The 57,671-nt window shown below is 71.8% G+C and carries 50 protein-coding genes and 1 pseudogene (1 of these 51 cut by a window edge); 31 read left to right on the top strand and 20 right to left on the bottom strand.

Annotated elements, in window-relative coordinates:
• The 3 genes in view from FB453_RS17160 to hrpB are tightly spaced (at most 41 nt apart) and all read left to right on the top strand, a layout consistent with a single transcriptional unit that may run on beyond the window.
• A protein-coding gene (locus FB453_RS17160) for a helix-turn-helix domain-containing protein (protein ID WP_486480318.1) crosses the window boundary here: on the top strand, window positions 1–164 show its end. The gene continues 661 nt to the left of window position 1, outside the view; 164 of the gene's 825 nt are visible here — the last part of the coding sequence; its start codon lies beyond the left edge, outside the window; the stop codon is at window positions 162–164.
• Between the two features lie 41 nt (window positions 165–205).
• Entirely contained in the window at window positions 206–406 is a 201-nt protein-coding gene (locus FB453_RS17155) for a DUF397 domain-containing protein (RefSeq protein ID WP_112583435.1), read from the top strand.
• Between the two features lie 28 nt (window positions 407–434).
• On the top strand, window positions 435–2,975 hold the full coding sequence (gene hrpB / locus FB453_RS17150; protein WP_145791464.1) for an ATP-dependent helicase HrpB: 2,541 nt from the start codon (window positions 435–437) through the stop codon (window positions 2,973–2,975).
• A gap of 8 nt (window positions 2,976–2,983) precedes the next feature.
• Here the strand turns inward: hrpB and FB453_RS17145 are convergent, their stop codons facing one another.
• On the bottom strand, window positions 2,984–3,709 hold the full coding sequence (locus FB453_RS17145) for a PP2C family protein-serine/threonine phosphatase (RefSeq protein ID WP_112583436.1): 726 nt from the start codon (window positions 3,707–3,709) through the stop codon (window positions 2,984–2,986).
• A gap of 276 nt (window positions 3,710–3,985) precedes the next feature.
• Here FB453_RS17145 and FB453_RS17140 point away from each other — a divergent pair, with 276 nt between their 5' ends.
• The gene (locus FB453_RS17140; RefSeq protein WP_145791461.1) at window positions 3,986–6,595 is read left to right on the top strand and encodes a glycoside hydrolase family 9 protein; all 2,610 of its coding nucleotides are present in this window, start codon (window positions 3,986–3,988) and stop codon (window positions 6,593–6,595) included.
• A 64-nt stretch (window positions 6,596–6,659) separates the two neighbouring features.
• On the opposite strand, the gene FB453_RS17135 is transcribed toward FB453_RS17140, so the two are convergent.
• Window positions 6,660–7,316 carry an HAD family hydrolase gene (locus tag FB453_RS17135; protein WP_145791459.1) on the bottom strand — a complete coding sequence of 219 codons (657 nt, stop codon included), beginning with the start codon at window positions 7,314–7,316 and terminating at the stop codon, window positions 6,660–6,662.
• Between the two features lie 363 nt (window positions 7,317–7,679).
• On the opposite strand from FB453_RS17135, the gene FB453_RS17130 reads away from it, so the two are divergent.
• Window positions 7,680–8,930 carry an HNH endonuclease signature motif containing protein gene (locus FB453_RS17130; protein WP_145791457.1) on the top strand — a complete coding sequence of 417 codons (1,251 nt, stop codon included), beginning with the start codon at window positions 7,680–7,682 and terminating at the stop codon, window positions 8,928–8,930.
• Between the two features lie 191 nt (window positions 8,931–9,121).
• On the top strand, window positions 9,122–10,375 hold the full coding sequence (locus FB453_RS17125; RefSeq protein WP_145791455.1) for an MFS transporter: 1,254 nt from the start codon (window positions 9,122–9,124) through the stop codon (window positions 10,373–10,375).
• A gap of 3 nt (window positions 10,376–10,378) precedes the next feature.
• Here the strand turns inward: FB453_RS17125 and FB453_RS17120 are convergent, their stop codons facing one another.
• The 5 genes from FB453_RS17120 to FB453_RS17100 are packed head-to-tail and all read right to left on the bottom strand — an operon-like array spanning window position 10,379 to window position 14,948.
• A complete protein-coding gene (locus FB453_RS17120; protein WP_145791453.1) occupies window positions 10,379–10,639 on the bottom strand; it encodes a UBP-type zinc finger domain-containing protein in 261 nt (86 codons plus the stop codon).
• A complete protein-coding gene (locus FB453_RS17115; protein ID WP_145791450.1) occupies window positions 10,636–12,207 on the bottom strand; it encodes a Na+/H+ antiporter in 1,572 nt (523 codons plus the stop codon). Before FB453_RS17115 ends, FB453_RS17120 begins: the two co-directional genes overlap by 4 nt.
• A gap of 31 nt (window positions 12,208–12,238) precedes the next feature.
• On the bottom strand, window positions 12,239–13,204 hold the full coding sequence (locus FB453_RS17110; protein ID WP_145791448.1) for a TIGR03885 family FMN-dependent LLM class oxidoreductase: 966 nt from the start codon (window positions 13,202–13,204) through the stop codon (window positions 12,239–12,241).
• Window positions 13,205–13,256: 52 nt separating this feature from the next.
• A complete protein-coding gene (locus FB453_RS17105; protein WP_112623118.1) occupies window positions 13,257–14,672 on the bottom strand; it encodes an NADP-dependent succinic semialdehyde dehydrogenase in 1,416 nt (471 codons plus the stop codon).
• A gap of 12 nt (window positions 14,673–14,684) precedes the next feature.
• A complete protein-coding gene (locus tag FB453_RS17100) occupies window positions 14,685–14,948 on the bottom strand; it encodes a DUF6343 family protein (protein ID WP_091401582.1) in 264 nt (87 codons plus the stop codon).
• Window positions 14,949–15,070: 122 nt separating this feature from the next.
• Here FB453_RS17100 and FB453_RS17095 point away from each other — a divergent pair, with 122 nt between their 5' ends.
• Entirely contained in the window at window positions 15,071–15,664 is a 594-nt protein-coding gene (locus FB453_RS17095; protein WP_145791446.1) for an antibiotic biosynthesis monooxygenase, read from the top strand.
• Window positions 15,665–15,783: 119 nt separating this feature from the next.
• Window positions 15,784–16,635, top strand: coding sequence for a GDSL-type esterase/lipase family protein (locus FB453_RS17090; protein ID WP_112584653.1), 852 nt, complete (start codon window positions 15,784–15,786; stop codon window positions 16,633–16,635).
• A gap of 18 nt (window positions 16,636–16,653) precedes the next feature.
• Here FB453_RS17090 and FB453_RS17085 read toward each other — a convergent pair whose 3' ends face one another.
• From FB453_RS17085 to FB453_RS17080, 3 genes are all read right to left on the bottom strand, one after another.
• Window positions 16,654–17,409: an EcsC family protein gene (locus FB453_RS17085; protein ID WP_112584654.1), complete on the bottom strand. Its 756-nt coding sequence runs from the start codon at window positions 17,407–17,409 to the stop codon at window positions 16,654–16,656.
• 49 nt (window positions 17,410–17,458) lie between these two features.
• Complete coding sequence (locus FB453_RS34250) at window positions 17,459–17,605, bottom strand: hypothetical protein (protein ID WP_186718350.1); 147 nt, start codon at window positions 17,603–17,605, stop codon at window positions 17,459–17,461.
• A gap of 106 nt (window positions 17,606–17,711) precedes the next feature.
• Window positions 17,712–18,572, bottom strand: a complete 861-nt coding sequence (locus FB453_RS17080; RefSeq protein ID WP_145791444.1) for a peptidase M23 — start codon at window positions 18,570–18,572, stop codon at window positions 17,712–17,714.
• A gap of 420 nt (window positions 18,573–18,992) precedes the next feature.
• Between FB453_RS17080 and FB453_RS17075 the strand changes: the two genes are divergently transcribed.
• The 4 genes from FB453_RS17075 (at window position 18,993) to FB453_RS17060 (ending at window position 22,210) form a co-directional block, all read left to right on the top strand.
• Window positions 18,993–19,913: a proteasome assembly chaperone family protein gene (locus tag FB453_RS17075; RefSeq protein WP_091401570.1), complete on the top strand. Its 921-nt coding sequence runs from the start codon at window positions 18,993–18,995 to the stop codon at window positions 19,911–19,913.
• Between the two features lie 37 nt (window positions 19,914–19,950).
• On the top strand, window positions 19,951–20,748 hold the full coding sequence (locus FB453_RS17070; RefSeq protein WP_145791441.1) for an exodeoxyribonuclease III: 798 nt from the start codon (window positions 19,951–19,953) through the stop codon (window positions 20,746–20,748).
• Between the two features lie 17 nt (window positions 20,749–20,765).
• Window positions 20,766–21,083 carry an antibiotic biosynthesis monooxygenase family protein gene (locus FB453_RS17065; protein ID WP_145791439.1) on the top strand — a complete coding sequence of 106 codons (318 nt, stop codon included), beginning with the start codon at window positions 20,766–20,768 and terminating at the stop codon, window positions 21,081–21,083.
• Between the two features lie 251 nt (window positions 21,084–21,334).
• Window positions 21,335–22,210, top strand: coding sequence for an alpha/beta fold hydrolase (locus FB453_RS17060; protein ID WP_145791437.1), 876 nt, complete (start codon window positions 21,335–21,337; stop codon window positions 22,208–22,210).
• A gap of 19 nt (window positions 22,211–22,229) precedes the next feature.
• Here the strand turns inward: FB453_RS17060 and FB453_RS17055 are convergent, their stop codons facing one another.
• Entirely contained in the window at window positions 22,230–22,895 is a 666-nt protein-coding gene (locus FB453_RS17055; protein WP_112603782.1) for a class F sortase, read from the bottom strand.
• Between the two features lie 233 nt (window positions 22,896–23,128).
• Window positions 23,129–23,875, bottom strand: coding sequence for a hypothetical protein (locus FB453_RS17050; RefSeq protein ID WP_145791435.1), 747 nt, complete (start codon window positions 23,873–23,875; stop codon window positions 23,129–23,131).
• A gap of 130 nt (window positions 23,876–24,005) precedes the next feature.
• Here FB453_RS17050 and trmB point away from each other — a divergent pair, with 130 nt between their 5' ends.
• The 4 genes from trmB (at window position 24,006) to FB453_RS17030 (ending at window position 29,072) form a co-directional block, all read left to right on the top strand.
• Window positions 24,006–24,713 carry a tRNA (guanosine(46)-N7)-methyltransferase TrmB gene (trmB, locus tag FB453_RS17045; protein WP_428842228.1) on the top strand — a complete coding sequence of 236 codons (708 nt, stop codon included), beginning with the start codon at window positions 24,006–24,008 and terminating at the stop codon, window positions 24,711–24,713.
• Window positions 24,714–24,825: 112 nt separating this feature from the next.
• A complete protein-coding gene (locus FB453_RS17040; protein ID WP_145791432.1) occupies window positions 24,826–27,339 on the top strand; it encodes a DEAD/DEAH box helicase in 2,514 nt (837 codons plus the stop codon).
• A 156-nt stretch (window positions 27,340–27,495) separates the two neighbouring features.
• Window positions 27,496–28,140 carry a hypothetical protein gene (locus FB453_RS17035; protein ID WP_112584662.1) on the top strand — a complete coding sequence of 215 codons (645 nt, stop codon included), beginning with the start codon at window positions 27,496–27,498 and terminating at the stop codon, window positions 28,138–28,140.
• Window positions 28,141–28,718: 578 nt separating this feature from the next.
• Window positions 28,719–29,072: a hypothetical protein gene (locus FB453_RS17030; RefSeq protein WP_145791431.1), complete on the top strand. Its 354-nt coding sequence runs from the start codon at window positions 28,719–28,721 to the stop codon at window positions 29,070–29,072.
• A 135-nt stretch (window positions 29,073–29,207) separates the two neighbouring features.
• Here the strand turns inward: FB453_RS17030 and FB453_RS17025 are convergent, their stop codons facing one another.
• The 4 genes and pseudogenes from FB453_RS17025 to FB453_RS17010 form a co-directional block, all read right to left on the bottom strand.
• Window positions 29,208–30,155, bottom strand: a complete 948-nt coding sequence (locus FB453_RS17025) for an ABC transporter substrate-binding protein (protein WP_112584664.1) — start codon at window positions 30,153–30,155, stop codon at window positions 29,208–29,210.
• Between the two features lie 224 nt (window positions 30,156–30,379).
• Window positions 30,380–31,150: pseudogene (locus tag FB453_RS17020) on the bottom strand (ABC transporter ATP-binding protein); the annotation flags it as partial.
• Window positions 31,151–31,169: 19 nt separating this feature from the next.
• Window positions 31,170–32,306, bottom strand: coding sequence for an iron ABC transporter permease (locus FB453_RS17015; RefSeq protein WP_486480311.1), 1,137 nt, complete (start codon window positions 32,304–32,306; stop codon window positions 31,170–31,172).
• Window positions 32,303–33,349, bottom strand: a complete 1,047-nt coding sequence (locus FB453_RS17010; protein WP_112584666.1) for a FecCD family ABC transporter permease — start codon at window positions 33,347–33,349, stop codon at window positions 32,303–32,305. The genes FB453_RS17015 and FB453_RS17010 overlap by 4 nt, the downstream gene beginning before the upstream one ends.
• Window positions 33,350–33,490: 141 nt before the next feature.
• Between FB453_RS17010 and FB453_RS17005 the strand changes: the two genes are divergently transcribed.
• Window positions 33,491–33,850 (top strand): YciI family protein, encoded by a 360-nt coding sequence (locus tag FB453_RS17005; RefSeq protein ID WP_091402189.1) that lies wholly within the window; start codon window positions 33,491–33,493, stop codon window positions 33,848–33,850.
• Window positions 33,851–33,861: 11 nt separating this feature from the next.
• Here the strand turns inward: FB453_RS17005 and FB453_RS17000 are convergent, their stop codons facing one another.
• Complete coding sequence (locus FB453_RS17000; protein ID WP_145791427.1) at window positions 33,862–34,254, bottom strand: cytidine/deoxycytidylate deaminase family protein; 393 nt, start codon at window positions 34,252–34,254, stop codon at window positions 33,862–33,864.
• A gap of 143 nt (window positions 34,255–34,397) precedes the next feature.
• On the opposite strand from FB453_RS17000, the gene hrpA reads away from it, so the two are divergent.
• The gene (gene hrpA / locus FB453_RS16995; protein ID WP_145791425.1) at window positions 34,398–38,474 is read left to right on the top strand and encodes an ATP-dependent RNA helicase HrpA; all 4,077 of its coding nucleotides are present in this window, start codon (window positions 34,398–34,400) and stop codon (window positions 38,472–38,474) included.
• A gap of 78 nt (window positions 38,475–38,552) precedes the next feature.
• On the opposite strand, the gene FB453_RS16990 is transcribed toward hrpA, so the two are convergent.
• Window positions 38,553–39,485, bottom strand: coding sequence for a LysR family transcriptional regulator (locus FB453_RS16990; protein WP_145791422.1), 933 nt, complete (start codon window positions 39,483–39,485; stop codon window positions 38,553–38,555).
• Between the two features lie 83 nt (window positions 39,486–39,568).
• Between FB453_RS16990 and FB453_RS16985 the strand changes: the two genes are divergently transcribed.
• The 7 genes from FB453_RS16985 (at window position 39,569) to FB453_RS16955 (ending at window position 48,064) form a co-directional block, all read left to right on the top strand.
• Window positions 39,569–40,252 (top strand): succinate dehydrogenase cytochrome b subunit, encoded by a 684-nt coding sequence (locus FB453_RS16985; RefSeq protein ID WP_084597936.1) that lies wholly within the window; start codon window positions 39,569–39,571, stop codon window positions 40,250–40,252.
• Window position 40,253: 1 nt separating this feature from the next.
• Window positions 40,254–42,191: a fumarate reductase/succinate dehydrogenase flavoprotein subunit gene (locus FB453_RS16980; protein ID WP_145791421.1), complete on the top strand. Its 1,938-nt coding sequence runs from the start codon at window positions 40,254–40,256 to the stop codon at window positions 42,189–42,191.
• Entirely contained in the window at window positions 42,188–42,952 is a 765-nt protein-coding gene (locus FB453_RS16975) for a succinate dehydrogenase/fumarate reductase iron-sulfur subunit (protein WP_091401529.1), read from the top strand. The genes FB453_RS16980 and FB453_RS16975 overlap by 4 nt, the downstream gene beginning before the upstream one ends.
• A gap of 552 nt (window positions 42,953–43,504) precedes the next feature.
• Complete coding sequence (locus tag FB453_RS16970; RefSeq protein WP_145791672.1) at window positions 43,505–44,689, top strand: zinc-dependent alcohol dehydrogenase; 1,185 nt, start codon at window positions 43,505–43,507, stop codon at window positions 44,687–44,689.
• Window positions 44,690–44,744: 55 nt separating this feature from the next.
• Window positions 44,745–45,674: an SDR family NAD(P)-dependent oxidoreductase gene (locus FB453_RS16965; RefSeq protein ID WP_145791418.1), complete on the top strand. Its 930-nt coding sequence runs from the start codon at window positions 44,745–44,747 to the stop codon at window positions 45,672–45,674.
• Between the two features lie 112 nt (window positions 45,675–45,786).
• The gene (locus FB453_RS16960) at window positions 45,787–46,791 is read left to right on the top strand and encodes a serine hydrolase (RefSeq protein WP_186718348.1); all 1,005 of its coding nucleotides are present in this window, start codon (window positions 45,787–45,789) and stop codon (window positions 46,789–46,791) included.
• A gap of 124 nt (window positions 46,792–46,915) precedes the next feature.
• Window positions 46,916–48,064, top strand: a complete 1,149-nt coding sequence (locus FB453_RS16955; protein WP_145791414.1) for an MBL fold metallo-hydrolase — start codon at window positions 46,916–46,918, stop codon at window positions 48,062–48,064.
• Between the two features lie 31 nt (window positions 48,065–48,095).
• On the opposite strand, the gene FB453_RS16950 is transcribed toward FB453_RS16955, so the two are convergent.
• Window positions 48,096–49,607 (bottom strand): deoxyguanosinetriphosphate triphosphohydrolase family protein, encoded by a 1,512-nt coding sequence (locus FB453_RS16950; RefSeq protein WP_112584707.1) that lies wholly within the window; start codon window positions 49,605–49,607, stop codon window positions 48,096–48,098.
• A gap of 155 nt (window positions 49,608–49,762) precedes the next feature.
• Here FB453_RS16950 and FB453_RS16945 point away from each other — a divergent pair, with 155 nt between their 5' ends.
• From FB453_RS16945 to FB453_RS16935, 3 genes are all read left to right on the top strand, one after another.
• On the top strand, window positions 49,763–52,255 hold the full coding sequence (locus FB453_RS16945) for a Tex family protein (RefSeq protein WP_145791412.1): 2,493 nt from the start codon (window positions 49,763–49,765) through the stop codon (window positions 52,253–52,255).
• A gap of 127 nt (window positions 52,256–52,382) precedes the next feature.
• The gene (locus tag FB453_RS16940; protein ID WP_145791669.1) at window positions 52,383–53,267 is read left to right on the top strand and encodes an aminoglycoside phosphotransferase family protein; all 885 of its coding nucleotides are present in this window, start codon (window positions 52,383–52,385) and stop codon (window positions 53,265–53,267) included.
• 24 nt (window positions 53,268–53,291) lie between these two features.
• Window positions 53,292–53,717, top strand: coding sequence for a hypothetical protein (locus FB453_RS16935; protein WP_145791410.1), 426 nt, complete (start codon window positions 53,292–53,294; stop codon window positions 53,715–53,717).
• Here FB453_RS16935 and FB453_RS16930 read toward each other — a convergent pair.
• Window positions 53,689–53,901, bottom strand: coding sequence for a hypothetical protein (locus FB453_RS16930; protein WP_145791407.1), 213 nt, complete (start codon window positions 53,899–53,901; stop codon window positions 53,689–53,691). The two genes, FB453_RS16935 and FB453_RS16930, sit on opposite strands and share 29 nt — an antisense overlap.
• A 146-nt stretch (window positions 53,902–54,047) precedes the next feature.
• On the opposite strand from FB453_RS16930, the gene FB453_RS16925 reads away from it, so the two are divergent.
• From FB453_RS16925 to FB453_RS16915, 3 genes are all read left to right on the top strand, one after another.
• A complete protein-coding gene (locus FB453_RS16925; RefSeq protein WP_145791405.1) occupies window positions 54,048–55,085 on the top strand; it encodes an MraY family glycosyltransferase in 1,038 nt (345 codons plus the stop codon).
• Window positions 55,054–56,157: an NAD-dependent epimerase/dehydratase family protein gene (locus FB453_RS16920; protein WP_145791403.1), complete on the top strand. Its 1,104-nt coding sequence runs from the start codon at window positions 55,054–55,056 to the stop codon at window positions 56,155–56,157. Before FB453_RS16925 ends, FB453_RS16920 begins: the two co-directional genes overlap by 32 nt.
• A 99-nt stretch (window positions 56,158–56,256) precedes the next feature.
• Window positions 56,257–57,507 (top strand): glycosyltransferase family 4 protein, encoded by a 1,251-nt coding sequence (locus FB453_RS16915; protein ID WP_145791401.1) that lies wholly within the window; start codon window positions 56,257–56,259, stop codon window positions 57,505–57,507.
• The last annotated feature ends 164 nt before the right edge of the window (window positions 57,508–57,671 follow it).

Here is a 57,671-nt window from a genome sequence, read left to right as displayed (position 1 = left end):
ACGCGTCCGTTGTTTACCTGGATAACCTCACGATGGGACTGGCTCTGGAGGAAGCCGATCATGTGCTCGGGTATAGCCTTTTGCACGAGGAGCTGTGCCGGATGGCGCTCGATCCGACGGCGTCGTTGACCCGTCTTGAGCATGCTTCTCGTAACTTTGCGTGACCGCTTCTGCGGCACGCCGACGCAGACGAGAGGTACCGCGGATGACGGCGTACGACCTGACCCGAGCGGACTGGCGCACCAGCACGCGCAGCAGCGGCAACGGCAACTGCGTGGAGGTCGCGACAGTCGACGGTCAGGTCGCCGTCCGGGACAGCAAGGACCGCTCCGGCCCGGTGCTCGCCTTCGGTGCGCCGGCCTGGCGGGCCTTCGTGCTCGGCGTCGGCGAGGTCCGTCGCTCCTGACGCACCCGTCCCGGTGCGAGACTGGGCCGTGCTCTCCGACGTAACAGTTGACCTGCCGGTCCGTCCGGTGCTGCCGGCGCTGGTCGCGGCACTCGACGCGGCCGGCGCCGGTGTGCTGGTGGCCCCGCCGGGCACCGGCAAGACCACCCTCGCGCCGCTGGCCGTGGCGGACCGGGTGACCGGTCGGGTGGTGATCGCCCAACCCCGCCGGGTGGCGGCCCGTGCCGCTGCCCGGCGCATGGCCGAACTGCTCGGCGAACGGGTCGGTGAGCGGGTCGGCTACGCGGTACGCGGCGAGCGCCGGGTCGGCCCGGCCACCCGGATCGAGGTGGTCACCACAGGCCTGCTGGTCCGCCGGCTGCACCACGACCCGGAACTGCCCGGCACGGGTGCCGTGCTGCTCGACGAGTGCCACGAACGCCAACTCGACGCCGACCTCGCGCTGGCCTTCACCGTGGAGGCGCGCGCCACCCTCCGGCCGGACCTGTGGCTGCTGGCGATGTCGGCGACCCCGGACACCGACCGGTTCGCCGCGCTGCTGGGCGGGCACACCCCGGCCCCGGTGGTACGGGCCGACTCGGCGTTGCACCCGGTGGAGCGGATCTGGATGCCCCCGGCGCGCCCGATCGCCCCGCCCGGGGCCGGGCCGGTGGACCGGGCCCTGCTCGACCACGTGGCCGCCACCGTCCGGCGGGCGCTGCGCGAGCACGACGGCGACGTGCTCGTCTTCCTGCCCGGGGCCGGCGAGATCGCGGCGGTCACCGGCAGGCTGGCCGACCTGCGGGACTCGGTCGCGCTGCTGCCGCTGCACGGCCGTCAACGCGGCACCGAGCAGGACGCCGCGCTGCGTCGCGCGGACCGGCGGCGGGTGGTGCTGGCCACCGCGCTGGCCGAGACCAGTCTGACCGTCCCGGGCGTACGGATCGTGGTGGACGCCGGGCTGTCCCGGGTGCCCCGGATCGATTTGGCCCGTGGGCTGGGCGCGCTGGTCACCGTGCCGGTCTCCCGCGCCGCCGCCACCCAGCGGGCCGGCCGGGCCGGCCGGGAGGCCCCCGGGTACGTCTACCGCTGCTGGTCGGCGGCGACCCACGAGCGGCTGCCCGCCCGTGCCGAGCCGGAGATCGCCACCGCCGACCTGACCGGCTTCGCGTTGGAGCTGGCCGCCTGGGGCCGACCGGACGGCGTCGGGCTCGCGTTGCCCGACGCGCCGCCGGCAGCCGCGATGACGGTGGCCCGGGACACCCTGGAGACCCTGGGCGCTGTCGACGCCGACGGTCGGATCACCGCGCGGGGGCGCTCGATCGCCGCCGCCGGGGCGCACCCACGGCTGGCCCGGGCGCTGCTCGACGGCGCCGGCCGGGTCGGCGCCGACCGGGCCGCCGAGGTGGTCGCCCTGCTCGCCGAGGAGAGCGCGGCCGGCCCCGGTGATGATCTGGTCGCCGGTTGGCGTCGGCTGCGCACCGGCGTGGACGCGGGCGCAACCGCCCGTTGGCGCACCGAGGTACGCCGGCTACGCGCCGCGCTGCCTGCCGGCGCCCCGCCGAAGGGCCGCGCCGACGCCGCCGGCCGCACCGGCTCGGGTGGACTGAGCGACGATCTCGCCGCCGGGCTGCTCGTCGGTCTGGCGTACCCGGAACGGTTGGCACGGGTGCGGCGGCAGGGCGGTTCGGCGTACCTGATGACCGGCGGGACCGCCGCGGAGCTGGCGGCCGGCTCGGGGCTGACCGGGTCCGACTGGCTGGCTGTGGCGGTCGCGGACCGCACCCCCGGCGCGCCGTCGGCCCGCATCCGCCGGGCCTCCCCCGTGGATGAGGCGACGGCCCGGGAGGCGGCCGGCCCGTTGCTGCGCACCGGCCGCGAGGTCGGCTGGTCGGACGGGGACGTGGTGGCCCGGGAGGTGACCCGGCTGGGCGCGATCGAGCTGGTCCAGCGGCGGCTGGACCGGCCGGACCGGGCGGAGGTGGCCGCCGCGCTGCTGACCGGCCTGCGCCAGGACGGGCTGGGGCTGTTGCCGTGGACGCCAGCGGCTCGGGCGCTGCGCGAGCGGCTCGCGTTCCTCCGGCAGCACCTGGGCGAGCCGTGGCCGGAGGTCGGCGACGACTCGTTGCTCGACGCCGCGCCGACCTGGCTGGGCCCGGAGCTGGCCGCCGCACGACGCCGGGCCGACCTGGCGCGAGTGGACGTGCCGTCGGCGCTGCGTCGGCTGCTGCCCTGGGCGCAGGCCGCCCGCCTCGACGAGCTGGCTCCGGAGCGGATCGAGGTGCCGAGTGGTTCCCGGATCCGGCTGGACTACGGCGACCCGGCCGCGCCGGTGCTCGCCGTGAAGCTCCAGGAGACGTTCGGTTGGCCGGCGGCCCCCCGCATCGCCGACGGTCGGGTGCCGGTGCTGCTGCACCTGCTCTCCCCCGCCGGCCGCCCGGTGGCGGTCACCGCCGACCTGGCGTCGTTCTGGCGTACCGGCTATCCGCAGGTCCGCTCCGAGCTGCGCGGGCGCTATCCCCGGCACCCGTGGCCGGAGGATCCGGGAACGGCGACACCCACCCGGCACGCCACGCCACGTCGGCGCTGAGCGCCGGCCTACTCCTCGACGACGTCGGCCACCACGACTGTGACGTTGTCCGGCGCGCCGGCGTGCAGGGCCAGGTCGATGAGCTTGGCGGCGCAGGCGTCCCGGTCCGGATAGCCGCTGAGCACCTCGGTGAGGGTGTCCGGACGCACCACGTTGGAGAGGCCGTCGCTGCACAGCAGCCACCGGTCGCCGGCCCGGGGCACCATGGTCGCGTACGACGGGGAGACCTCGTCACCCTGCAACGCCTGGGTGACCACGGCCCGGCGCGGGTGGCTGCTGGCCTGGTCCGCGGTGATCACGCCCTGATCCACCAGCATCTGGACGAACGTGTCGTCCCGGGTGACCTGCTTGAGCACGCCCTCGCGGAACAGGTAGGCCCGGGAGTCGCCGACGTGCGCGAGTGCCAGGCAGCTGCCGGTACGGGCGAAGAGCAGGGCGGTCAGCGTGGTGCCCATGCCCTGGCGCTCGGGATCCTCGGCGACCGCCTGTCGGATCCGGGAGGTGGCCAGTGCGATGCCACCTTCGAGCGCGGCCACCAGGGCGTCCTCGGGTGTCTCCACGTCCAGCGGGGCGACCGCGTCGATGGTGAGGGCGCTGGCCAGGTCGCCGGCGGCCATTCCGCCCATGCCGTCGGCGACGGCGACGAGCCAGGTGCCGGCGTGCAGGGCGTCCTGGTTTCCGCTGCGGATCAGCCCACGGTCGCTCGTTCCCACGGAACGCAGCTTCAGGGTCATGGGAGGCAGCCTGCCAGGCGAAGGGCGCAGTTGTCTCTAGGAGATCAGGACGACGGCGCGTGGCGCGGCCAATCTCACGTCCGGGTGGCGGCGCGTCGGGAGGCGCCGCTCGGGCTGACCGCCCTCGTCGGATGCTGAAACCCATCCAACCAGATCAATTGACATGGCGTACCCGGCACTGGAAACATCGAGCCGATACCTGGGAGCGCTCCCAGGTTACCTCCGCATCACAGTGCCACCACCAACGTCCCACTTTCCGTCCCGGAAGGACTCCCCGTGACGCCATCCCGACGCCGCCTCCTGTTGGCTGCGGCGACCACTCTGGCCCTCACCGGCGCGGGCGCCGGCGCGGCCCACGCCGACCCACCACCGGACGCCCCCGAGCAGATCGACAACGGCGACTTCAGCGCCGGAGTCAGCCCCTGGTTCTCCTTCGGCACCGGCGCGCTGGCGGTCACCGACGGCCAGCTCTGCACCACCGTCGCGGGCGGGCTGGCCAACCCGTGGGACGCCGGCATCGGCCAGGACGGCGTACCGCTGATCGCCGGCGCCGAATACACCCTCGGCTTCGCGGTCTCCGCCACCCCCGGCGCCGCGGTCAAGGCCGTGCTGCAGCTCGGCAGCGCCCCGTACACCACGTACGCGGCAGTGGACGCCACCGCGACCGGCACCCTCCAGCGGGTCGAGCAGACCTTCACCGTCCCGGACGACAACCCCAGCGCCCAACTGATCTTCCAGGTCGGCGGTTCCGCCCAGGCGCAGACCATCTGCCTGGACGACGTCTCGCTGCGCGGCGGCGAGCCGCCCGAGCCGTACGAGCCGGACACCGGGCCACGCGTGCGCGTCAACCAGGTCGGCTACCTCCCCGGCGGCCCGAAGAACGCCACTGTCGTCACCGAGGCCACCGAAGCGCTGCCCTGGCAGCTGCGCAACGCCGCCGGCGCCGTCGTGGCCAGTGGCACCACCACCGCTCGCGGTGTCGACGCCGCCTCCGGGCAGAACGTGCAGACTGTCGACTTCTCCAGCTACCGCACCCCCGGCACCGGGCTCACGCTCACCGTGGACGGCGAGACCAGCCACCCGTTCGACATCTCCGGCGCTCTCTACGACCAGCTGCGTTCCGACTCGTTGCAGTTCTTCTACGCCCAGCGCAGCGGCATCGCCATCGACGGTGACCTGATCGGCGACGAGTACGCCCGACCCGCCGGCCACCTCGGCGTCGCCCCCAACCAGGGCGACACCAACGTGCCCTGCCAGCCGGGTGTCTGCGACTACTCCCTCGACGTGCGCGGCGGTTGGTACGACGCCGGCGACCACGGCAAGTACGTGGTCAACGGCGGCATCGCCACCTACCAGCTGCTGAACACCTTCGAGCGGACCAAGACGGCGGCCACCGCCAACGGCGGCGCGGAACTCGCCGACAGCACGCTGCGGGTGCCCGAGCGCGACAACGGGGTGCCGGACATCCTCGACGAGGCCCGCTGGGAGCTGGAGTTCCTGCTGCGCATGCAGGTGCCCGCCGGCAAGCCGCTCGCCGGCATGGTCCACCACAAGATCCACGATCAGAACTGGACCGGACTGCCCCTCTCGCCGCAGGACGACCCGCAGCCGCGCGAGCTGCACCCGCCGTCGACCGCGGCCACCCTCAACCTGGCCGCCACCGCCGCCCAGTGCGCCCGGCTCTTCGCCCCCTACGACGCGGCGTTCGCGACCCGCTGCGGCACCGCCGCGAAGACCGCCTACGCCGCGGCCAAGGCCCACCCGGCGGTGTACGCCAGCCCGACCGACGGCACCGGCGGCGGCGCGTACGACGACAGCAACGTCACCGACGAGTTCTACTGGGCGGCGGCCGAGCTGTACCTGACCACCGGGGCGCAGAACTACCTGGCCGACCTGACCGCCTCGCCGCACCACACCGGGAACGTGTTCGACGCACGGGGCTTCGGCTGGCAGAGCGTGGCCGCGCTGGGCCGCCTTGACCTGGCCACCGTGCCGAACGGGCTACCCGCCGCCGACCTGGCCCGGGTCCGCGCCTCGGTCACCGCCGCCGCCGACACGTACCTCGCCGAGCTGCGCCGGCAGGCGTACGGGCTGCCGATGCCCGGTGACGCCAACAGCTACTTCTGGGGCGGCAACAGCAACGTCATCAACAACGCCGTCGTGCTGGCCACCGCCTTCGACCTGACCCGCAACCCCGTCTACCGCGACGGCGCCGTGCAGGCGATGGACTACATCCTCGGTCGCAACGCCCTGAACATCTCCTACGTCACCGGCTGGGGCGAGCACGCCGCGCAGAACCAGCACAGCCGGATCTTCGGCCACCAGCTCGACCCGAACCTGCCCCGACCGCCCGCCGGCTCCCTCGCCGGTGGCCCGAATGCGGCCCTCCAGGACCCGTTCGTGGCACAACTGCTCGCCGGCTGCGAGCCGATGTTCTGCTACGTCGACGACATCAACTCGTACTCGACCAACGAGGTGGCGATCAACTGGAACTCGGCGCTGGCCTGGATCTCCTCGTTCCTGGCCGACCAGGGTGACGCCGGCGCGGTGCCGGCCACCACCTGCACGGCGCGCTACGCCAACTACGGCGCCTGGCAGGGCGGCACCGGGTTCACCGGGCAGCTGACCATCCAGAACACGGGCGCCACGACCGTCAACGGCTGGAGCGTGCGATTCGCGTTCACCGGTGACCAGCGGGTACGCGAGGCCTGGCTGGCGAAGGTCGCCCAGGCCGGCGCGACGGTGACCGCGCGCAACGAGTCGTACAACGCCAAGATCGCACCTGGCGGCACTGTGACGTTCGGCTTCAACGCGACGACAGGCGGCGGCGCCAACCCCGCTCCCGGCCTGATCACGGTCAACGGCGGAGCCTGCAGCCTCTCCTGACCCACTGCTGGTGGCCGCCCTCTCCGGGCGGCCACCATGCTCGCATGATCACGCGGCCGGCGGGCTAACCGCCGGCCGCGTTGTGCTTCGCGACCAGAGTGGAGAGTTCGTCCAGCGAGTCGATCCGGAACAGGCACCGTTCGGACACGGCCGGCATGTCGAGGATGTGACCCCACGGTGAGCGCCGGATCAGGCACGTCTTCATCCCGGCCTCCTGAGCCGGGCGGGCGTCGTTGTCGGGTCGGTCGCCGACGTACAGAATCGACGACGCGTCACCGCCGCCCTCGCGAACGACCCGCTCGAAGAAGGCCGGTGAGGGCTTCGCCACTCCCCAACCGTGCGACGTGCCGATCAGGTCGACAGGTAGGTCGAGCGCCCGAAGGGTCGACTCGGCGTGCGCTGGCTGGTTGCCGGCCAGGCCCACCACCAGGCCCTGCTCCCGCAACGAGGTCAGGCACGGTCGCGCGTCCGGGTAGAGGTCCTCTTCGCCGAACGACTCCGGCTGACCGGCGGCCGCGCGGCGCTCCAACTCGACCGCGAGATCGAAGTCCGGCCGGAAGGCCCGGAACGTCTCCTGATAGTCCAGGCCCCGGGCGATCACCGCACCGAAGACCGCCGAGAACGTGTGCCGTGGAACGCCGAGCCAGTCGGCCCAGGCGGCGAACTCGTGGGACTCGTCGAGAATCGTCCCGCCGACATCGAAGAAAATCGCGTTGATCACGTGCATCCCCCGTCACTGTCGCGTTGTCGGTGGATCATAGGCAGCGGCACGACCCGCCACCAGGACTCCATGATCACTTGATGGTGAGCAGCTGGAACACCGCGACTTCCGCTACTGACCACCATGTGATCGAGGGCAGGCGGCGGTGTGCCGCTCCGCAGGAGCGTTCGGGGCGAGCGTGCCTCCGGCTGGCGCTGTCGAGCTGATGACGCAAACGATTCACCGGGCGCGGCAGCAAAACCGATGGATCGGACGCGCCCCCGAGTGAGCCGAATGCCGCCGGCGCGAGGACCGCTCCGTGCGCCCGGCCCGTGCCGAACCGTGCGCTCTGAAACTGTCGTACACCTGTTCTATTCTCGTTCCATGTTGGAGGGGCTGGCGCAGGCGGAGGCGGCAGTCGCCGGCTGCGTTGACGCGTCGGCGTGGGCTCTTCCGGAGCACGACCTCGTCGCGGCACTCGACGCCGCGCACCGGCTCGAACAACGCCTGGCCATGGTCAAGTTGGCCCTCGTGCGGGAGCTGGACGGTCGAGGCACCGCGACCGCGCAGGGCGCGTCCTCGACGGCCGTGTGGCTACGGGACCGGCTGCGCCTCGGGGTTGGTGCCGCCCGCCGTCTGGTCGAGCTGGCCGCGACGCTCGATGCCGCCCCGGCCGGTGTGCGGGACGCGCTGGCCGGCGGAGCGGTCGACGTGGAGCAGGTCCGGGTCATCGCCGACACGGTCAGCACAGTGCACGCGGCCGCTGGCGCCGAGGCTGCCGAGAAGGCGGTGGGCGTCCTGGTCGAGTGGGCCGGGCAGTTCGAGCCAGCCCTGCTGCGCAAGCTGGGCACCCGGATCCTCGACCACGTCGCCCCAGAGGTCGCCGATTCCGCCGCCAAGGCGGCGATGGAGGCCGAGGCCCGCCGAGCCTGCCGAGACCGCCATGTGACGCTGTCCGAGCTGCGGGACGGCCGACTGCGACTGTCCGGCATCCTCGACGGCGAGGCGGCCGGTCTGCTGCGCGCCGCGATCGACCCAATGACCGCACCGTCCGGCCCAGACGATCCGCGTTCTCCCGGGCAACGCCGGCACGACGCTTTCGCCGACCTCTGCCGGCTTGCCCTGCGCACCGGTGAGCTGCCCGAGCACGGCGGCGAACCCGCCCAGCTCGTCGTCACCACCAGCTTCGAGACGTTGGCCCGGCGGCTCGGCGCCGGCACTCTCGACACGGGCCCACAACTCACGCCGGAGACGGTCCGCCGCCTCGCCTGCGACGCCGCGATCCTGCCCGCCGTCCTTGGCGGCAGCGGCCAGACGCTCGACGTGGGCAGGCAACGCCGGCTCATCACCGGTCCCCTGCGACGCGCTCTGGTCCTGCGCGACCGCGGCTGCGCCTTCCCGGGCTGCGACCGCCCACCCCGCTGGTGCGACGCCCACCACATCCGGCACTGGGCCGACGGCGGCAGCACCAGCCTGACCAACGCCGTGTTGCTCTGCGGCCACCATCACCGACACGTCCACAGTGGTGAGTGGACCGTCCGGCTCGGCGGCGACGGTCACCCCGAATTCGTTCCGCCGGCCTGGCTCGACCCCGAGCGGCTCCCCCGCCGCAACCAGTACCACCGGCGGACGTGACCTACCCAAGATCGTGTGTCCTGCCGATCAGGAGGTGACGGGCCGCCGTGGCTAGGGCGGCATGGTGATGGTCTACCTGGTGGAGAAGATCTTTGTGCTGAGCCCACCCCACATCGGCCTCGCCACGGAATGTGACTGGCACCGCACTACGCGGGGCATCGACGAGCAGGCGGCGGCTCTAGGGTCGGTGAATGGGTACCACGGCGGAGGTTCGTGACCGCTGGCGGTCGCTGTCGCCGCTGCCGCCGCCCGGTCGGCTACGCACCCTGTCGTTGGCCACCCTCGCCAACACGATTGGCACCGGGCTCTGGGTAACGGGTGCGGCGCTCTTCCTCACCCGCGCCGTGGGCCTGACCCCGACGGAGGTGGGGGTCGGGCTCACTCTCGCCGGCCTGGTCGGGCTCACTGCCAGCGTGCCGCTCGGCGGGCTCGCCGACCAGTGTGACCCGCGGAGCCTCCGCGCCGTCCTGCAACTAGCGCAGGCCGCCGTCGCCGCCGCGTACTTGCTGGTCGAATCTTTCCCGGTCTTTCTGCTGGTGGCCACACTGGACGCTCTGCTGATCTCCGGCAACCTCGCCGTCCGCGCCGCGCTGGTCGCCGCGGTGGGCGGCCCGCAGGGCCGGGTGCACGCCTTTGCCACCCTGCGCGCGGTGGCCAACCTGGGCGTGGCGCTCGGTGCAGGGCTGGCCGCGTTCGCGCTGGTGGTGGACACCGGGTGGGCGTACCGACTGCTGGTGCTCGGCAACGTCGCCACCTATCTGGTCTCGGCGGCGCTGATCATGCGACTCCCGGCGTACCCGCCGGCCCGGCGGCCCTTGCGTCAGAGAGCCGGCCGGGCGCTGCGCGACGGGCCGTTCCTCGCGGTCGCCGGGGCCTCGGCGGTGCTCTCCGTACACCACGTGGCGTTGACGCTGGTGCTGCCGCTGTGGGTGGTGGCGCACACCGATGCGCCCCTGGCGACAGTCTCCGCCCTCCTACTGGTCAACACACTGCTCACCGTGCTGCTCGCCGTACGGCTCAGCGGGAGCGCCCGGCACGCGGTGTCGGCGGCGACGACGATGCGCCGGGCGGGGTTGGTGCTCGCGGCCGGGATGCTGCTCTGGGCCGCGAGCGCCGTCGTGCCCACCACGGTGGCGGTCGGCCTGCTGCTGGGCGCGACGGTGATCTACACCTTGGGCGACCTGTGGCACGCAGGGGCCGGGGCGACGCTGGCCTACGACCTCGCCGCACCGGACGCCCTCGGCGCCTACCAGGGGGTCGACGGACTGCTCGCCGGGCTGGTCCGTGCGGCGGGCCCGGCCCTGCTGACCTGGTTGATCATCGACGGCGGCCCAGTCGGCTGGCTGGCGCTGGCGGGGTTGCTCGCGCTCACCGGCTTCGCCGTGCCACCGCTCACCCGACGCGCCCTGGCCGACCGTGCCGACCGGTCACCGCACCCGGGCTGACCGTCAGCCGATCTCCTCGTCGACGAAGCACCAGCGCCAGGCCTCGCCCGGCTGCGCCGAGCGGATCACCGGGTGGCCGGTGGACGCGAAGTGCTTGCTCGCGTGCTGGTTCGGCGACGAGTCACAGCAGCCGACCTGCCCGCAGCTCAGGCAGGTACGCAGGTGCACCCAGTAGGTGTCGCCGATGGCGACGCAGTCCGCGCACTCGTCGGGGGTACGCGGCTCGGCGGCGGCACCGGCCTCGGTCAGGTGCTGACAGCTCACTTCTCAACCTCTCGCAGCAACGACTCTTCCAGGTCCAGGTCACGGTAGGCCTGCACCAACACTTCCTCAGGGATCCGGCCGGAGTCCCGGGCCGCCCGGAACACATCCCGCTCGGCGTCGATCATCTCCTGCCGCAGCCGACCGTACGCCTGCGACGGGGTCTCCCGCTCGTCGCCGCCGAGTCGTTCCCACGCCATGTTGGTGCGGTCCTCCACCGCTCGGCGCAGCCGGTCCACCACCGCATCCGGTGCGGTGGCGGCCAATTCGTCGAGACGGTCCTGGGCGGCCCTGCTGGCCTGCTGCTGCACGGCGGCCGCGGAGAGCGCGTCCTGCACCGGGTCGTCCGGCGGCAGTTTCAACCTACGGGCGACCAGCGGCAGGGTGGCGCCCTGGCCGACCAGGGTGAAAACGATCACGGCGAAGGCCAGCCAGATGAGCAACGCCCTGGGGTACGGCTCGTCATCGGCCAGGGTCAGCGGCAGGGCCAGCGCGGCGGCCAGGGTCACCACGCCCCGCATTCCGGCCCAGCCGATGATGATCGGGAACTTCGGTGACGGCCGAGCGTCACGGCGGCGGACCCGGGGCACCAACCGGGCCAGGTAGGTGGCCGGGAAAAGCCAGACGAACCGGGTCAGGAAGACGGTGCCGAGCACCGCGAAGGTGATCAGGATGAGCGAGCCGATCGGCTCGTCGAGATCGCGCAGCACCTCCCGCAGTTGCAGCCCGACCAGCAGGAAGACCAGGCCCTCCAGCAGGAAACGGACCAGCCGCCAGAACGCGCCGATCTGCAACCGGGACGCCGCGGACAGCAGCTGGGGCAGCTTGTGCCCGAGCACCAGGCCGGTGACGACAACGGCGACCACACCGGAGGCGTGCAGGTGTTCGGCGGTGAACACCACAGCGAACGGGATGATCAGCGACAGCGCGTTGTCCAGCAGCGGGTCGGTGATCCGCCGATGCAGGAAACCGAACACCAGCGCCCCGAGCGCCCCGATCAGGATGCCGCCGCCGGTGGACCGCAGCACCTCGATGGCGATCTTGTCGGCGCCGACGGCCGAGCCGACGGTGGCCATCGTCGCGACCCGCAGCAGCACCAGCGCGGTCGCGTCGTTGACCAGGCTCTCGCCCTCCAGGATGGTGACGACCCGGCGGGGCAGCCCGACCCGACGGGCGACGGCCGTGGCAGCCACGGCGTCCGGTGGGGCGACCACCGCGCCGAGGGCCAGGCAGATCGCGAACGGCAGTTGCGGCAACAGCAGGTGCAACACCAACCCGACCACGAACGCGGTGAACAACACCAGGCCGACCGCGAGCAGCAGGATCGGCCGGATGTTGTTCTTGAACGCCGGCACCGAAGTCTCCAGCGCGGCCACGTAGAGCAGCGGCGGCAGGATGCCGACCAGCACCAACTCCGGGTCGAGTTCGATCTGCGGGAAGCCTGGCACGAACGAGAGCGCCAGGCCGAAGACGACCAGCACGATCGGCGCGAGCAGACCGAGCCGGCGGGCCAACGCGGCGCCCAGGGTGGCGATCGCCAGGAAGACGACGACCGGAAACAGGCTTTCCATGGGGTACGAGCCTAGGGGTACGCCTGTTCGATCAGCCGCCCGGGCGCAGCTTCGGCAGCACCTCCGCCCCGAACGCGTCGATGAAGCCGCGCTGCTCCTGCCCGACGTGGTGCAGGGCGATCTGGTCGAAGCCGAGTTCCACGTACTCCTCCAGCCAGCCGACATGCCGACCGAGGTCCGCCGACACGTTCACCACCTCGGCGACGCGCTGCACCGGCACGTCGGCGGAGACCACGTCGAAGTGTTCGACGGTCTCCAGGTCCCAGCAGACCGGCGGGGCGAAGACATTGCTGCGCCACTGGTCGTACGCGAGCGCCTCGGCCTGGGCCTGCTCCGGCGCCCAGGAGACGTGCACCTGGAGGTGCAGCGGCCCACGTCCGCCCGCGTCCCGGTACGCCTCGATCATCTCGCGCAGGTGCGCCACCGGGGCGTTCACGGTGATCAGCCCGTCCGCCCATTCGGCGCACCAGCGGGCGGTGGCCACGCTGACGGCGGCGCCGACCAGCGCGGGCGGCTGCTCGGGGCGGGTCCACAGCCGGGCCCGATCCACCCGGACCAGGCCGTCGTGGCTGACCTCCTCGCCGGCCAACAGGGCCCGGATCACGTCCACGCACTCGCGCAGCCGGGCGCTGCGTACGTCCTTGCGCGGCCACGGGTCGCCGGTGATGTGCTCGTTGCTGGCCTCGCCGGTGCCCAGGGCCGCCCAGAACCGGCCCGGGTACATCGCACCGAGGGTGCCGATCGCCTGCGCGATGATCGCCGGGTGGTACCGCTGGCCGGGCGCGTTGACCACGCCGAACGGCATGCCGGTGGCCTGCAACGCCGAGCCCAGCCAGGACCAGGCGAAGCCGGACTCGCCCTGCCGCGCGCTCCACGGCGAGAAGTGGTCGGAGCACATGGCGGCGTCGAAGCCGACCCGCTCGGCGTGGATCACCGCCTCCAACAGGGCGCGTGGACCGATCTGCTCATGCGAGGCGTGAAACCCGAACGACGTCATGGGCACACTTCCTACCCACGACGGCACCGGCTGACGCGTGCCGCGCCCCGAACTACTCGGCGTGCGCGCCGGCGCCGGCCGAGGCGGCGCCCTCGCCCACCCAGACCGTCTTGGTGTTGCAGAACTCCCGCATGCCCAGCGCCGACAGCTCCCGCCCGTACCCGGAGTTCTTCACACCGCCGAACGGCAATTCGGGGTACGAGGTGGTCATCCCGTTGATGAAGACGTTGCCGGCGTCCAGGTCGGTGGCGAAGCGCTCCTGCTCGGCCGGGTCCCGGGTCCAGGCGTTCGAGCCGAGCCCGAAGCTGGTGCCGTTGGCGACCTCGATCGCCTCCTCGTACGACGAGACCCGGAACAGGCCGGCCACCGGGCCGAAGACCTCCTCGGACCACATCCGCATCTGCGGGGTGAGGTCGGTGACCACTGTCGGCGGGTAGAACCAGCCGTCGCCGCTCGGCGGCTCGCCGCCGCAGAGCACTGTCGCGCCGTTGTCCACCGCGTCGCGGACCTGGGCGTGCACCTCGTCGCGGCCACGCTCGCTGGCCAGCGGCCCGACGTCGGTGTTCGGGTCCATCGGATCGCCGACGCGCAGCGCGGCCATGTTGGCGGCGAACTTCTCGGCGAAGGCGTCGAACACGTCGGTGTGCACGATGAACCGCTTCGCGGCGATGCAGGACTGGCCGTTGTTCTGGCAGCGGGCGGTGGTGGCGACCTCGGCGGCCCGGTCCACGTCGGCCGAGGGCATCACCACGAAGGGGTCGCTGCCGCCGAGTTCGAGGACTGTCTTCTTCAGCTCCCGCCCGGCGATCTGGGCGATGGACCGGCCGGCGGGCTCGCTGCCGGTGAGCGTCGCGGCGCGAACCCGGGGGTCGCTGAGGATGTGGTCGACGGCCTCCGAGTCGACCAGCACCGTGGTGAAGGCCCCCTCGGGGAAGCCGGCTCGCCGGAACACGTCCTCCAGCAGCAGCGCGGTCTGCGGCACGTTCGAGGCGTGCTTGAGCAGGCCGGTGTTGCCGGCCATCAGCGCCGGGGCGGCGAACCGCATCACCTGCCAGAGCGGGAAGTTCCACGGCATCACCGCGAGCACCACGCCGATCGGCTGATAGCGGATGAACGCCCGGGTGGCCTTCACGGCGTCGGCGTCGGCGGGCTCGTCGGCGAGGAACGCGGGGGCCTTGTCGGCGTAGAAGCGGGCGGCGGTGGCGCACTTGGTCACCTCGGCCTGCGCCGCGACGTACGTCTTGCCCATCTCCGTGGTCATGATCCGGGCGATCTCGTCGCGCTCGGCGTCCAGCAGGTCGGCCGCGGCGTTCATCCACTGGGCGCGCTGATCGACGGTCGTCGCCCGCAGCTGGTGGAACGCGAGGTCGGTGCGCTCGATGGCGTCGTCGAGTTGCTCGGTGGACATCGCCTCATAGGTCTTGAGCACCTGTCCGGTGGCGGGGTTGGTGGTGGCGATGTGGGGCATTCCGTCCTCCTGTCACTCGAACAACGAGTGTCGTACGCCCGGCTCCTCGCGGCGGCGGGCGGCGCGGCGGCGCTGGATCACGACCAGGTCGACCACGGCGACCACGGCGAAGATCGCGCAGAGCACGCCGAGCCAGGCGATACCGGCCCAGAACGCCAGCACCGCGAAGAGCACCATGATCACCAGCCCGAAGCTGGCGAGGGTGAGCCGAAGGTTCAACGCGCTGTTCGCGTGGCCGACCGTGCCACGGGCACGCCGGGGCTGCGATCTCGTCATACCCACCGACCTACCCCCGATCGGCCGGATTAACCGGTACCGCGCGCCCGCACACCCGCACTCGCCGGTGTGCTCCGGCACATCCGTTCGCGCCGCGGCCTCGTCGACCGCAGGATGGGCGCATGTCAATGACCCTCGCCGTGCCGGTGACCGTCTCCATCGCCCGCCGCGTCGATCCCGGCCGGGCCAGCGAGATGGTCGCCTGGATGCGGGCCGGCACGGCGCTGGCCGAGGCGTTCCCCGGTTTCCTCGGCGCCGGCTGGGTGCAGAGCGGCCCCGGTTCGCCGGAGTGGCACATGCTCTACCGCTTCGCCGACGCCGAGACGCTGCGCCGGTGGGAGGAGTCGCCGCAGCGGCACTGGTGGCTCAGCTCGGCGCAGGGCATCGTCGAGCACACCCGTGTCGAGCGGCGTACCGGGATCGAGGGCTGGTTCGACAGGCCGCTGGAGCACTCGGTGGACCCGGTGGAGCCGGCCTCGCCCGCGTCGCCGCCCCGCTGGAAGCAGGCGGTGACCATCTGGCTGGCGTTCTTCCCCCTGAGCCTGACCGCCACAGTGCTGACGAGCCGCTTCCTCGACGCGGTGCCGCTGGCGGCCCGGGTGCTGCTGATGACGCTCTGCCTGACCCCGCTGATGACCTATCTGGTGCTGCCCCGGATCACCCGGGCGTTGCACTGGTGGCTGCACGGTCAGCGGGCACCGTGGCGGGACGCATAGCACCCCACAGCTTCCGCGTCGGCACTCTGCCGCATACCCGACAGCAACTTCCCGGCAAACCACATCCTGCGCATAGAGTTACCGCGCTGTCGCTCTGTGCTGCGGGAACGGGAGACGTCATGCCTCGACGCTGGGTCGCCGCGCTGGCCTGTCTCGCGGCGCTGGTCGCGCTGGCGTGCGAGGGCGGCAACTCCGCGGAACCCCGTCCCACCACGAGCGCCCCGCCGTCGAGCGGGCCGGGCGGCATCGCCGCCCTCGGCGACTCGATCAGCACCGGCTTCGCCTCCTGCCTGGTGCTCACCTCCTGCGAGCGCAACTCCTGGTCGACCGGGGACGGGCTGCGGGTGCAGAGCCACTACCGGCGGCTGCTCGAACAGAATGCGGCGATCCGCGACCGGACGTACAACCATGCCCGTCCCGGCGCCCGCGCGGACGCCCTGGCGGGTCAGGCCCAGGCGGCGGTACGCGACCGCGCCGACTACGTCACAGTGCTGATCGGCGCCAACGACGTCTGCCGGGGTGGGGTGGACGCGATGACGCCGGTGGCCCAGTTCCGGGCCGACGTCGACCGGGGGCTGCGGGTCCTGCGGACCGGCCGGCCGAAGGCCCGGGTGCTGGTGGTGAGCATCCCCGACCTGTACCGGCTCTGGGAGGTCGGGCACGACGACGCCCGGGCGACCCGCGCGTGGCGGCGGGGCATCTGCCCGGCCCTGCTGGCCGACGCGACCTCGACCGCACCCGCCGACCGGGCGCGCCGGGCCGCCGTCCGGGACCGGATCGACGCGTACAACGCCGAGTTGAAGGCGGCCTGCCGGGCGTACGGATCACGGTGCCGGCACGACGGCGGCGCGTTGCACAAGGTCCGGTTCACCCTGGACCTGCTCAACCCGCTGGACTGGTTCCACCCCAACGCCACCGGTCAGGGCCGCATCGCCGAGGTGACCTGGCGCTCCTCTGGCCTGGCCAGCTGAACGACCCGGGACGGGCCGTCAGGGTTGGCGCGGCTCGGGGACGGCGTTGCCGCGGGAGCCGTAGAGGGCCCGGGATCGCTGGGCGAGATCCTTTGTAGCCGACGAGTTGGCCCAGGTGCCGAGCACGATGGCCGCACCGGGGACGATCTTGGCGACCATCCGCTTCGCGGCCCGGACGCCGGCCATCTGGGCCAGCCGGATGCCGAGCTGCAGCATGACCCGACCGAGCGGACGCTGGCCGCCCAGGCCGAAGAGCGCGTCGGCGCGTTCCCGGCCGGCGGCCACGCCGAGCGCCAGCCGGGCGCTCTCGGCGACCTTGTGCACCCGCTGAAGCACCAGCAGGTCGGTGGCCCGGTCATTGTGCAGGGGGTCGACGTCGTACGCGGCGGCGATGTGCAGCACCATCCGCGCCTGGGTCCAGGCCAGCACGCCCACGTCGATCACGGCGCCGGGCAGCCCGGCGGCGCCGGAGACCGCGCCGGACAGCCGGGCCAGGTTGACGAACTTGCGGGCCGCCTGGTCGGCCAGGACATCGGCGGAAGCCCCGGGCTGCTCGGCCCGGGCACGGGCGGCCCACTGCACGGCTTCCGGCCCGAGGCGGCGAACCGCCTCCAGGGCAAGGTGCTCCGGCGCGTACTGCGGGTCGTCACGCATCCGGTCCCAGAGTCGGGCCGGCGGACCCTCGGGGGCGTCCACCGACCCGGCCGGCAGGTCGACGGACGGCTGCGGAGTAGGGGCGGCGGGCTGACCGCCGACGGGCGGAGTGTCGGTCACCAGGTCTCCCCAGGGGTGGAAACGGTGGACAGGGCGGCCGATGGAGCGGTCAGCGGCGGCGGTTGGACAGCCGAGCCGCCAACCCCTTCAGCTTCTGCTGGTTGCCCGGCTTGGCCATCTCTCGACGACCCCGGTCGACCATCTGCTGCCCCTTCGGTGATTTCAGAAACGCGCTGATCCGCTGCATCAGTGACATAACGTCCTCCTGTCGACGATCCCTCAGTCATGTGTACCCCGTACCCGCAACACATGTACCCGGGATGCGACAGCCTCAACCCTGACCGTCCATAGTGGGCGGTAGGTTACCGCCCCGCCGGCACGATGGCGTCAACGACCCGGGTGGCCCTCCACTCGTGCTGCTGGTAGTGCTCGGGGTACGCGGAGACCTGCACCGCCTGGGCGGCGTCGGTGAGCCGCATCCGCTGCCAGCCGGGCACCTGCTCCAGCGCGCTGAGGAACTGCCGGGTGGCGAACTCGGGGTCCATCAGCCGCTCCACCGGGCCCCAGCCGCTGCTGGAACGCTGTTGGAACAACCCGACCGAGTCGTGGTCCCAGCCGACGCCCTGGTGCGGATAGTCCTGCGACTCGGGCAGCACGCCGCTGGCCACGTTGTAGAGGTTGCTCTCCTGCATGGCGGTGGCCACCGCGATCACCAGACCCCGGCGTGGCACACCCATCTTGCGGCCGGTACGGACGATCGCCTCGGCGTTCTCCATCTGGTCCTCGTCCAGCCCGGCGACGGGCGCCGGGTCGGTCGGGCGAGCGGGGGCGACCTTGCGGGCCGGCGCGCTGGTGTCCGGGTCGGCGGGGCTTGCCGCGGCGGACTGGGCGGCGGCGGAGGCGCTCGGGGCAGCCGTGCGGTCGAGGGAACGGGAGGCGCGCTGCTGCTCGGCGCGCTGCGCCAGCTCGGAGCTGGAGAGCGATCCACTCCGGGTCGCCGCGTCGGCGTTCTCGTCACGAACCTGGACGACGGCGGTCAGACCGAGGCAGCACACCACACCGGTGGCCAGCGCCATCTGTGCCCGGCGTCGACCGGTCAGGTCCCGGGCGTACGCCCGGAGCCGGCTCGCGCTGGTTGTCCGTTCGGTTGAGGTGCCATCCTCCGTATCGGCAGTGGGCCTACTCGGGGCGTACGGGTCGTCGAGGGTGCCGTCGTCACGCATCAACCGAGGCTAGGCAGGTGGAAACCCTGATCACGCACGGTGATCACGTGGCGCTCGACACAGATCGGAGCCGTACTGGTGGACGACCCGGGCGGGGTGACCCGCCCGGGGAACGGACCTCGCGTACCGGATGAAGCTGGCGCGGCACGCGGACCGGCACGGGCTCGGACAGTACCCACCATTCCACCGCCGAGCCTGACATGATCGACAAACTCGGCCTTTGGGCCGAACCGCCCCTCGGCCGATCGGCCAGGAGGCTCGGCCTGGTGGCGTAAACAGCCGATTGGTCCGGTCACGCCCACCACCCGGCCAACGGATCGCCCGACGCAGGAATGCACCAGGATGGCGGGTACGTTGCCCGAACGGGTGCCCTCCGTCGCGACGGCGCCCGGCAGGCACATTTCAGGGAGGTCCGCACCGGTGCTCGACCCACACGAGCTCTACCAGCTCACCGACGATCTGCCCGACCTCGGGCAGCCGGTCCTGATCCAGGCCCTCACCGGGTTCGTGGACGCCGGAAACGCCAGCCGACTGGCGCGTGAGCAGCTACTCACCTCGCTGGAGGGTCGGCCGATCGCCACGTTCGACGTCGACCAGCTCTTCGACTACCGATCGCGACGACCGGTGATGACCTTCGTCGAGGACCACTGGGAGAGCGTCGACGCGCCCAAGCTGGAGCTGCACCTGCTGCAGGACGACGACGAGACCCCGTTCCTGCTGCTCACCGGGCCCGAACCGGACCTGCAGTGGGAGCGTTTCGTGGCCGCCGTCGCCGGGCTCGCCGCCCGGCTGGACGTCCGGCTCACCGTGGGGCTCAACTCGATCCCGATGGCGGTCCCGCACACCCGGCCGACCGGCGTTACCGCGCACGCCACCCGCCCCGAACTGATCGCCGGCTACGAGCCCTGGTTGCAACGCGTCCAGGTGCCCGGCAGCGTCGGTCACCTGCTGGAGTTCCGCCTCGGCGAGCAGGGCCGCGACGCGCTGGGCTTCGCCGCCCACGTGCCGCACTACGTGGCGCAGACCGAGTACCCGGCAGCCGCCGAGGTGCTGCTCACCTCGGTGTCGCGCAGCACCGGGCTGCTGCTGCCCGGCGACGGGCTGCGCTCAGCCGCCGAGGTGGTCCGGGTGGAGATCGACCGGCAGGTCGCGCAGACCGAGGACGCCGCGGCCCTGGTCCAGGCCCTGGAGGAGCAGTACGACGCGTTCGCCCGAGGTCGGGGCGAGAAGAGCCTGCTCGCCCCGGATGCCGGCCCGCTGCCCACTGCCGACGAACTCGGCGCCGAACTGGAACGGTTCCTGGCCGAACAGACCCGTCCCGGCGACACCCCGGGCAGCTGACCCGGCGTCGCGGCGGCGGATGCGGCAGGCTGGGGGCATGCGCTTGGCGACCTGGAACGTCAACTCGGTGAAGGCCCGCCTACCCCGGCTGCTGGAGTGGCTGGCCGACACCGGGCCGGACGTCGTCTGCCTGCAGGAGACGAAATGCCCGGACGGCGCCTTCCCGGCGACCGAGGTGGGCGCGCTGGGCTACACCGTGGCCAGCCACAGTGACGGCCGGTGGAACGGGGTGGCCATCCTGTCCCGGGTGGGGCTGGGCGACGTCCGGGTCGGGTTCGCCGGTGAACCCGGCTTCCCCGAGCCCGAGGCCCGAGCCATCTCCGCCACCTGCGACGGGGTGCGGGTCTGGTCGGTGTACGTGCCCAACGGCCGGACGCCGGACGACCCACACTACGCGTACAAGTTGGCCTGGTTCGCGGCGCTGCGCGACGCACTGGACGCCGAGCTGGCCGGCGGGGTGCCGCTGGCGGTCTGCGGCGACTTCAACGTCGCCCCGACCGACGCCGACGTCTGGGACCCGGCGGTCTTCACCCACTCCACGCACGTCACCCCGGCCGAGCGGGCAGCCCTCGCGGCGCTGCGCGACCTGGGCCTCAGCGACGTCGTGCCCACCCCGATGAAGGGCCCGCACCCCTTCACCTACTGGGACTACCGGGCCGGCATGTTCCACCAGAACAAGGGCATGAGAATCGACCTGGTGTACGCGTCCGCGCCGTTCGCCCGAGCGGTCCGCTCCGCGTACGTGGACCGCGAGGCCCGCAAGGGCAAGGGCCCCTCCGACCACGCGCCGATTGTGGTCGACGTGGACCTGGTCCCGGCGGTCGAGGCGTTCTGAGTGGCTAGGGTGGGCAGATGGCAGTCGTGAAGATCAACGCAATCGACGTCTCGCCCGGTGGCGGCGCGGAGCTGGAGAAGCGGTTCGCCGCCCGGGCCGGCACTGTGGAGAACTCGCCCGGTTTCCTCGGCTTCGAACTCCTCCGCCCGGTGGCCGGCGAGACCCGCTACTTCGTCTACACGAAGTGGGAGAGCGAGGAAGCGTTCCAGGCGTGGGCCGCCGGCCCCTCGCGCGCCGCCCACGCCACCGCTCCCGGCGACAAGCCCCGTCCCCCGGTCTCCACCGGCGCCAGCCTGCTGGAGTTCGAGGTGGCGCTGCACGTCCCCCAGCCCTGACCATCCACGCGGCCTGATCCACTCTGGTCCAGTGAAACCGGGGTGTCCGAGTCCGTGGGACACCGCGACATCAAGGATCCCTTGTCGATCACCACCGCGGGGCTGGGCCGCGCCTCAGCCAAATGACGCCGGGCCGGACGTTTCCGTTGCTAGCGTCGAAGCGGCCCGAGCGGTAGCCGGGCACCAGTCGCCCTGCCCGCCGGCACAGGCCGTTCACGCCGGGCGGTCCCAGGAAGGTGCGGGGTCCGGCCATGTTCGACGGCTTCGAAGAGTTCGACATCGACACGCCCGGCGCGACGATCCACGGACGCCACGGCGGGAGTGGGCCGCCCGTTCTGCTGCTGCACGGCATCCCCGAGACGCACCTCATGTGGCACCAGGTCGCGCCACGGCTCGCCGAGCACTACACAGTCGTCGCCACCGACCTGCGGGGTTGGGGCGACAGCGGTAAGCCGCCGAGCAGTCCGGATCACGAGCCGTACAGCATGCGAGCCGTCGCCCGCGACCAGGTCGCGGTGATGCGGAGCTTGGGCCATGAGCGGTTCCGACTCGTCGGCCACGATCGCGGGGCGCGCTGCGCGTACCGGCTCGCGCTGGACGAACCGGACGTCGTCACCCGGCTGGCCGTGATGGACGTGGTGCCCATCGGGGACGTCTACGACCGCGCCGACCGGACGTTCAGCCTCTCCTACTGGGTCTGGTCCTTCCTGGCGGCGCCCGCGCCGGTGCCCGAGCAGTTCATCGACGCGGCGCCCGCGGTGCTCGTCGACTTCATGCTCGACACCTGGCCCGAGGTGCAGGACGCCTTCCCCGCCGAGGTGCGGACGGCGTACGTCAAGCAGTTCAGCGACCCCGCGACCGTGCACGCGATCTGCGAGGAGTTCCGCGCCGCCGCGACGCTGGACTACCAGCAGGACGAGGCGGATCGCGGGCACCGGAAGATCACCTGCCCGGTGCTGTTTCTCTGGAGCCAACGCGGCCAGGTCGCGAAGCTCTACGACGACCCGCTCGCGATCTGGCGGGAGTGGGCCGACGACGTACGCGGCGAGCCGGTCGGGGTCGGGCACTTCATTCCGGAGGAAGCCCCCGACGAGACCACCCGCCAACTCCTGGCTTTCCTGAGCTGACGCCGGGCCGAGGGTCAGCTCAGGACTTGCGGGAGGACTGGAGGGTGGCGAACGCGATGACGTTGTCGGCGTAGCCGGTGCGGCCCCCGATGAACTGCCCACCGCAGGTGATCAACCGCAGCCCGGGTGGCCCGTCATGGCCGTAGATCCGCTCGGCGGGCAACTGGTCCTTCGGGAAGTGTTCGACGGTGTCGACCCGGAACACCACCACCGACTCGTCCGCCCGGGCCACCTCGATCAGGTCGCCGGGGTGCAGCTTGCCCAGGTCGTAGAAGACCGACGGGCCGGTCTTCGTGTCCACGTGCCCGACGATCACCGCAGGGCCAGCCTCACCAGGGGTGGGCCCCCGGTCGTACCAGCCGGTCTCGTTGTGCCGTTCCAACGGCGGTACGGCGATCGAGCCGTCCCGTGCCTGCCCGACGGGCGCCACCGGCGCGGTCACCTTGATCGCCGGCACCGAGAGGCGTACCGGGCGACTGGCCGACAACCCGACCGACTCACTGCGGGCCGGCCGGTCACCGCCGGTCGGGGCCAGGTCGAACGGGCCTACCGAACGGCCCAGCCCGGCCCCCGTGGCGAAGACCCCGGCCAACACCAGCACCACGGCCAACGGTACGGACCAGGGGCTGCGACCTGATGGACGACTACGCCGGGGGGCGACGGCGGTCGGCGGACGCGCCGCCACCGACGGGCGGTCGGGGTCTGGCGGGCGGTCGGGATCCGGCGGGCGGTGGGGCCTTGGCGGGCGGTCGCCCGGCCAACCATCGTCCAAGGGCAGCCGAACGTCATCGGGCGGCGAGGCGGGGCGGCCGGCGAACGGCTGGCGCGCAGCGTCCGGCGGCGAGGCGGGACGGCCAGGCGCCGGCGGGCGTGAACGGGCCGGCGGCGGCGTGGGGCGGAAGATCTCCATGGCGGGCCTCAGCGACGCGCGGCGGCTCGGGGGCGGCGCAGCGCCATCACGGCGAGGACCAGCCCGGTGATGATCAGTGCCGCACCGCCGGGCAGCAGCAGCTTGCCGGTGATCCCGCCGCTGCTCCCACCGAAGCCGGTCGCCGGACCCCGACTCGGCTGGTTGGGGATCTTCTTGACCACCTGAAGCATTGTCGAGGCGGTCTCGCCGTCGCGGCACTCCAGCTTGACCCGGTAGTTGCCGGGACGGGTGCGCTCGCGGACCATCGGCGCGGCGGTGAGCACCCCGCGCTGCGGCTGCACGCCGACCGCCCCGAAAGCGTCGGAGACCACCGTGGCGCCCACCGAGTTGTCCCGACAACTGGCCCGGATGCCGACCAGGTAACCGGGCTGCACAGTGCTGGGGCTCACCTCGACGAAGATGTCCACCGCCGGAGTCGGTTGGGGCGCTCCCCCGGGCAGCCCTTCAGGCTGCGGCGCGGGCGCGACGGCAACAGCCTGCTCGGGCACGACGACAACGGCCCACTCGGGCACGGGTGCAACGGCAACAGCCTGCTCCGGCACGGCAAGAACGGCAGCAGGCCGCTCGGGCACGGCAAAGACGGCGACGGCAGGCTGGGATGAGGCAAGGGCAGCGGCGGCAGGCTCAGGCGTGGCGAGGGCGGGCGCCGCGAGGGCGGGCGTGGCGGCCAGCAGGGGGCCGGCCAGCATGGTCACCAGCGACAGGGTCACGACGCCGCGGGTCACTGTCACGATGCCCCCTCTCGACGCCGTGCGGCCGGGTCGGGCGGTGGAGCACCCGACCTGCCGTACCAGTTGGATCCTCTCATTTCCGGTCGCACATCACATCCGATCCGCCGGCGACGTCGCGTACGCTCGGGTCGCTGTGACCGCCACCGACCATGACCCCGCCGTCCCGCCCGCGAGCCGGACGATCCGCACGTTCCACCCCCGCCGGGGTCGGATGAGCGACCGGCAGACCGACGCGCTGAGCCGGCTCTGGCCCGCGTACGGCCTGGATGTGCCGGACGGACCTGTCGTGCCCGTCGACCTGGCCGACCTGTTCGGTCGCCGGGCGCCCGTGGTGCTGGAGATCGGCTCGGGCATGGGCGACAGCACCGCTGCGATGGCTACTGCCGACCCGGATCGAGATTATCTGGCGGTCGAGGTGCACACGCCGGGAATCGCCAACCTGCTCGACCTGGTGGAGCGCGGTGGCCTGCGCAACGTGCGGGTGGCGCAGGGTGACGCGTTGTCGCTGGTCAGCGGCTTGCCCGAGGGCGTGCTGGACGCCGTGCACGTCTTCTTTCCGGACCCGTGGCCGAAGTCCCGCCACCACAAGCGGCGGCTCATCCAGCCGGCGCACGTGGCGCTGCTGCGGTCCCGGCTGCGCTCCGGCGGCATGCTGCACTGCGCGACCGACTGGGCCGAGTACGCCGACGTGATGCGGGAGACCCTCGACGCGGACCCGGAGCTGGTGGACGCGTACGGCGGCTTCGCGCCGCGGCCGGCGCACCGACCGGTGACAAAGTTCGAGCGGCGAGCGATCAGGGCCGGTCGGCCGGTCGCCGACCTGCTGTACCGCCGACGGTGACCGGCGAAACGCCCGAACCGGCACGCGGCGGCGCGTCCGGGACGCCCGGACGGGGGTCCGGTGCAGGCCGGGTTGGCGTACCGGGGCATGATCCAGGCACCATGGACAGGCTATGACGCTCACCGCCGCGCTGCCGACAAGCGCCGACCCCGACACCCTCTTCGACGCGTTCGCCGGCTGGGCGAAGGAGCGCGGCCTCGACCTCTACCCCCATCAGGAAGAGGCGGTCATCGAGATCGTCTCCGGCGCCAACCTGATCATGAACACGCCCACCGGCTCGGGTAAGAGCCTGGTGGCGATCGCCGCGCACTTCGCGGCCCTCGCCGACAGCCGGACCACCTTCTACACCGCGCCGATCAAGGCGTTGGTGTCGGAGAAGTTCTTCGCGCTCTGCGAGGTCTTCGGCGCCGAGAACGTCGGCATGCTCACCGGCGACGCCAGCGTCAACGCCGACGCCCCGATCATCTGCTGCACCGCGGAGATCCTGGCGAACCTGGCGCTGCGTGAGGGCACGAAGGCCGACGTCGGCCAGGTGATCATGGACGAGTTCCACTTCTACGCCGAGCCCGACCGGGGCTGGGCGTGGCAGGTGCCGATCATCGAGCTGCCGCAGGCCCAGTTCATCCTGATGTCCGCCACTCTGGGGGACACCACCCGCTTCGTCGACGACCTGACCCGGCGCACCGGGCGGCCCACCGCCGTCGTGCGCACGGCGGAGCGGCCGGTCCCGCTCATCTTCTCGTACGCGATGACGCCGCTGCACGAGACGCTTGAGGAGCTGCTGGAGACCAAGCAGGCCCCGGTGTACGTGGTGCACTTCACCCAGGCCGCCGCGCTGGAACGCGCCCAGGCGCTGACCAGCGTCAACGTCTGCACCCGCGCCGAGAAGGACATGATCGCCGAGGCGATCGGCGGTTTCCGGTTCACCGCCGGCTTCGGCAAGACGCTGTCCCGGCTGGTCCGGCACGGCATCGGCGTGCACCACGCCGGCATGCTGCCCAAGTACCGCCGCCTGGTGGAGACCCTCGCCCAGGCCGGCCTACTCAAGGTCATCTGCGGCACCGACACCCTCGGCGTCGGCATCAACGTGCCGATCCGGACCGTGCTGTTCACCGGCCTGTCCAAGTACGACGGGGTCCGCACCCGGCTGCTGAAGAACCGGGAGTTCCACCAGATCGCCGGGCGGGCCGGCCGGGCCGGCTACGACACCATCGGCCGGGTCGTGGTGCAGGCCCCGGAGCACGTCATCGACAACGAGAAGGCCCTCGCCAAGGCCGGCGACGACCCGAAGAAGCGGCGCAAGGTGGTCCGCAAGAAGCCACCGGAGGGCTCGATCGGCTGGGGCCAGCCCACCTTCGACCGACTTGTCGACGCCGAGCCGGAGCCGTTGACCTCCAGCTTCCAGGTCAGCCACTCGATGCTGCTCAACGTCATCGGCCGGCCCGGGGACGCGTTCACCGCGATGCGGCACCTACTCACGGACAACCACGAGGAGCCCGCCGCGCAGCGCCGGCACATCCGCCGCGCGATCGCCATCTACCGGGCTCTGCGTGCCGGCGGGGTCGTCGAGGAGCTGCCCGAGCCGGACGAGACCGGCCGGCGGATCCGGCTCACCGTCGACCTCCAGCTCGACTTCGCCCTCAACCAGCCGCTCTCCCCCCTGGCGCTGGCCACCATCGAGCTGCTCGACGCCGAGTCCCCGTCGTACGCGCTCGACGTGTTGAGCGTGATCGAGTCGATCCTCGACGACCCGCGGCAGATCCTCTCCGCGCAGCAGTTCAAGGCGCGCGGCGAGGCGGTCGCCGCCATGAAGGCCGAGGGCATCGAGTACGAGGCGCGCCTCGAACTGCTCGACGAGGTGACCCACCCGAAGCCCCTGGCCGAGCTGCTGGAAGCCGCGTACGAGATGTACCGACAGGGGCACCCCTGGGTCGCCGACCACCAGCTCTCCCCCAAGGCCGTCGTCCGCGACATGTACGAGCGGGCCATGACCTTCACCGAGTACGTGCAGTTCTACGGGCTGACCCGCTCGGAAGGTCTCGTCCTGCGCTACCTGGCCGACGCGTACAAGACGCTGCGCCAGACCGTGCCCGAGGACGCCAAGACCGAGGAACTGATCGACCTCATCGAGTGGTTGGGCGAGCTGGTCCGCCAGGTCGACTCCAGTCTCATCGACGAGTGGGAGCGGCTGCGCAACCCGTCCGACGTGGCCGAGGTGGCCCAGGCGCACGCCGCACTGACCGATCGGCCACCGGCGGTGACCCGCAACGCGCGGGCGTTCCGGGTGCTGGTGCGCAACGCGCTGTTCCGACGCGTCGAGCTGGCCGCGCTACGCCGCTGGGACCTGCTCGCCGAATTGGACGCCGAGGACGGCTGGGACTACGACGCGTGGGCCGACGCCCTGGCGCCGTACTTCGAGGCGTACGACTCGATCGGGGTCGGGCCGAACGCCCGCGGTCCGGCGCTGCTCATGATCGAGCAGGGCCGGGAGCGGTGGACCGTACGGCAGATCTTCGACGACCCGGACGGCGACCACGACTGGGGCATCAGCGCCGAGATCGACCTGGTGGCCTCGGACGAGGTCGGCGCGGCGGTCGTGCGGATCACCGACGTCGGCCAGCTCTAGCGAGCGCCTCGACAGGGGGTCGTCCGTACGCCGGACGGCCCCCTTTGTCGCGTCTTCCGCACCCCTTCTTTGGCTGGGCGATGTCAGACCTGTCGATTAGAATGTATGTACTAATCGAGTTCCTGACCTGCAGGATTACGATCCGGGAGGACGCCCGTGACCGCGCCCGCCTCCACGCCCCTCACCCCCTACGCGACACTGCTCGGTTTCACCCGCTACGTCGACCGCACCGGCCCCACCAAGGCGACCTTCGTCGGCGGGCTGCGCAAGCAGCGCGCCAGCCGGTCCGGCTTCAACCCGCACGGCCAGTTCGTCAAGGCGCTCAAGGCCGACATCGCCTTCCACACCGGCGGCACCCACCTGGCCGGGGTGGCCGACATCGTCAAGCCACGATGGCGCCCGCTCTACCAGGCGCTCGTCCCCGGTGCCACGACCTGGCTGCACTCGCTCGGCGAGCCGACCGCCGTCGATCTCGCCCAGACCCGTGACGCCCTGGCCATGCTCGGCGACCTGCCCGTCAAGATCAACCCTCACTTCGGGGTACGCCACGCCGACGGCCGCGCCGAAGCGGTCCGCCTGCACTTCGACGAGGCCCCACCGAGCGAGGAGTCGGTGCTCGCCACCCTGCACCTGATGGCCCGACACATGGACGCGGTGCTCCCGCACGCCGAGCCGGTCCTGGTCGACGTCCGCCGCGGCCTGGCCCACCGCATGCCCACCGATGCCAAGCCGGACCAGATCGAACGATGGCTCTCCGGCGAGGCCGCCGCCTTCCGCGCCATCTGGTCCACCGCCGCCTAACCCCGCCTCCACGCCCAACGCCCCACGCCCTCCACGCGCCTGCCCGGCAAGATCGCGCTCGATCCGCCCAAGATCCGCGCAACTTCAGGGATGCTGCTGTCTCGCGTCGCGCGAAGGCAGCAAGAACAGCGAAGTTGCGCGGATCTTGGCGTTCCGGCCCTGGTTCAGGGTTATCCACAGGGGCTGCGGGCGAATGCGAACGCCGGTCATGGTGTCTGTCATGCCTGTTCCCCCACGACGGCCGGCGATCCTGCAGGGACGCGTCTTTCGCGGCTCCCGCGTCGTTGCCCAAGGCCTGTTGACCCGGACGGAGCTGCGCAGCAGGGCGTGGCGTCCGCTGTTCCGGGATGTCTACGCCGATGCCCGGCTGGCGGTCACCCACCGCACTCGTTGTGCCGCCGCGGCACGGTGGGTTCTGCCACCGGGTGCAGCGATCGCTGGTCGCAGTGCGGCGGCGCTGTACGGCGCGGCGTCGGTCGCCGACCATGAGCCCATCGATGTGCTCGTGCCCGCTGGTGGCGCTACCTCGACTGCGCGCGGACTCCCGAACGTGGATCGGCAACCGGGGTTGGAAGCGGATGGCGCGCGTGGCTGAGCTGGCCGACGCGGGCGCGGAGTCGATCCCAGAGTCCCGGCTCCGCGTGCGGATAGTGCTCGCCGGGGTGCCGACGCCTGTGACGCAGTTCGTGGTGGAGCGCGATGGGAGGTTCTTGGCCCGTCTCGATCTGGCGTGGCCACACCTCAAGGTCGCCGTCGAGTACGACGGGTTGTGGCATGACGATCCCGACCAGTTCCATCGAGACCGACGCCGCCTCAACCGACTGCTCGGTGAGGACTGGATCGTCCTGCACGTCACCGCGAAGCGGTTCCGCGGGGACTTCGACGGCTTCCTCGCCGAACTTCGTCAAGCCCTCCGGTCCCGCTCCCGCTGACTCTGCCTCGGGACCCAGACACACCAAGATCCGCGCAACTTCGGGGATCCTGTTGCCTGAACAGCTCGCGAGGCAGCAGTTTCACCGAACTTGCGCGGATCTTGGAAGGGACGACGCGGGTGCGCGGGCGGTGTGTCAGGCGGCGGGGAGGTACTTGGCCAGGTCGTCGAGGATCTTGTTGGCGGCGCCGACGCCGATGCCGGTCATCCAGACCTCGTCGGAGACGGGGTACGCCTTGCCGGCCTTGACCGCGCCGAGGCCCTTCCACAGCGTCCCGCCCGCGACCTTGGTCTGCTCGGCGGCGGCCTTGTCGCCGTACGCGGTCACGAAGATGACGTCACCGTCGACCTCGTTGATCCGCTCGGGGCTGACCAGGTCGAAGCGCTTGTCCTCCTTGTTGGCGAGCAGCTGCCGCTCGGGGCGGCCCAGGCCGGTGTCGCCGATGACGATGCCGGAGAACGAGTCCGGGCCGTACACCCGGATGTTGCCGGGCAGGAACCGCACGATGGAGACCTTGCGCGCGGCGGCGTCGCCGAGCGTCGCGCCGAAGTCCTTGGCCCGCTTCTCGTACGTGGCAAGCAGATCCTTGGCCTGCTGCTCGCGGCCGAGCGCCTTGCCGTCGAGGAGGAGGTTGTCCTTCCATGTGATGCCCACCTTTTCGGTGAACACGGTCGGCGCGATGGCGGCCAGCTCGTCGTAGAACTTCTCCTGGCGGAACTTGCTGCCGAGGATGAGGTCCGGCTTCAGCGCGTTGATCGCCTCCAGGTCGGGCTCGGTGAGCACCCCGACCTCCTTGATGCCGGCGAGCTTGTCCGCGCCGAAGTAGGTGGGCCAGCTCTTCGCCTCACCGGCGGTGGCCGCACCGACCGGCGTGATGCCCAGCGAGAGCGCCGTGTCGATCTTGTCGGTGTCGAGCACGACGACGCGCTTGGGCTCGGCCGGGACCTTGGTGGTGCCCATGGCGTGGGTGATCTCCCGGGTGTCCCCGGTGGTGGAGCCGGCGACCGGGTCACTCTCACCGCAGGCGGTGAGGCCGGCGCCGAGGGCGACGGCCGCGGCGAGAGCTGCGACGAGACGACGCATCAGAGTCCTTTCGAGGGGTGCGAGCCGGCGAGCGGGTTGGCCGCGTCGCCGGTGGAGGGTCGGGCGTCCGGCACGGACGCCGTCGACGAATCGGGGTCTTTAACGCCAGCGGACGCGGCGGCCGCGTCACCAGCGCCAGCGGACGCGGCGGCCGCGTCACCAGCGCCAGCGGACGAAGCGACCGGGCCGCCCGACGCGGCGGCGGGAGCCGGAGCGTTGCCACCGGTGTACGCGGGCACCACCAGCGGCGCGCCGGTCACCGGGCAGGGCACGACCACGCAGGCCAGCCCGAAGACGTCGCGGACCAGGTCGGCGGTGAGGATCTCCCGGGGCGGGCCGGCGGCGACGACTGCGCCGGCGCGCATGGCGACCAGGTGGTCGGCGTAGCGGGCGGCCTGGTTCAGGTCGTGCAGGACGGCGACCACGGTGCGGCCCCGCTCGGAGCGCAGCCGGTGCAGGAGGTCCAGCACCTCCACCTGGTGGGCCAGGTCGAGGAAGGTGGTCGGCTCGTCCAGCAGCAGGGCGTCGGTGTCCTGGGCGAGGGTCATGGCGATCCACACTCGTTGCCGCTGACCGCCGGAGAGGCTGTCCACCGGTCGGTCGGCCAGGTCGGTGACGTCGGCGAGCGCCATCGCCTGGTCCACCGCGGCGCCGTCCTCCGACGACCACTGCCGCCACCACCGCTGGTAGGGCTGTCGGCCGCGCCCGACCAGGTCCGCCACAGTGACGCCCTCGGGCACCAGCGGGCTCTGCGGCAGGACGCCGAGGCGGCGGGCGACCTCCCGGGTCGGCAGGTCGCGGATGGCGGTGCCGTCCAGCAGCACCGTGCCGCGGCGGGGGGTGAGCAGCCGGGCCATCGTGCGCAGCAGGGTGGACTTGCCGCACGCGTTGGGTCCGACGATCACGGTGAACGCGTCGGTGGGCAGGTCGAGGTCGAGCCCGTCGAGCACGGTTCGCTCGTCGTAGCCGGCGACCAGGTCGCGGGTGGAGAGCATCACACGACTCCTTGAGGCGTCACGACGACCGCCGCCGGCCACGCAGCAGCAGGAAGATCAGGTACGGGCCGCCGATCGCGGCGGTCAGCACACCGGCGGGTAGTTGGGTGGGTGCGAACAGGCGCCGGCCGGCCAGGTCGGCCAGCACCAGCAGGAGGGCGCCGAGCAGCGCCGCGCAGACCAGCGGTGGTCGTTCGGCGCGTACCAGTCGTCGGGCCACCTGCGGGGCGACCAGCGCCACGAAGTCGACGGCGCCGACCTGGGCGGTGACCATCGCGGCGACGAGTACGCCGGTGCCGGCGAGGCCGATCCGACGCGCCACCGGGCGCAGACCGACGCCCCGGGCGGTGTCGTCGTCCAGGGCGGTGCTGTTCAGCGCCCAGCCGGCCCAGGCCAGCACCGGCAATAGCACCAGCAGCGTGCCGGCGATCCAGGCGGCCTCGGTCCAGCCCTTGCCGGCCAGGGTGCCGATCAGCCAGATCTGCGCGCGCAGCCCGTCGATCGGATCGGCGGTGAGCATCACCACCTCGGTGAGCGCCCGGAAGCCGAACGCGACCGCCACCCCGGCGAGCACGAACCGCTGCGCGGCCAGCCCGTGCCGGGCACCGAGGGCGAACAGCAGCACCGCCGCGAGCAGCCCGCCCACCAGGGCGGTGGGCGCCACCAGCACCGCGGCCATTCCGCTGGTCAGGGCCACGGTCGCGGCGAGGCCGGCGCCCTGGGTGATGCCGATGACGTCCGGGCTGGCCAGTGGGTTGCGGGCCACGCTCTGGATCAGCGTGCCGGCCACGCCGAAGGCGGCGCCGGCCACGGCGGCCAGCAAGACCCGCGGCAGCCGAAGATCAAAGACCACGAGGTCGTACGGGGTGCCAGCTCCGGAAAGTGCGCGCAGCACGTCGGCCGGGGCGACGTACGGGGTGCCCAGCGAGAGGCTGAGCACGACGGCCAGCAGGAGCAGCACTGTCAGCACGGCCGCCACCAGTACCGCGCGACGGCGGATCAGCAGGCTGACCGGGCCGACCCGCAGCAGCGACCGCCCGGACAGCCGAGCACCGTCGGCACCAGGCGAGCCGGCGGCCGCGACGGTCGACAGGCCAGCGGACCCAGCCGGGCTGGGCGGGTCAGCGGGGCCGGAGGGACGGCGGGTGGTGGTCACGCGGTCACCACCTTGGCGCGGCGGACCAGCACGGCCAGCAGTGGCGCGCCGATCAGCGCGGTGACGATTCCGGCCGGGATCTCGCCGGGCGGGGCGACGAGCCGACCGACGATGTCGGCGGCGAGCAGCAGCGCCGGCCCGAGCAGGGCGGAGACGGCGAGGGTCCAGCGGTGGTCCGCGCCGACCAGGGCGCGGGCCAGGTGCGGCACGGCCAGCCCGACGAACGCGACAGGTCCGGCGGCGGCCACCGCGGCACCGGTCAGCAGCACGGCGGCGAGGCCACCACCGAGGCGGACCAGGCCGATCCGGTGGCCGAGACCACGGGCCACGTCATCGCCGAGGGCCAGCGCGTCCAGGCCCCGGGCCACCAGGGCGGCCAGCACCAACCCGACGAGGACGAACGGCAGCACCTGTGCGGCGACCGACAGGTCCCGTCCGGCCAGCCCGCCGACCACCCAGAAGCGGTACTCCTCGAAGGTGCGGGCGTCGATGCTGAGCAGCGCGTACACCCCGGAGGCCAGGCTGGCGTCGAGCGCCGCGCCGACCAGCGCGAGGGTGACCGGGCTGGCGCCCTCGCGGGCGCGGGTGGCGATGGCGAAGACCAGCAGCCCGGCGATCAGGGCCCCGGCGATGCCGAACCAGACGTACCCGGCGAGCGTGCCGACGCCGAAGACGGAGATCGCGAGCACCACCCCGAACGACGCGCCCGCGCTGATGCCGAGGATGCGCGGCTCGGCGAGGGGGTTGCGGGTGAGCGCCTGGAACAGCACCCCGGCCACGGCGAGCGCGAGCCCGACCGCGAGGCCGAGCGCGGTCCGGGGCATCCGCAGCTCACGGACGATGGTGCTGGCGTCGCCGCCGTCCGGCGCGACGAGCGCGTGCCAGACCTGGTCGACGCCGAGTTGTCGGCTGCCGAGCGCGAAGCTGGCCAGCACGGTGAGCAGCAGCACCAGCGCGGCCCCGACGGTGACTGCCACCCGGCGGCCGGTGCGGGTGCCGGACCGGTTGCGGGCCGGGGTCGGCCGGGTGGTGAGGGTGGTCACGAGTCTCCTGCATGTTCACGCTTAGGTTCGCCTAACCTTAGCCGCTCAGTTGAGGGTCACCTAACTGGCACTTATCGATCCGCGACAGGCTGAGCAGGGCAGACGCCCGCGCGAAGAGGGCGGCGCACCTAGGGTTGGCTCATGCGATTCGACCAGCACACGGTCGTCCTGCTGACCCGGCCGTCGGATCCGCCGGAGCTGCCGCAGGACGCGATCGACCGGTTGCGGGACGCGCACCTGGCCCACCAGGCGGGCCTCGTGCAGCAGGGGCTGGTGCTCGCGGCCGGCCCTTTCCTGCACCCCGACGACGAGCAGCTGAGGGGTTTCGTGGTGCTGTCCATCGCCCCGGACGAGGCACGCGCGCTGTTCGCCAACGACCCCGCCGTGCGGGCCGGTCGCCTGGTCGCGCGGGTCACGTCGTGGCTGCTTCCGGAGGGCACCCTGCGGTTCGAGAGCGTGCCGGTGCCGCAGTCGATGCTGGAGGCGGCCTCCGGGGACTGACCCGGGCCCGGTCAGCCGGCCGAGCCGCTGCCGGCCTCCGCCGGCAGTTCACCGAGCGGGACCGCCCGCAGGGCGTCCATCGGGCCGACGACGACCCGCAGTTCCGGGAAGTAGTCCCGCAGCACCTGCTGGCACCGGTCACAGGGCGCGACGACCTCGCGGCCACGGTCGGCGACCGTGACGATCGTCTCCAGCGCGGTGACGCCCTGGGTGGCGGCCGTGCCGATCACGACAAGTTCGGCGCAGGCCCCTCCGGTGGCGTGCTGGACGTTCACGCCGGTGAAGACCCGCCCGTCCGCGGTCCGGGCCGCCGACGCGACAGTGTGGTGCTGGCTGCGGCAGCGCAGCTTGGAGACCGCCGTGGCGGCCTGCACCAACGCACGGTCGGTGTCGCGCATCTCCATCCGGCTCCCCCAGCGCTCGACGTCGGCCGCCAACTCTAGGGCCCGCTCGTGGCCGTCAAGGGACCGGAGGTGGCCGTCGGGGAGCCGGTCGCTCGGTAACCCAGGGGCGGTGCGCCGCCGGGCTGCCTATCCTTGGGCACGACATGCAGAATCCAACCGCCTCCGTCGCGTCCGACCCCGTTCGCGAGCTGCACCGCCGCCTCACACCTCTGATGTTCCGCGACCAGCGCCGGCTCCAGCGGCGACTGGACGGTGCCCGCAAGCTGCGCGACCCGCAGCGTCGGGAAGCGGCGCTGACCGAGATCACCGCCGACCTGGTCCGGGCCGAGCAACGGCTCGCCGCCCGGCAGGCGGCGGTGCCCGTGATCACGTACCCGGTGGGTTTGCCGGTCAGTGAGCGCAAGGACGACATCGCCGCCGCCATCCGTGATCACCAGGTGGTGATCGTGGCGGGCGAGACCGGCTCCGGCAAGACCACCCAGATCCCCAAGATCTGTCTGGAGTTGGGGCGTGGGGTGCACGGCCTGATCGGGCACACCCAGCCTCGGCGGTTGGCCGCCCGGACGGTGGCCGACCGGATCGCCGACGAGCTGGGCACCGAGTTGGGTGACGTGGTCGGCTACAAGGTGCGCTTCACCGACCAGGTCAGCGAGCGCAGTCTGGTGAAGCTGATGACCGACGGCATCCTGCTGGCCGAGTTGCAGACCGACCGGATGCTGCGCCAGTACGACACGCTGATCATCGACGAGGCGCACGAGCGCAGCCTCAACATCGACTTCATCCTCGGGTACCTGCGGGAGCTGCTGCCCCGACGACCCGACCTCAAGGTGATCATCACCTCGGCGACCATCGAGACCGACCGGTTCGCGCGGCACTTCGCCGGGCCACCCACCGCCGACGAGCCGGAGGGCGTGCCCGCGCCGGTGGTCGAGGTCTCGGGGCGTACCTACCCGGTGGAGGTGCGCTACCGGCCCCTCGTCGAGCTCGCCGAGGGCGAGGAGGACGGCGACGGCGACGGCGACGGCGACGAGGAAACCGTCCGCGACCAGATCCAGGCGATCGGCGACGCCGTCGAGGAGTTGGCCGCCGAGGGCCCCGGCGACATCCTGGTCTTCCTCAGCGGTGAGCGGGAGATCCGGGACACCGCCGACGCGCTGGGCAAGCTGGTGCAGAAGAAGCGCTCGCTGCTCGGCACCGAGATCCTGCCGTTGTACGCCCGGCTGTCCTCCGCCGAGCAGCACCGGGTCTTCGCCGCGCACTCCTCGCGCCGGGTGGTGCTTGCCACCAACGTCGCGGAGACCTCGCTGACAGTGCCCGGCATCAAGTACGTGGTGGACCCGGGCACCGCCCGCATCTCCCGTTACTCCAGCCGGCTCAAGGTGCAGCGGCTGCCGATCGAGCCGATCTCCCAGGCGTCGGCAAACCAGCGCAAGGGCCGGTGCGGTCGCACCTCGGACGGCATCTGCATCCGCCTCTACGACGAGCAGGACTTCCTCTCCCGGCCCGAGTTCACCGACCCCGAGATCCTGCGGACCAACCTGGCGTCGGTCATCCTCCAGATGACCGCGATCGGGCTCGGCGACCTCGCCGCGTTCCCGTTCATCGACCCACCGGACAAGCGCAACATCACCGACGGCGTGAACCTGCTGCACGAGCTGGGCGCGTTGGACCCGACCGAGGCCGACCCGGCGAAGCGGCTCACCGCGCTCGGCCGGCGGCTGGCCCAGTTGCCGGTCGACCCGCGCCTGGCCCGGATGGTGGTCGAGGGCGAGCGCAACGGCTGCGCCACCGAGGTGCTGGTGATCGCCGCCGCGCTCTCCATCCAGGACCCGCGGGAGCGGCCCGCGGAGAAGCAGGCCCAGGCGGACCAGGCGCACGCCCGGTTCGCCGACAAGGAGTCGGACTTCGTCGCCTTCCTCAACCTGTGGCGCTACCTGCGCGAGCAGCAGCGGGAGCTGTCCTCCAGCGCGTTCCGCCGGATGTGCAAGGCGGAGTACCTGAACTACCTGCGCATCCGCGAGTGGCAGGACATCGTCAGCCAGCTGCGCCAGGTGCTGCGTACCCCGTCCGACGGCGACCGGCGGGGTGGGCGGCCGGCGCGCGACAGCTCGGACGACGCGGACGCCGGCCGAGGCCGCCGGGGTGGCGCGGACCTGCCGGAGGAGATCGACACCCCGAAGGTGCACCAGTCGCTGCTGCCCGGCCTGCTGTCACACATCGGCCTGAAGGACGCCCAGAAACACGAGTACCTGGGGGCGCGGGGCGCGAAGTTCGGGATCTTTCCCGGGTCGGCGTTGTTCAAGAAGCCGCCGCGTTGGGTGATGGCCGCCGAGTTGGTGGAGACCTCCCGGCTGTGGGGGCGCATCGCCGGCCGGGTCGAGCCGGAGTGGGTCGAGCCGCTGGCGCAGCACCTGGTCAAGCGCAGCTACAGCGAACCGCACTGGGAGAAGAAGCAGGCCGCGGTGATGGCCTACGAGAAGGTCACCCTGTACGGCGTCCCGCTGGTCAGCTCCCGCAAAGTCAACTTTGGGCGGATCGACCCGACGCTGAGCCGGGAGCTGTTCATCCGGCACGCCCTCGTCGAGGGCGACTGGCAGACCCACCACCAGTTCTGGGCGGACAACAAACGGTTGCTCGCCGAGATCGAGGAGTTGGAGAGCCGGGCCCGACGCCGGGACATCCTGGTCGACGACGAGACCATTTTCGGCTTCTACGACCAGCGGATCCCGGCCGACGTGTCCTCCGGCCGGCACTTCGACAGCTGGTGGAAGAAGACCCGCCGCGAACAACCCGACCTGCTCACCTTCACCCGTGACCTGCTGATCAACGACGGTCGGCCGGGGGTGGACGAGGACGACTACCCGGACGAGTGGCAGGCCGACGGGGTGCGCCTGCCACTGACCTACCGGTTCGAGCCGGGCACGCCGGACGACGGCGTCACAGTGGACATCCCGCTTCCGCTGCTCAACCAGGTGCCGGCGGAGACCTTCGACTGGCAGGTGCCGGGGCTGCGCGAGGAGACGGTGATCGCGCTGATCCGCTCACTGCCCAAGGCGATCCGCCGCAACTTCGTCCCGGTGCCGGACTACGCCCGGGCCGCCCTGGCGGCGATCACTCCCGGCGAGGAGTCGCTGCTGGACGCGCTCACCCGGCAGCTGCGCCGGATGACCGGGGTGACAGTGCCCCGCGACGCCTGGGAGCCGGGCAAGCTCCCGGCGCACCTGCGGGTGACCTTCCGGGTCCTCGGCGACGACGAGAAGCCGGTCGCCGAGGGCAAGGACCTGCCGGCCCTGCAACGCCAACTCCGCCAGGAGGTACGCCAGGTGGTGGCGGCCGCCGCACCGGAGGTCGCCCGTACCGGGCTGCGCGAGTGGAGCATCGGCACGCTGCCCCGGACCATCGAGCAGGTCCGCGCCGGTTACGCGGTCACCGCGTACCCGGCGCTGGTCGACGAGGGCGCCACGGTCGGGGTGAAGGTGTTCGACTCCCCCGCCGAGGCGGAGGCGGCGCACTGGGCCGGCACCCGCCGGCTGCTGCGGCTCACCGTGCCGTCCCCGGCGCGGTTCCTGCAGGGTCGGCTGGACAACGAGGCGAAGCTGGCGTTGAGCCGCAACCCGCACGGCGGTGTGCAGGAGCTGATCGAGGACGCGGCCGGCGCCGCCATCGACCGGCTGATCGGTGTGGCGGGCGGGCCGGCGTGGGACGCCGACGGTTTCGCGGCCCTGCGCGAGAAGGTCCGCGCCGACCTGGTCGACACCGTCGTCGAGGTGATGGACCGGGTCCGCAAGGTCCTCGCCGCCGCGTACGCCGTTGAGCAGCGGCTCGGTGCGACCCGCAACCTCGCCGTGGTGGCGGCGCTGGCCGACATCCGCAGCCAGCTCGCCGGGCTGGTGCACGCCGGTTTCATCACCGAGACCGGGTACGCGCGCCTGCCCGACCTGCTGCGCTACCTCACCGCCATTGAGCGTCGGCTGGAGCGGCTGGGCGGCAACCCACAGCGGGACCGTCAGCAGCAGGACCGGATCGCTGTGGTGCAGAAGGAGTACGCCGACCTGCTCGCCAACCTGTCGCCGGCCCGCCGCCAGGAGACGGCCGTCCGGCAGATCCGTTGGATGATCGAAGAGCTACGGGTGAACGTCTTCGCCCAGGCGCTGGGCACTCCGTACCCCGTCTCCGAGCAGCGGATCTACCGGGCGATGGACGACGCCGAGGGCCGCTGAACCGACGGCCGGGCCGCTGCCGACCTCTGCGCGGCGGCGGCTCCCGTCCGGCCTCTTGCGGCGGCGGACCCCGGCGGGTCAGGTCAGTGGCTCGACGCCCGGGGGCAGTTCGCCGAGGTCGATCGCGGACTGCACGTAGTCGAGCAGGATGCGCCGAAGCTCCCGACCGGCGTGGGTGGGTACGACGTCGCGCCGGCGGGCCACCGCGATGGTCCGGCGCACCCCGGGCGGGGCGAGAGGGGTGATCCGCACGCCCGGTCGGCGAGCCAGCACGATGCCGGGCACGAGAGCGATGCCGAGCCCTGCCTCGACGAAGCTGAGCACCGCGTCCATCTCGCCGCCGTCCACCGCGAAGGTGGGTTCGAAGCCCGCCTCCCGACACGCCTGGATGGTCGCGTCGCGCAGGTCGTACCCCTCCCGGAACATCACCATCGGCTGGTCCCGCAGGTCGGTGATGCGCAGTTCCCCGGTCAGCGACGCGGTGGGCACCTCCCCCACCGAGGCCACCACCAGGCTCTCGCGCAGGATCGGGTCGACCCGCAGCCCCGGGTCGGCCCCCTGCGCCGGCATGATGATGAGGGCCAGGTCGAGGTCGCCGCGGAGCAGGTCGCGCACCAGATCCTGGGAGCCGCCCTCCTCGACCTTGAGGTCGACTGTGGGGTGCGCGTCGCGGAACCGGCGCAGCACGGGCGGGGCGAGCGACGTGGCCAGACTGGGCGTGGCCCCGAGCCGGACCCGGCCCCGGCGCAGCCCGACCAACTCCTGGACCTCCCGAGTCGCGGTCTCCACGTCGGCGAGGATCCGGGTGGCCAGGGGCAGCAGCACCTCGCCCGCCGCGGTGAGTGCGATATTGCCCCTTACCCGCTCGAACAGTGGTGCTCCGAGGTCGGCCTCCAGAGCGTGAATTTGCTTACTGAGAGAAGGCTGAGTGATGCCCACGAGGTCGGCGGCTTGGGTGAAATGTCGTACTTCGGCCACCGCGACGAAGTACCGGAGCTGATGGAGCTGCATCTACATAGCCTACGGCTATCAACACTGCGAGTTTGATGCATTGGACGACTGATCGAAGTGCTCCTAGCGTCGGTCCTGTGGTAATCACGAAGACTCGGTCGCCCATCCGCTCGAACGTCGGCCTCAAGGCCGTCATGGCGGTGACGGGCATCCTGCTGGCGCTGTTCCTCATCGCCCACATGCTCGGCAACCTGAAGGTGTTCACGGGGGAAACCTCGTTCGACCACTACGCGCACTGGCTGCGCGACATCGGCAAGCCACTGCTGCCCGGCGTCTGGTTCCTGTGGATCCTGCGCACCGTGCTGGTCGTAGCGGTCGTCGCCCACATCGTGGCCGCCACCGTGCTGGCCCGACGAGCCCGCGCCGCCCGCCCGGTGAAGTACGCCCACCGCAAGAAGGTCAACGGCAGCTACGCGGCCCGCACGATGCGCTGGGGTGGAGTGATCATCCTGCTCTTCGTGATCTACCACCTGCTGGACCTGACCACCGGCACGCTGAACCCGGTCGGCGACGCCAGCAAGCCGTACGGCAACGTCGTCGCCGACTTCGCCCCGGAGCGCTGGTACGTCACCCTCTTCTACACGCTGGCCATCCTCGCGGTGGGCTTCCACCTGCGCCACGGCGCGTTCAGCGCGTTCCGCAGCCTCGGCCAGCAGACGCCACGCGGCGAGCGCAGGGCGCGTACCGCAGCTCTGATCTTCGCCGTGCTGCTCTGCGCCGGGTACCTGGTGGTCCCGTTCGCCGTACTCACCGGATTGGTGTCCTGACATGGAACTCTTCACCGAGGGCGACCCGATCGCCGACACCAAGGCTCCCGACGGCCCGGTCGAGAAGCGTTGGGAGACCCGGCGCTTCGAGGCCAAGCTGGTCAACCCCGCCAACCGCCGCAAGATGACGGTGATCGTGGTCGGCACCGGCCTGGCCGGCGGCTCCGCCGCCGCGACCCTGGCCGAGCAGGGCTACCACGTCAGGTCCTACTGCTACCAGGACAGCCCGCGCCGGGCGCACTCCATCGCCGCACAGGGCGGCATCAACGCGGCGAAGAACTACCGCAACGACGGCGACTCCGTGCACCGGCTCTTCTACGACACCGTCAAGGGCGGCGACTTCCGCTCCCGGGAGTCGAACGTGCACCGGCTCGCCGAGGTGTCGGTCAACATCATCGACCAGTGCGTCGCCCAGGGGGTGCCGTTCGCCCGCGAGTACGGCGGCCTGCTGGACACCCGCTCCTTCGGCGGCGCCCAGGTGCAGCGCACCTTCTACGCCCGGGGCCAAACGGGCCAGCAACTGCTCCTTGGCGCGTACCAGGCCCTCGAACGGCAGATCGGCCTGGGCAACGTCGAGATGAACACCCGGCACGAGATGCTGGAGCTGGTCCTCGTCGACGGCAAGGCCCGGGGCATCGTCGTCCGGGACCTGGTCACCGGCGAGATCAGCACCGAGATGGCCGACGCCGTGGTGCTCGCCTCCGGCGGCTACGGAAACGTCTTCTACCTCTCCACCAACGCCAAGGGCTGCAACGTCACCGCCACCTGGCGCGCGCACCGCAAGGGCGCGTTCTTCGCCAACCCCTGCTACACGCAGATCCACCCGACCTGCATCCCGGTCTCCGGCGACCACCAGTCGAAGCTGACCCTGATGAGCGAGTCGCTGCGCAACGACGGCCGGGTCTGGGTGCCGAAGACCAAGGGTGACGACCGCAGCCCGAAGGACATTCCGGAGGACGAGCGGGACTACTACCTGGAGCGGATCTACCCCTCCTTCGGCAACCTGGTCCCCCGCGACATCGCCTCCCGCGCCGCGAAGAACGTGTGCGACGAGGGTCGGGGCGTCGGGCCGACCAAGCTCGGCGTCTACCTCGACTTCGCCGACGCGATCGGCCGCCTGGGCCGCAAGGCCATCGAGGCCAAGTACGGCAACCTCTTCGAGATGTACGAGCGGATCACCGGCGAGGACCCGTACGAGGTGCCGATGCGCATCTACCCCGCCGTGCACTACACGATGGGCGGCCTGTGGGTCGACTACGACCTCCAGTCGAACATCCCCGGCCTGTTCGTGATCGGCGAGGCGAACTTCTCCGACCACGGCGCGAACCGGCTCGGCGCGTCGGCGCTGATGCAGGGCCTCGCCGACGGCTACTTCGTGCTGCCCACCACCATCGCCAACTACCTGGCCTCCGGTCCGCTGGAGAAGGTCGACGCCAGCCACCCGGCGGCCGTCGAGGCGCGCACCGACGTCGAGGACCGCGTCCAGCGGCTGCTCGCTGTCGACGGCGACCGGACCGTGGACTCGTTCCACCGGGAACTGGGCCAGATCATGTGGGAACACTGCGGCATGGAGCGCAGCGAGGCCGGGCTGCGCAAGGCGATCGACGAGATCCGTGCCCTGCGCGAGCAGTTCTGGCAGCGGGTCAAGGTGTCCGGCACCGGCGAGGAACTCAACCAGTCGCTGGAGAAGGCCGGCCGGGTGGCCGACTTCTTCGAACTGGCCGAGCTGATGTGCATCGACGCCCTGCACCGCGAGGAGTCCTGCGGCGGCCACTTCCGGGCCGAGCACCAGACCCCCGACGGTGAGGCGCAGCGCGACGACGACCGGTTCGCGTACGTGGCGGCCTGGGAGTTCACCGCCGACGGCGAGCCCTCGGTGCTGCACAAGGAAGACCTGAAGTTCGAATACGTCCACCCCACGCAGCGGAGCTACAAGTGAACCTGACCCTGCGCATCTGGCGCCAGAAGGGCCCTGAGGACAAGGGTCGGATGGTGACCTACCCGGTCGACGACGTGTCCCCGGACATGTCGTTCCTGGAGATGCTCGACGTGCTCAACGAGCGGCTGATCCTCGCGGGCGAGGACCCGGTCGCGTTCGACCACGACTGCCGCGAGGGCATCTGCGGCATGTGCGGCCTGATGATCAACGGCGACGCGCACGGGCCGCAGCGCGGCACCACAGCGTGCCAACTGCACATGCGGCAGTTCAAGGACGGCGAGACCATCGACATCGAGCCGTGGCGGGCCAGCGCCTTCCCGGTCGTCAAGGACCTCGTCGTCAACCGCAGCGCCTTCGACAAGATCATCGCGGCTGGCGGCTACGTCACCGCGCCGACCGGCAGCGCGCCCGAAGCCCACTCCACCCCGGTGGCCAAGGCCAACGCAGACGCCGCCTTCGAGTCGGCGGCCTGCATCGGCTGCGGCGCCTGCGTGGCAGCCTGCCCGAACGGCTCCGGCATGCTCTTCACCGCCGCCAAGCTCACCCAGCTCTCGCTGCTGCCCCAAGGCCAGCCCGAGCGCTACACCCGGGTGATCGGCATGGTCGACGCGCACGACGAGGCCGGCTTCGGCGGCTGCACCAACGCCGGCGAATGCACCCCGGCCTGCCCGAAGGGCATCCCGCTGAACACCATCGGCCGGCTCAACCGCGACTACCTCGCGGCCACCGCCAAGGGAGCCAACAACACCCCCGGTTCCTGAGGGTCCGCCGTACCACGCCAGACCGCCGCATCCCGCTTTCCCGGGGGTACGGCGGTCTGTGCTCGCGGTGGGGGCTGGGGCGACCGTCCCCGGCTCCGGGCGGTCAGGCTTGATTCCTGCGCCGGGGACGGTCGCCCCAGCCCTGACCCTGGTCACGGCTCGTCCGCACCTTGCGCTCCTGCTGGGGTACGCCGACCGCTCCGCACCCGTCGCGCCCGGCCCGTCGCGCCCGGCCCGTCGCGCAGACGCCTCACCCGTCTCGCATCGCATGATCCACTCGGGTTTCAGGAAGTCGGCCTGTCACCGGGCGTCGGATACCGCGACTTCAAGGAACCCGAGTGGATCAACTCGACCGGACTCACCGACCGGACTCACCGGCCGGACTCACCCGCCTACCCAGCGGACGCACGGGCGGACGCCGCTCGACGAGGTCTGGAGGCGTCCGCCAAACCCGAGGCCAGCCCGAGAGGCACGCCAGGGACACGCCGCCGGTTCAAGTGCCCGAGCCCGGGTAGCAGTCTTTTGAGACGGCAGTGAGAAGGGATGAGGGACATGAAGGCGCTCACCTGGCAGGGCAAGCGGGACGTACGGGTCGAGGAGGTCCCGGACCCTCGGATCGAGGAGCCGACCGATGCGATCGTGAAGATCACCTCGACCGCTATCTGCGGTTCCGACCTGCACCTCTACGAGGTGCTCGGGCCCTACCTGAAGCCGGGTGACGTCCTGGGCCACGAGCCGATGGGCATCGTCGAGGAGGTCGGGTCGGAGGTGACCGGGCTCAAGCCGGGCGACCGGGTGGTGGTGCCGTTCAACATCGCCTGCGGCAGCTGCTGGATGTGCGAGCGCCAGCTCTACGCGCAGTGCGAGACCACACAGGTCACCAGCGAGGGCAAGGGAGCGTCCCTGTTCGGCTACACCTCGCTCTACGGTTCGGTGCCGGGCGGGCAGGCCGAGTACCTGCGCGTCCCGCAGGCCCAGTTCGGGCCGATCAAGATCCCGCAGACCGGCGCGGACGAGCGCTACCTCTACCTGTCCGACATTCTGCCCACCGCCTGGCAGGCGGTGAAGTACGCGGACACCCCCCACGGCGGCACCCTGGCGGTCTTCGGCCTGGGCCCGGTTGGGCAGTTCTGCGCGCGGATCGGCCGCCACCTCGGCGCGGGCCGGGTGATCGGGCTGGACCTGGTTCCCGAGCGGCTGGAGTTGGCCCGCCGGCACGGCATCGAGGTGCTCGACGTGAGCCAGCTGTCCGACGTGCCGGGCGCGTTGATTGATCTGGTCGACGGCCGCGGCCCGGACGCGGTGATCGACGCGGTCGGGATGGAGGCGCACGGTTCGCCGGCCGGGAAGTTGGCCCAGACCGCCGCCGGGCTGTTGCCGGACAAGCTGGCCCAGACGATGACCGACCGGGTGGGCGTGGACCGGCTGTCCGTCCTGCACGCCGCGCTCAAGGCTGTTCGCCGTGGCGGCACCGTGTCGCTCTCCGGCGTGTACGGCGGCGAGGCGGACCCAATGCCGCTGATGGAGATGTTCGACCGGGGTATTCAGCTGCGGATGGGGCAGTGCCACGTGCGCCGGTGGACCGACGAGATCCTGCCGCTGCTCTCCGGCGACGACGACCCGCTGGGCGTGGAGGACCTGCGTACCCACCGGTTGCCGCTGGACCGGGCGCCGCAGGCGTACGAGATGTTCCAGAAGAAGGAGGACGGCTGCATCAAGGTCGTGCTCGAACCGTGAGTGCGAGGAGTGAGCCGGGGTTGCGAGCCCCGCAGTCACGAATGCAGCCGGTGCCGTGAGCCGGGTGGTCGTGATCGTTGGCGCGAGCAGCGGGATCGGCCGGGCGACGGCCCGGGCGTTCGCCGAGCGCGGCGACCGCCTGGTCCTCGCCGCTCGCGCCACCACGACCCTGGCCGAGGTACGCAAGGAGTGCGCCGACGTCGACGTGCTGACCGTGCCGACCGACGTGACCGAGCCGGACGCGCTGCACGCGCTCGCGGGCGCCGCGATCGACCGCTTCGGCCGCATCGACGTGTGGGTGCACACGGCGGCGGTGATGGCCTACGGCCGCTTCGACGAGTTGCCGGAACGGGTCTTCGACCAGGTGGTGCGGACCGACCTGCTCGGCGCCGCCGGCTCGGTGCGGGTGGCGCTGCGACACTTCCGGGCCACCGGGGCCGGCACGGTGATCCTCACCGGTTCGGTGCTCGGGCACATCACCGCGCCGTACATGAGCGCGTACGTGGCGAGCAAGTGGGGGTTGCAGGGTCTGGTCCGGACGGTGCAGCAGGAGTTGCGTGACAGCCCGGAGATCCGGCTGTGTCTGGTCAACCCGGGCAGCGTGGACACACCGGTGTACCAGCAGGCGGCCAACTATCTGGGTCGGATCGGGCGACCTCCGCCGCCGGTCGCCGGCCCGCAGCGGGTGGCCCGGACCATCGTGGACTGTGTGGACCGGCCGCGCCGGGAGGTGTCGGTGGGCCGGCTCAACGTGGTGCTGCGGGCCGGGTTCACCGTACTGCCGGGGGTTTACGACGTCCTCGTCGGGCCGTTGATGCGGGCGGCAGGCCTGAGTGGACGGTCGGTCGCCGCGCACGACGGTTCGGTCTTCGCCGCGAACCCGGCCGGCGAGGCGGTACGCGGCGGCCACCTGCGCGACCTGCGGCAACTCGTGTCCGGGCCGGTAGTTGCGGTGGGCGCCGCGCTGCGTCGACGGTTCGGTTGACCTGTTCGGGACTGTTCGGGACAAATTCGGGGGCATCGTGCATCGATCAACTCGCCTAGGGTGGTGGGCCAGCAAGCGCTCTGGCACACCACGATCGGGGAGACGATTGACCATGCGACTGAACCGCAGAACGGCACTCGGGTTGGGCACGGTGGCCACCGCCGGCACGGTGCTGGGCGCTGCCGCCCCGGCGAGCGCCGCCGAGACCACCGAGGCGTCGCCGACCACCCCCGCTCGGGCCGCCCGCCGGGTCGCCTCCGTCTTCACCAAGCACAGCGCCGAGGCCGGCGGCAACTGGCAGGCGTACGTCAGCGTCGCCGACCCGGCCGGTGCGCCGGTGGTCGCGGTCGAGGCTGACGCGGACCGGCGGATCGAGGCGTACAGCGTCAACAAGATCGCCGTCGCCACGGCGGTGCTCGACAAGGTCGACCGAGGGCTGCTCACCCTGGACCAGCAGGTCGAGGTGAGCGCGGCGATCGTCGTGCCGGGCGGTGACGGCATCTTCAGCCTGGACGGCGCGTACCCGAGCCTGGTGACCATCGGGCACGTGCTGGCCAACCTGCTGACCGTCTCGGACGACACGGCGGTGCGGCTGTGCGGGCTGGTCGCCCCGGCCGCCGAGATCAACTCCATCCTGGTCGCCAAGGGCTTCCCGAACACCCAGGTCCAGCCGGTGGCGAACCCGAACCGGTTCTTCCTCGGCACCAGCACACCCCGGGAGACGCACGACCTGCTGCGCGCCCTGGTCGCTGGCACGCTGCTCTCCCCCGCCTCGACGACGTACCTGTTGGGCATCCTGCGCTCCCCGGTGGCGTTCACCGACGGCATCCGGCGCACCATGTCCTCCGACGAGCGGGCCCGGATCGCCACCAAGGCCGGCTGGTACGCCGACGCCCGGCACGAGGCCGGCGTGATTTTCGACCGCTCCGGCGCGGCGGTGCTCACCTACGCCCTCTTCGCCGACGGGCAGGCCAACCCGGAGGACTTCGGCGCGACCCACCCGGCGGTGCAGGCCCGGGCCGTCATGGGCCCGAAGTTCCTGGCCGCTGTGGACCGGATCGCGGGCGTGGGCAGGACGTTCCGGATCACCGCCCGACGCCCCAGCAACGGCGGCTAGGGCACCCAGTAAGTCCGTCCCGGGTCGGTCGCCGCTGCCGGCGACCGACCCGGCGTGGCGACCACCGAGGCACGGGTCGGTCCGGGTGACTACCGTGTAGGGCGGACACGTCGGAGGGACGGCAATGGCACGAGCGCAGAACACGGACGTCGAACGGTCGCTCGGGCGACGGATGCGGGGCGCCGCTGGCCTGGCCGCGCTGGCCGGCCTGGCGTGGGTCGCCCGGGATGTGCCGGCGGCCCTGGGTGGCCGGCTCAGCGGGGCGCGGGCCGAACGGGCGGCCCGCTCGCCGCAGTTCCGCGAGGGCACCTTCCACAACCGGGCCGGCACCCGCACGATGATCGCCGAGCCGGGGCGCAACCTGGTCCGCGAGCTGATCTTCGGCAAGCAGAAGCGGCGTCCCACCGCGCCCGTGCCGCTGCTGCGCCCCAGCGCCGGCGGGCCGGAGGCCGCCGACAGCGCCGGCGAACTCAACATCGTCTGGTACGGCCACGCCTCGACCCTGATCGAGATCGAGGGCCGGCGGGTGCTGCTCGACCCGGTCTGGAGCGAGCGGTGCTCCCCCTCGGGCCTGGTCGGCCCGCGCCGGCTGCACGAACCACCGGTGGGCATCGACGAGCTGCCCCCGCTGGACGCCATCCTGATTTCGCACGACCACTACGACCACCTCGACATGGCCACCGTGCGGGCGCTGCTCGCCGGGCAGTCCGCGCCGTTCCTGGTGCCGCTCGGCGTGGGCGCACACCTGGACCGCTGGGGCGTACCCGCCGAACGGATCATCGAGCTGGACTGGTCCGAGTCGCACCGGGTGGCCGGCTTGGAAATCACCGCCACCGCCGCCCAGCACTTCTCCGGACGAGGGCTGCGCCGCGACGGCACGCTCTGGAGCTCGTGGGTGGTGGCCGGGGCGCACCGCAAGGTCTTCTACACCGGCGACTCCGGCTACTTCGACGGGTACGCCGAAATCGGTGCCGAGCACGGGCCGTTCGACGTGACGCTGATGCAGATCGGCGCGTACGACCGGGCGTGGCCGACGATCCACATGTTCCCGGAGGAGGCGGTCAGCGCCCACCTCGACCTGCGCGGTGGGCTGTTCGTGCCGGTGCACTGGGCGACGTTCAACCTGGCCCTGCACGACTGGTCCGAGCCGGTCGACCGGCTGTGGGCCGAGGCGAAGGCCCGCGACGTGCGGCTCGCCGTTCCCCGGCCGGGCGAGCGGGTGGTGGTCGACGACCCGCCCGCCGTCGACGGCTGGTGGCAGGCCGTCGCCTGAGCCAGGCCAGGCAGGCATCGCCTGAGTCAGGTCAGAGCACGAACGCGTCGGTCCAGAGCGCGCCCGACCGGCCGGAGAGCGCGTCCAGCATGGCCACCGCCTGACCGTCGGTGAGCTGGGCGACGAAGTCCACGATGGCTCGGCCCCGGGCACGCCCGATCCGGTCCGGGGTACGCGGGTGCAGCTCCGCCTCGGCCAGCTCAACCAGGTCGTGCAGCCGCCGGGGCAGTCGGGACTCCTCCTCCGGGTCGAGCAGCCACTCCCAGAGCGCCTCGACCAGGGTGCCCAGCAGCCGGGCCTGGCCGCGCTGGTGCAGGGCGAGATCCGGGCGGGCCAGCACGAACCGGTGGTGGACGAACTTGAGTACCTGCACCTCGTGCCACTGCGCGCAGCCCAGCAGGACGTGCCCGGAGCGCACCGACGGCTGTTCGGTGACAGTGATCGCCTCGACGAAGCGGGTGGACCAGCGGGCGGAGAACCGGGCCACGTACTGCTCGGCCTCGATCGAGCCGTCGAACGGCATCGCGAGCAGCCCGTCCACCAACTCCTCGCGGACGTGCTCGACGGCGGCCGCGAACGCGTCGTCGTCGGCGATCCAGGCGTCCTTGCGGTGCAGTTGCCGGCGTAGCCGCTCGATCGCCGCCCCGGGTCGCCGGGCAGCAGTGGCCAGCGCCGCGTCGGTGATCGCCCGCAGCTGCCCGCTCTCGCGCTGCCAGGCCATCAACTCCGCGGAGACCGAACCCTGCTGGAGCACCCCGACCCGGTAGAAGTCCTCCACGTCGTGGATGGCGTACGCGATGTCGTCGGCGGTGTCCATCACGGACGCCTCCACGGTCTGCTGCCAGTCCGGAATGCGACCGGCGAACGGCGCCCGGGCCTGCCGCAGGTCGTCCAGCTCGGTCCGGTACGCGCCGAACTTCGACGAGCCGCTCTCCGGGTCGTCCGGCGGCGGGGTGGCGCCGCGCGGCGGCGGGTCCATGGTGCGCGGGTGCGGGTCGGGGTGGTCCAGGCGGGTCCACGGGTACTTCAGCATGGCCGCGCGGACCGCCGCGGTCAGGTCCAACCCGGTGGTGGCCGCGCCGCGGATCTCGGTGCTGGTGACAATGCGGTACGACTGTGCGTTGCCCTCGAAACCGTCGGAGAGGCCGAGGCGCTGGCGGGCCAGCCGGTCCAGCACCCGCTCCCCCAGGTGCCCGAACGGTGGGTGGCCGAGGTCATGGGCGAGCGCTGCCGCCTCCACCACGTCGGGGTCGCAGCCGCCGAGCTTGTCCAGCAGGTCACGCCACCGTTCGTCGGCGCTCAACCGTTCGGCGACCGCCCGGGCCACCTGGGCCACCTTGAGGCTGTGGGTGAGCCGGTTGTGCACCAGCAGCCCGGAGCCGACCGGGCTGATCACCTGGGTGACACCACCGAGGCGGGCGAAGAACGGCGAGCCGACGATCCGGTCCCGGTCGGCACGGAACGGGTTGGCCGTGAGGTCGCCGAGGGCCCGGGCGCTGCCGCCGAAGAGCCGCCGGGCGCGCGGCTCCGCAGCAGATTCCATGATCGCCACGCTAGCGCAGGCCCGACGGGACCGCCGCCGGTCACCCCGGCCGGGCGCGCTGGTTCGGTCCCCCCGCCCCGGCCGGGCGCGGCGACAGCGCCCCGACCCGCCCGGCAGAATGCAGGCGTACCCACTCCCGAAGGCGGATCGAGATCGTGACCCAGTCTGTTCATCAGCGGATCGCCGACGAGCTCGGCGTGGCCGAGCGTCAGGTGCGGGCGGCCGTGGAGCTGCTCGACGGCGGCGCCACAGTGCCGTTCATCGCCCGCTACCGCAAGGAGGCCACCGGCCTGCTCGACGACACCCAGCTGCGCACCCTGGAGGAGCGGCTGCGCTATCTGCGCGAGCTCGACGAGCGGCGGGCCGCGGTGCTGGAGTCGATCCGCGGCCAGGGCAAGTTGGACGAGGCCCTGGAAGCGCAGATCATGGCCGCCGACTCGAAGTCCCGACTGGAGGACATCTACCTCCCGTACAAGCCGAAGCGGCGAACCCGTGCGCAGATCGCCCGCGAGGCCGGGTTGGCGCCGTTGGCCGAGACGCTGCTGGCCGACCCGGGTCAGGATCCACGGGCCACCGCCGCCGGGTTCGTCGATGAGGAGAAGGGCGTCGCCGACGCCGCCGCCGCGCTGGAGGGCGCCCGGGCCATCCTCATCGAGACCTTCGCGGAGGACGCCGACCTGATCGGCACCCTGCGCGAGCAGATGTGGTCGCGGGGCCGGCTGGTTTCCCGGGTACGCGAGGGTCAGGAGGCGGCCGGCGCGAAGTTCGCCGACTACTTCGACTTCTCCGAGCCGTACCCGAAGCTGCCCTCGCACCGGATCCTGGCGATGTTCCGGGGCGAGAAGGAGGGCGTGCTCGACCTGACCATGGAGTCGGAGGAGGCGGGCGAGGCGGACGCCGTACCGACGGGCCCGAGCCGGTACGAGGCGGCCATCGCCGGCCGGTTCGGAGTGTCCGACGCGGGCCGCCCGGCCGACCGTTGGCTGACCGACACGGTCCGCTGGGCGTGGCGTACCCGGATCCTCATCCACCTCGGCGCGGACCTGCGGATGCGGCTGTGGCAGGCGGCAGAGGAGGAGGCGGTGCGGGTCTTCGCCACCAACCTGCGGGACCTGCTGCTCGCCGCGCCGGCCGGCACCCGGCCCACCATGGGCCTGGACCCGGGCCTGCGGACCGGCGTGAAGGTCGCCGTGGTGGACGCCACCGGCAAGGTGGTCGCCACCGACACCATCTACCCGCACGAGCCGCGCCGGCAGTGGGACGCGTCGGTGGAGACCCTCGCCCGACTGGCCGGGGCGCACGGGGTGGAGCTGATCGCGATCGGCAACGGCACGGCCTCCCGTGAGACCGACAAGCTCGCCGGTGATCTGATCGCCCGGCATCCGCAGCTCAACCTGACCAAGGTGATGGTCTCCGAGGCCGGCGCGTCGGTCTACTCCGCCTCCGCGTACGCCTCGCAGGAGCTGCCCGGGATGGACGTGTCGCTGCGCGGCGCGGTCTCCATCGCCCGCCGCCTCCAGGACCCCCTCGCGGAGCTGGTCAAGATCGACCCGCGCTCGATCGGCGTCGGTCAGTACCAGCACGACCTGTCCGAGGTGAAGCTGTCCCGGTCGCTGGACGCGGTAGTGGAGGACTGCGTGAACGCGGTCGGGGTGGACGTCAACACCGCCTCCGCGCCACTGCTGACCCGGGTCTCCGGGATCGGCGCCGGCCTGGCCGAGAACATCGTGCTGCACCGGGACGCCAACGGGCCGTTCCGTACGCGTACCGAGCTGAAGAAGGTGGCCCGGCTCGGGCCGAAGGCATTCGAGCAGTGCGCAGGCTTCCTGCGCATCCCCGGTGGCGACGACCCGCTGGACTCCTCCAGCGTGCACCCCGAGGCGTACCCGGTGGTGCGCCGCATCCTCTCCACCACCGGACAGGACCTGCGCTCGGTGATCGGCAAGAGCGGCATCCTGCGCGGGCTGCGGGCCACCGACTTCGTCGACGACCGGTTCGGCCTCCCCACCGTCACCGACATCCTCGCCGAGTTGGAGAAGCCGGGCCGGGACCCCCGCCCGGAGTTCCGCACCGCCACCTTCGTCGAGGGGGTGGAGAAGATCAGCGACCTGACGACGGGGATGGTGCTGGAGGGCGTGGTCACCAACGTGGCCGCGTTCGGCGCGTTCGTCGACGTCGGGGTGCACCAGGACGGGCTGGTGCACGTCTCGGCGATGTCCCGGACCTTCGTGAAGGACCCTCGCGAAGTGGTGAAGTCCGGCGACGTGGTCAAGGTCCGGGTGCTCGACGTGGACGTACCCCGCAAGCGGATCTCGCTGACCCTGCGCCTGGACGACGAGCCCGCCGCCGGTGGTGGCGGCGGTGGTGGTCGGACGAGCCAGGAGGGGCGTGGCGGCCCGGCGCAGCGCGCGCCGCAGGGTGGTCGCGGCGGGCAGAGCGCATCCGGTGGCCCGCAGGGTGGTCGCGGCGCCGGACAGCAGGACGGTCGTGGCGGGCAGGGCGGTCGCGGCGGCGGACAGGGCGGTCGTGGCGGGCAGGCCGGTCGCGGCGGCGGACAGCAGGGCGGTCGTGGCGGGCAGCGGCAGGGCGCACCGGCGCCGGCCAATGACGCGATGGCGGAGGCCCTGCGCCGCGCCGGACTGGCCTGACCTGGCGCGAGCAGGTGACCGGGATGCCGCCGAACGGGCGGTCATCCCGGCACCTCGGCCTCTGCGGGCGGTGAAAAAAATCCGCTCGCGTGGCCGCGAGGGTCGGGGTGATGATCTCGCGGTGAGGATGCACGCCGATCAGGTGGACGTGAGCGTGGACGTCGTTTCCGCGCTGGTGGCCGAGCAGTTTCCGCGGTGGCGGGGCCTGCCGGTCCGGCCGCTCCCCTCGACCGGCACGGTGAACGCCCTGTTCCGGCTCGGCCCGGACATCGTGCTGCGGTTTCCGCTGCTCCCCTCGACCGATCCCGAGCTGCGCGCCGAGCTGCGGCGCGAGCAGGAGCACGCCGTGCTGCTCGGCGGGCACCTGCCGGTCGCGGTGCCCGAACCGCTCGGTCTCGGCGAGCCGGGCGACGGGTACCCCGGGCCGTGGACGGCGTACCAGTTCATTCCGGGCCAGACGGCCCAGCCCGACCGGATCGCCGACCTCGACGTCTTCGCGCGCGACCTGGCCGACGTGGTGGCGGCTCTGCGCGGCATCGACACCGGCGGGCGGATCTGGTCCGGGAACGGGCGCGGCGGGCGGCTGGCCGCCGAGGACGCCGGCGTGCGTGCCGCGCTCGCTGTCAGCGGCGCGCTCACCGACACCATCGCGCTCAGCGAGGTGTGGGAGCGGTGCCGGGACGCGCGCCGCGACGACCTCGCCGACGTGTGGATTCACGGCGATCTGATGCCGGGCAACCTGCTGGTCCGCGACGGCCGGCTGGCCGCGGTCATCGATCTGGGCGCGGTCGGCGTGGGCGACCCCTCGGTGGACCTGATGCCGGCGTGGAACCTGCTCGACGCCAGGGCGCGGGAGACGTACCGGCGGGCGCTCGGCGTGGACGACGACACGTGGGAGCGGGGGCGCGGTTGGGCGCTGCTACAGGCGATCAACGCGCTGCCGTACTACGTCGAGACCAACCCGGTGATGGCCGACATCGCCCGGCACACGCTGCGGGCCGTGCTCGACTGAGTTGGCTCGCGTACCGTCGGCGTCGTGGGTGAGCGAGACGCCCGGGAGTGGCGGGATCAGCAGCGGCAGGCGGTGCGGGCGCACGCCGACGCAGACGCGCGGCGGCGGGCCGCCGAGCACGCGGAGGCGGCGGAGCTGGTGGCCTGGTTCGTGGCCGAGGCGACCCGGCGAGGGCTGCCCACCACCCGGCTGGTCGCCCGGGGATACGACGGGCGTGGGCGCTACCGGACCGGGCTGACCGGCTGGTACGTCGACCGGGCCGAAACCCGGGCGGTGGACGTGGCTGGTCGATTCCACCTGCTGACCGTGCCGGGCGGTCTGCGGGCTCGGCTGTTCGGTGTCGACCCGCAGCCCAGCGCGGCGCCGTTGGTCGTCGGAGCGGGGGGTCGCGACGGTGAGTCGATCCCGCTGCGGACGCTGCTCACCCGACTGCTGAACGACGCGACCTGACCAGGCTCCACCACCGGACCCGTCGCACCACGAGGGTGAGCAGCCCGGCCGCCTCGTCCCACACTCGGTAGGCGGCCACCGTCACGTCCGCCGCCGGCAGGGTGAGTAACGAGGTCAGCGCCCGAACCGGGCTGCCGGACGTCTTCGACGGCAACGTGAGCAGTTTCAGCTGCGTGCTCCACACCGAATACCGAGAACAGTCGTTTACTCATAGTAGCGACCTTCTAAGATCGATTCATCCCTATATCACCGGTTCAACCCAAAGGCGCAAGTGGTGAATCTCGTACATATTAAAGAGGATCCTCACTTCTTTTCGGCAGGAACCACGCCATGCTGAGTGTTCCGCTCGCTGGCGGAATCGTGCTCGCACTCGCCGTCGGCACCCTGTTGCAGCCACTGATCCTTCGCCTGCTCAGAGCAGCCGCAGTTCTCGACATACCGTCGGAGCGTTCCTCGCACAGCACACCGATCCCGCGCGGCGGCGGCGTGGGAGTCGCCGCGGCGGCAGGGCTCGCACTTCTCCTGAACGAGCACGCACGATCCATCGCCGTACCGCTGCTCTTCTTCGCGGCGATCGGGCTCCTGGAAGACCTCCGGGGTGTCCCGATCCGCAGCCGACTGCTTCTGCAGTTGCTCGCCGGCGTGGGCACGGCTCTGGTCCTGGTGCCCGATGGGCAGGCGTTGTACGTCCACGTGCTTCTGGTACTCGCCCTGTCGGCTTGGCTGACCTCGTATGTGAACGCCTTCAACTTCATGGACGGCATCAACGGCATCTCGGCGGTGCACGCGATCCTCGGCGGAGTGGTGTACGCCGTGCTCGGAGTGCTCACGGACCTCCCGCTGCTGACCGCGGCCGGCAGTCTGATCGCCGCCGCATCCCTGACATTCCTCCCCTGGAACGCCTGGGTCGCGAAGGTCTTCCTCGGTGACGTCGGGTCGTACGCCCTCGGCGGAGCGCTCGCCACGATCGCCGCGTACGCCGTCGTTCGCGGCACCCCGCCGGAGGCAGCCGTGGCGCCACTGGCCCTCTATCTCGCCGACACGGGCTGGACGCTCCTGTGCCGTATCCGTAACGGCGAGGCCTGGTATCGCCCGCACCGCCACCATGCCTACCAGCGGTTGACCGACGGCGGATGGTCACACCAGCGGGTCACTGTGATGACAGCCGTCGCCGGAGCGGCCGTGGCCGGCTGCCTGGTTGCCGCGTCCTTCAGCGGGCCAATCGTCCGTGCCGCACTGGACGTCACAGCCCTCGCGATCCTTGCCGCCTACCTCGCTGCCCCCGGGTGGCTCGCCGCCCAGCGACGCCAGCCTTTGTCGGAAGGAAGAACGATCCATGCCAGAACTGTCAGCTCAACGATCCGGTGACCTTGTCGGCCGCCCGGGGAGCCGGCCGATCGACAAGGTCGCGGTGCTCGGCAGCAGCGGCTTCGTCGGTCGAGCGGTCGTCGCCGAGTTGGGCAACAGGGGCGTCAAGGTCCAGCCCGTCGACGCGCCGCGCTTGTCGTGGCCGCTCACCCAGGCTCTCCGTACCGATTCGGTGCCGGCAGATCTCTACGAGGATGTCGTCGACGCACTCGCCGCACAGCTCGACGGCGCCCAGACCGTGATCAACACGGCCGGACTGCCGAACGGGTCCGCCCCGGACAGCGCGGAGTTGTACGGCGGAAACAGCCTGCTACCCACACTGGTCGCCCGAGCCAGCGCTCTGGTCAACGCCAGGCGACTGGTCCACGTCAGTTCCGCGGCAGCGCAGGGTCAGATGGCGCTCGACGAGACAGCACGGACGATGCCCTTCTCGCCGTACTCGCGTTCCAAGGCGATCGGTGAACGAATGCTGCAGCGCGAGGACTCCATCGAGACTGTCATCTACCGGTCGACCTGGGTGCACGACGTGGATCGGCCGAACACCCGCGCTCTCATCCGGCTCGCACAGTCGCGCGCGAGCTGCGTCGCCGGGGACGGCACCGCACCAACGCCCCAGGTCCTCATCGACGATGTCGCCGCGGCGATCACCCATCTCGGGCTCGTCGACGGATCAGTACCGCCCATCGTTCTCCAGCCCCACAACGGCATGACGACCGGGCTCCTGCTCCGCCTTCTCGGTGGCCGCGACCCACTGCACCTTCCACCACGGGTGGCGCGGTACGCGACGCGCTGCCTCACCGCGTACGGGCGGACGAGTCTGAACGCCAACGCGCATGCCCGACGCGTGGAGATGCTCCTGTTCGGCAAGCGACAGACGCCGGGCTGGCTCGCCGACCAGGGGCTGGCCCCCCAACTGCGCCCCGAGGCATGGGAGCGGCTGAGGACCGCCCGGACCGGGCCGACACCCGCCTCGCCACCGAGCGCCCAGGCCCTCGCGCGACCGAGAACAGGTGACTCACAAACGCACGACACCAGCGGAGCGGCCGGGAACAACCGGTATCTGACGAAGTAGCTTCGCCCCAACAGGAAGGTTCTCCATGACTCCCGCCCTCGTGTCGGGCTCGGCTGGCCTGATCGGTTCCTTGGCTGCTCCGGCTGCGGTGACAACGCGGTGAGAATCGGGATCATCACGCAGTGGTACGACCCGGAGGGTGGCTCTGCCGTTCTGCCGGGGATCATCAGTCGGTCGCTCGTCGCACTTGGGCACGAGGTGCACGTGCTCACCGGCTTCCCGAACTATCCGTCCGGCCAACTGTCTCCGGGCTACCGGATCCGTCCGTACCGGTTCGAGAAGATGAACGGAGTCTCGGTGCACCGGGTGCCGCTGGTGCCCAGCCACGACCGGTCAGCAGTCAGACGGGCTGCCAACTATCTCAGCTTCGCGGCCTCGGCGGCGGCCCGGTTGGACCTGCTCCGCAAGGTCGACGTGTGGCTGGTCTACTCCTCGCCGGCGACCGTGGCGCTGCCCGCGATGGTGGCCCGTTGGCTGCACGGACGCCCGTACGTGATCCTCATGGAGGACCTCTGGCCGGACACCCTGGCGGAGAGCGACTACGTGCGCCCTGGCCGTCGCACCGACCTGATAATCCGGATGCTCACCCGGTTCTGCGACTCGGCGCATCGGAACGCATCGTCGGTGGCCGTCATCGCGCCGGGTATGGCCGACATCCTGAACAGCCGCGGAGTCCCGCGAGACAAACTGTCGGTTGTCTACAACTGGGTCGACGAACGGGTCTTCCGCCCGAGAACACCCGATCCGCAGATGGCGGCCTCCCTCGGGCTGCAGGGCTTCGTCGTCATGTACGCGGGAAGCATGGGGAACCTCCAAGGGCTCGATGTCGCCGTCGACGCACTGGAGTACCTCGCCGACATCCCGGACCTGACGCTCGTGTTCGCGGGCAGCGGCGTGGAAGAGCGGCGGCTCCGCGAATCGGCCGCACGGTACGCACCCGGCCGGGTGGTCTTCCTCGGCCAGCAGCCGATCGAGCGGATGGTCGAGCTGATGCCACTCGGGGACGTCCAGTTGATCTCCTTGCGCGACCAGCCCTTCCTTCGCTCGATCATGCCCAGCAAGGTGCAGAGCACCCTAGCCTGCGGCCGTCCCATCGTCGCCGCCCTGGCGGGTGACGCGGCCCGGCTCGTCGACGAGTCCGGCGCCGGATTCGTCGCTCCCCCCGGCGACCCTTACGCCCTCGCCGACGCGATCCGTCGGATGTACGAGTTGGGCGCCGAGAAACGTGAAGAGCTGGGCCGCAGCGGCCGGCAGTTCTACCTGGAACGACTCTCGGAACGGGTCGGCAGCGTTGCCCTCGCCAGGCACCTGGAGAAGGCGGTCCGGGACCACGTCCCGGCCGATCGGTGACCACTGCGCCGGTGGCGCCGCCGAACGCGGCAGCTCACCCGGCGGCACCGGTGGACGAAACCGGACGGCGGCGGCTCTGACCGTGACAGCGGCCAGGCTCACTGGGCGGCCAACAGGATAGCCGGATCTTCGGCTCAGATAACCCGAAAACGGCCAACGGTGCC

Source organism: Micromonospora sp. CNZ322, assembly GCF_007827755.1.
This window is presented reverse-complemented; position numbering and strand designations above follow the sequence as displayed.

Coding starts and splice junctions, on each gene's coding strand:
- FB453_RS17125 (WP_145791455.1), top strand. CDS start 9,122: ATGGGTACCACGGCGGAGGTTCGTGACCGCTGGCGGTCGCTGTCGCCG.
- FB453_RS16940 (WP_145791669.1), top strand. CDS start 52,383: ATGCACGCCGATCAGGTGGACGTGAGCGTGGACGTCGTTTCCGCGCTG.
- FB453_RS17110 (WP_145791448.1), bottom strand. CDS start 13,204: ATGACGTCGTTCGGGTTTCACGCCTCGCATGAGCAGATCGGTCCACGC.
- FB453_RS17065 (WP_145791439.1), top strand. CDS start 20,766: ATGGCAGTCGTGAAGATCAACGCAATCGACGTCTCGCCCGGTGGCGGC.
- FB453_RS16925 (WP_145791405.1), top strand. CDS start 54,048: ATGCTGAGTGTTCCGCTCGCTGGCGGAATCGTGCTCGCACTCGCCGTC.
- FB453_RS34250 (WP_186718350.1), bottom strand. CDS start 17,605: ATGTCACTGATGCAGCGGATCAGCGCGTTTCTGAAATCACCGAAGGGG.
- FB453_RS16950 (WP_112584707.1), bottom strand. CDS start 49,607: ATGGAATCTGCTGCGGAGCCGCGCGCCCGGCGGCTCTTCGGCGGCAGC.
- FB453_RS16990 (WP_145791422.1), bottom strand. CDS start 39,485: ATGCAGCTCCATCAGCTCCGGTACTTCGTCGCGGTGGCCGAAGTACGA.
- FB453_RS17040 (WP_145791432.1), top strand. CDS start 24,826: ATGACGCTCACCGCCGCGCTGCCGACAAGCGCCGACCCCGACACCCTC.
- FB453_RS17105 (WP_112623118.1), bottom strand. CDS start 14,672: ATGCCCCACATCGCCACCACCAACCCCGCCACCGGACAGGTGCTCAAG.
- FB453_RS17100 (WP_091401582.1), bottom strand. CDS start 14,948: ATGACGAGATCGCAGCCCCGGCGTGCCCGTGGCACGGTCGGCCACGCG.
- FB453_RS16980 (WP_145791421.1), top strand. CDS start 40,254: ATGGAACTCTTCACCGAGGGCGACCCGATCGCCGACACCAAGGCTCCC.
- hrpA (WP_145791425.1), top strand. CDS start 34,398: ATGCAGAATCCAACCGCCTCCGTCGCGTCCGACCCCGTTCGCGAGCTG.
- FB453_RS17155 (WP_112583435.1), top strand. CDS start 206: ATGACGGCGTACGACCTGACCCGAGCGGACTGGCGCACCAGCACGCGC.
- FB453_RS17115 (WP_145791450.1), bottom strand. CDS start 12,207: ATGGAAAGCCTGTTTCCGGTCGTCGTCTTCCTGGCGATCGCCACCCTG.
- FB453_RS17000 (WP_145791427.1), bottom strand. CDS start 34,254: ATGGAGATGCGCGACACCGACCGTGCGTTGGTGCAGGCCGCCACGGCG.
- FB453_RS17095 (WP_145791446.1), top strand. CDS start 15,071: ATGTCAATGACCCTCGCCGTGCCGGTGACCGTCTCCATCGCCCGCCGC.
- FB453_RS17025 (WP_112584664.1), bottom strand. CDS start 30,155: ATGCGTCGTCTCGTCGCAGCTCTCGCCGCGGCCGTCGCCCTCGGCGCC.
- FB453_RS17130 (WP_145791457.1), top strand. CDS start 7,680: ATGTTGGAGGGGCTGGCGCAGGCGGAGGCGGCAGTCGCCGGCTGCGTT.
- FB453_RS17030 (WP_145791431.1), top strand. CDS start 28,719: ATGGCGCGCGTGGCTGAGCTGGCCGACGCGGGCGCGGAGTCGATCCCA.
- FB453_RS17005 (WP_091402189.1), top strand. CDS start 33,491: ATGCGATTCGACCAGCACACGGTCGTCCTGCTGACCCGGCCGTCGGAT.
- FB453_RS16960 (WP_186718348.1), top strand. CDS start 45,787: ATGCGACTGAACCGCAGAACGGCACTCGGGTTGGGCACGGTGGCCACC.
- FB453_RS17060 (WP_145791437.1), top strand. CDS start 21,335: ATGTTCGACGGCTTCGAAGAGTTCGACATCGACACGCCCGGCGCGACG.
- FB453_RS16920 (WP_145791403.1), top strand. CDS start 55,054: ATGCCAGAACTGTCAGCTCAACGATCCGGTGACCTTGTCGGCCGCCCG.
- FB453_RS17080 (WP_145791444.1), bottom strand. CDS start 18,572: ATGCGTGACGACGGCACCCTCGACGACCCGTACGCCCCGAGTAGGCCC.
- FB453_RS16955 (WP_145791414.1), top strand. CDS start 46,916: ATGGCACGAGCGCAGAACACGGACGTCGAACGGTCGCTCGGGCGACGG.
- FB453_RS16970 (WP_145791672.1), top strand. CDS start 43,505: ATGAAGGCGCTCACCTGGCAGGGCAAGCGGGACGTACGGGTCGAGGAG.
- FB453_RS17145 (WP_112583436.1), bottom strand. CDS start 3,709: ATGACCCTGAAGCTGCGTTCCGTGGGAACGAGCGACCGTGGGCTGATC.
- FB453_RS17090 (WP_112584653.1), top strand. CDS start 15,784: ATGCCTCGACGCTGGGTCGCCGCGCTGGCCTGTCTCGCGGCGCTGGTC.
- FB453_RS17070 (WP_145791441.1), top strand. CDS start 19,951: ATGCGCTTGGCGACCTGGAACGTCAACTCGGTGAAGGCCCGCCTACCC.